The 57671-nt window shown below is 34.3% G+C and carries 42 protein-coding genes and 1 tRNA gene (1 of these 43 cut by a window edge); 12 read left to right on the top strand and 31 right to left on the bottom strand.

The window, feature by feature from the left end:
- The 7 genes from V7719_RS10695 to V7719_RS10665 form a co-directional block, all read right to left on the bottom strand.
- Positions 1–146: the start of a ribose-5-phosphate isomerase gene (locus tag V7719_RS10695; protein ID WP_335729897.1), read on the bottom strand. 205 nt of this gene lie to the left of the window's left edge; 146 of the gene's 351 nt are visible here — the first part of the coding sequence; it begins with the start codon at positions 144–146; the stop codon falls past the left edge of the window.
- A gap of 14 nt (positions 147–160) precedes the next feature.
- Positions 161–835: a LysE family translocator gene (locus V7719_RS10690; RefSeq protein WP_335729896.1), complete on the bottom strand. Its 675-nt coding sequence runs from the start codon at positions 833–835 to the stop codon at positions 161–163.
- 66 nt (positions 836–901) lie between these two features.
- Positions 902–1576 (bottom strand): head GIN domain-containing protein, encoded by a 675-nt coding sequence (locus V7719_RS10685; protein WP_335729895.1) that lies wholly within the window; start codon positions 1574–1576, stop codon positions 902–904.
- A gap of 91 nt (positions 1577–1667) precedes the next feature.
- Complete coding sequence (locus V7719_RS10680; protein WP_335729894.1) at positions 1668–1964, bottom strand: YbjQ family protein; 297 nt, start codon at positions 1962–1964, stop codon at positions 1668–1670.
- Positions 1965–2177: 213 nt separating this feature from the next.
- The gene (gene rnr / locus V7719_RS10675) at positions 2178–4373 is read right to left on the bottom strand and encodes a ribonuclease R (protein ID WP_335729893.1); all 2196 of its coding nucleotides are present in this window, start codon (positions 4371–4373) and stop codon (positions 2178–2180) included.
- 194 nt (positions 4374–4567) lie between these two features.
- Positions 4568–6028, bottom strand: coding sequence for a T9SS type A sorting domain-containing protein (locus V7719_RS10670; RefSeq protein WP_335729892.1), 1461 nt, complete (start codon positions 6026–6028; stop codon positions 4568–4570).
- A gap of 246 nt (positions 6029–6274) precedes the next feature.
- Positions 6275–7756, bottom strand: coding sequence for a T9SS type A sorting domain-containing protein (locus V7719_RS10665; protein WP_335729891.1), 1482 nt, complete (start codon positions 7754–7756; stop codon positions 6275–6277).
- Between the two features lie 618 nt (positions 7757–8374).
- Here V7719_RS10665 and rpiB point away from each other — a divergent pair.
- Genes rpiB through V7719_RS10650 form a run of 3 tightly spaced genes read left to right on the top strand, consistent with a single transcriptional unit; the run spans position 8375 to position 10187 of the window.
- Entirely contained in the window at positions 8375–8809 is a 435-nt protein-coding gene (gene rpiB, locus V7719_RS10660; RefSeq protein ID WP_335729890.1) for a ribose 5-phosphate isomerase B, read from the top strand.
- Positions 8810–9721, top strand: a complete 912-nt coding sequence (locus V7719_RS10655; protein WP_335729889.1) for a cation diffusion facilitator family transporter — start codon at positions 8810–8812, stop codon at positions 9719–9721. It abuts the gene before it with no gap.
- Positions 9722–9734: 13 nt separating this feature from the next.
- The gene (locus V7719_RS10650) at positions 9735–10187 is read left to right on the top strand and encodes a GNAT family N-acetyltransferase (RefSeq protein WP_335729888.1); all 453 of its coding nucleotides are present in this window, start codon (positions 9735–9737) and stop codon (positions 10185–10187) included.
- A gap of 13 nt (positions 10188–10200) precedes the next feature.
- Here V7719_RS10650 and V7719_RS10645 read toward each other — a convergent pair whose 3' ends face one another.
- The 4 genes from V7719_RS10645 to V7719_RS10630 form a co-directional block, all read right to left on the bottom strand.
- A complete protein-coding gene (locus tag V7719_RS10645) occupies positions 10201–11037 on the bottom strand; it encodes an OmpA family protein (RefSeq protein WP_335729887.1) in 837 nt (278 codons plus the stop codon).
- 65 nt (positions 11038–11102) lie between these two features.
- Positions 11103–12740 (bottom strand): S41 family peptidase, encoded by a 1638-nt coding sequence (locus tag V7719_RS10640; RefSeq protein WP_335729886.1) that lies wholly within the window; start codon positions 12738–12740, stop codon positions 11103–11105.
- 8 nt (positions 12741–12748) lie between these two features.
- Complete coding sequence (gene rnpA, locus V7719_RS10635) at positions 12749–13129, bottom strand: ribonuclease P protein component (protein WP_335729885.1); 381 nt, start codon at positions 13127–13129, stop codon at positions 12749–12751.
- 8 nt (positions 13130–13137) lie between these two features.
- Positions 13138–13938, bottom strand: coding sequence for a LexA family transcriptional regulator (locus V7719_RS10630; protein ID WP_335729884.1), 801 nt, complete (start codon positions 13936–13938; stop codon positions 13138–13140).
- Between the two features lie 212 nt (positions 13939–14150).
- On the opposite strand from V7719_RS10630, the gene V7719_RS10625 reads away from it, so the two are divergent.
- Entirely contained in the window at positions 14151–16010 is a 1860-nt protein-coding gene (locus V7719_RS10625; RefSeq protein ID WP_335729883.1) for a CBS domain-containing protein, read from the top strand.
- Positions 16007–17197 (top strand): succinylglutamate desuccinylase/aspartoacylase family protein, encoded by a 1191-nt coding sequence (locus tag V7719_RS10620; RefSeq protein ID WP_335729882.1) that lies wholly within the window; start codon positions 16007–16009, stop codon positions 17195–17197. The genes V7719_RS10625 and V7719_RS10620 overlap by 4 nt, the downstream gene beginning before the upstream one ends.
- Positions 17198–17248: 51 nt before the next feature.
- Here V7719_RS10620 and V7719_RS10615 read toward each other — a convergent pair whose 3' ends face one another.
- The 6 genes from V7719_RS10615 to V7719_RS10590 form a co-directional block, all read right to left on the bottom strand.
- Entirely contained in the window at positions 17249–20269 is a 3021-nt protein-coding gene (locus tag V7719_RS10615; protein ID WP_335729881.1) for an ELWxxDGT repeat protein, read from the bottom strand.
- 112 nt (positions 20270–20381) lie between these two features.
- Positions 20382–22250, bottom strand: a complete 1869-nt coding sequence (locus V7719_RS10610) for a M1 family metallopeptidase (protein WP_442969076.1) — start codon at positions 22248–22250, stop codon at positions 20382–20384.
- 21 nt (positions 22251–22271) lie between these two features.
- Positions 22272–23891, bottom strand: coding sequence for a S8 family peptidase (locus tag V7719_RS10605; RefSeq protein WP_335729880.1), 1620 nt, complete (start codon positions 23889–23891; stop codon positions 22272–22274).
- 97 nt (positions 23892–23988) lie between these two features.
- Positions 23989–24849, bottom strand: coding sequence for an MBL fold metallo-hydrolase (locus tag V7719_RS10600; RefSeq protein ID WP_335729879.1), 861 nt, complete (start codon positions 24847–24849; stop codon positions 23989–23991).
- A gap of 51 nt (positions 24850–24900) precedes the next feature.
- Entirely contained in the window at positions 24901–27096 is a 2196-nt protein-coding gene (locus V7719_RS10595) for a SulP family inorganic anion transporter (protein ID WP_335729878.1), read from the bottom strand.
- Entirely contained in the window at positions 27093–27941 is an 849-nt protein-coding gene (locus tag V7719_RS10590; protein WP_335729877.1) for a universal stress protein, read from the bottom strand. Before V7719_RS10590 ends, V7719_RS10595 begins: the two co-directional genes overlap by 4 nt.
- 143 nt (positions 27942–28084) lie before the next feature.
- Here V7719_RS10590 and V7719_RS10585 point away from each other — a divergent pair, with 143 nt between their 5' ends.
- Positions 28085–29920 (top strand): cation:proton antiporter, encoded by a 1836-nt coding sequence (locus V7719_RS10585; protein ID WP_335729876.1) that lies wholly within the window; start codon positions 28085–28087, stop codon positions 29918–29920.
- A 174-nt stretch (positions 29921–30094) separates the two neighbouring features.
- Here V7719_RS10585 and lepA read toward each other — a convergent pair whose 3' ends face one another.
- Complete coding sequence (lepA, locus tag V7719_RS10580) at positions 30095–31891, bottom strand: translation elongation factor 4 (protein WP_335729875.1); 1797 nt, start codon at positions 31889–31891, stop codon at positions 30095–30097.
- Between the two features lie 154 nt (positions 31892–32045).
- Between lepA and V7719_RS10575 the strand changes: the two genes are divergently transcribed.
- The gene (locus V7719_RS10575; protein WP_335729874.1) at positions 32046–34460 is read left to right on the top strand and encodes a TonB-dependent receptor domain-containing protein; all 2415 of its coding nucleotides are present in this window, start codon (positions 32046–32048) and stop codon (positions 34458–34460) included.
- 54 nt (positions 34461–34514) lie between these two features.
- Here the strand turns inward: V7719_RS10575 and V7719_RS10570 are convergent, their stop codons facing one another.
- Positions 34515–35630 (bottom strand): TolB family protein, encoded by a 1116-nt coding sequence (locus V7719_RS10570; protein WP_335729873.1) that lies wholly within the window; start codon positions 35628–35630, stop codon positions 34515–34517.
- A gap of 42 nt (positions 35631–35672) precedes the next feature.
- Here V7719_RS10570 and V7719_RS10565 point away from each other — a divergent pair, with 42 nt between their 5' ends.
- From V7719_RS10565 to dusB, 3 genes are read left to right on the top strand one after another with little or no spacing between them, the layout of a single operon-like run.
- Positions 35673–36908 carry a M28 family peptidase gene (locus V7719_RS10565; RefSeq protein WP_335729872.1) on the top strand — a complete coding sequence of 412 codons (1236 nt, stop codon included), beginning with the start codon at positions 35673–35675 and terminating at the stop codon, positions 36906–36908.
- Positions 36909–36941: 33 nt separating this feature from the next.
- The gene (locus V7719_RS10560) at positions 36942–37340 is read left to right on the top strand and encodes a DUF4345 domain-containing protein (protein ID WP_335729871.1); all 399 of its coding nucleotides are present in this window, start codon (positions 36942–36944) and stop codon (positions 37338–37340) included.
- Between the two features lie 32 nt (positions 37341–37372).
- Positions 37373–38365, top strand: coding sequence for a tRNA dihydrouridine synthase DusB (dusB, locus tag V7719_RS10555; protein ID WP_335729870.1), 993 nt, complete (start codon positions 37373–37375; stop codon positions 38363–38365).
- On the opposite strand, the gene V7719_RS10550 is transcribed toward dusB, so the two are convergent.
- Positions 38362–39564, bottom strand: coding sequence for an ABC transporter permease (locus V7719_RS10550; protein ID WP_335729869.1), 1203 nt, complete (start codon positions 39562–39564; stop codon positions 38362–38364). The genes dusB and V7719_RS10550 overlap by 4 nt on opposite strands.
- The gene (gene rbfA, locus V7719_RS10545; RefSeq protein ID WP_335729868.1) at positions 39565–39963 is read right to left on the bottom strand and encodes a 30S ribosome-binding factor RbfA; all 399 of its coding nucleotides are present in this window, start codon (positions 39961–39963) and stop codon (positions 39565–39567) included.
- Positions 39964–40149: 186 nt separating this feature from the next.
- Here rbfA and mce point away from each other — a divergent pair, with 186 nt between their 5' ends.
- Complete coding sequence (gene mce / locus V7719_RS10540; protein ID WP_335729867.1) at positions 40150–40554, top strand: methylmalonyl-CoA epimerase; 405 nt, start codon at positions 40150–40152, stop codon at positions 40552–40554.
- Positions 40555–40641: 87 nt separating this feature from the next.
- Positions 40642–40715, top strand: a tRNA-Ile gene (locus V7719_RS10535).
- Positions 40716–40971: 256 nt separating this feature from the next.
- Here V7719_RS10535 and V7719_RS10530 read toward each other — a convergent pair.
- The 10 genes from V7719_RS10530 to V7719_RS10485 form a co-directional block, all read right to left on the bottom strand.
- Positions 40972–42510, bottom strand: coding sequence for a sugar porter family MFS transporter (locus tag V7719_RS10530; protein WP_335729866.1), 1539 nt, complete (start codon positions 42508–42510; stop codon positions 40972–40974).
- Positions 42511–42534: 24 nt separating this feature from the next.
- Positions 42535–44016 carry a glycoside hydrolase family 30 protein gene (locus V7719_RS10525; RefSeq protein WP_335729865.1) on the bottom strand — a complete coding sequence of 494 codons (1482 nt, stop codon included), beginning with the start codon at positions 44014–44016 and terminating at the stop codon, positions 42535–42537.
- A gap of 13 nt (positions 44017–44029) precedes the next feature.
- Entirely contained in the window at positions 44030–44896 is an 867-nt protein-coding gene (locus V7719_RS10520) for a glycoside hydrolase family 16 protein (protein WP_335729864.1), read from the bottom strand.
- Positions 44897–44914: 18 nt separating this feature from the next.
- Positions 44915–45118 carry a hypothetical protein gene (locus V7719_RS10515; protein WP_335729863.1) on the bottom strand — a complete coding sequence of 68 codons (204 nt, stop codon included), beginning with the start codon at positions 45116–45118 and terminating at the stop codon, positions 44915–44917.
- Between the two features lie 60 nt (positions 45119–45178).
- Positions 45179–45880 (bottom strand): hypothetical protein, encoded by a 702-nt coding sequence (locus V7719_RS10510; protein ID WP_335729862.1) that lies wholly within the window; start codon positions 45878–45880, stop codon positions 45179–45181.
- A complete protein-coding gene (locus V7719_RS10505) occupies positions 45877–49134 on the bottom strand; it encodes a carbohydrate-binding protein (RefSeq protein ID WP_335729861.1) in 3258 nt (1085 codons plus the stop codon). The genes V7719_RS10510 and V7719_RS10505 overlap by 4 nt, the downstream gene beginning before the upstream one ends.
- Positions 49135–49300: 166 nt before the next feature.
- The gene (locus tag V7719_RS10500) at positions 49301–50902 is read right to left on the bottom strand and encodes a PKD domain-containing protein (protein ID WP_335729860.1); all 1602 of its coding nucleotides are present in this window, start codon (positions 50900–50902) and stop codon (positions 49301–49303) included.
- Positions 50903–51015: 113 nt separating this feature from the next.
- Complete coding sequence (locus V7719_RS10495; protein WP_335729859.1) at positions 51016–52782, bottom strand: RagB/SusD family nutrient uptake outer membrane protein; 1767 nt, start codon at positions 52780–52782, stop codon at positions 51016–51018.
- A 10-nt stretch (positions 52783–52792) separates the two neighbouring features.
- On the bottom strand, positions 52793–55876 hold the full coding sequence (locus V7719_RS10490) for a SusC/RagA family TonB-linked outer membrane protein (RefSeq protein ID WP_335729858.1): 3084 nt from the start codon (positions 55874–55876) through the stop codon (positions 52793–52795).
- Between the two features lie 98 nt (positions 55877–55974).
- Positions 55975–57468, bottom strand: a complete 1494-nt coding sequence (locus tag V7719_RS10485) for a T9SS type A sorting domain-containing protein (protein ID WP_335729857.1) — start codon at positions 57466–57468, stop codon at positions 55975–55977.
- Positions 57469–57671 lie beyond the last annotated feature (203 nt).

Here is a 57671-nt window from a genome sequence, read left to right as displayed (position 1 = left end):
TCTTTAGGTGTTTTACTGGTCATACCAACATAAAGACATTCTAATACACCATTAAACTGTGGATTAGCTTCTCTAAATTTTCGATTTAAAGTAAATACTCTTTTAGATAATTCAACGACGTATATGCGATATTCTGTTTTAGGCATCTGATTGGAATGGTTTATAAACGATGCTCAATTTCTTCTTGAAGACGTTCTTTTCCTTTTGGAAAAAAGCCTTGTACTAATAATAAAACACCAAAACCGAAAATAACTAAGGCTACAATCTTTTTCGTTTTAAAAATAAGTCTTGGTGTGAGGCGGTTTCGTAATCGTTTTGCAATGGCAATTTTCACTAAGTCTGTTAAAAAATAAACCGTTAACATCGTCGCTATAAAAACTTCAACACCATATTCAGATTCTGTGATAGAGCTACCTATAACGATAAAACCTAACCAACCCAATAGCACTCCTATATTAATAAAATTCAGTAGGAAGCCTTTTATAAAGAGTTTACCATAAGCATTCTTCTGAATCTCTACCTTATGATATTCTTTTACAATAGATCGAAATGATTTGGATGTTTTAATGAATGAAATAAAGCCATAAACAGCAAGAAGCACACCTCCAAAAATTAAGAAGTTAGGATCATCCTTAATTTTACCGATTAAATTATTGGTACTATAAAATGCTAGTAAAATAAAAACGGCATCAGCAAAAACAACACCCAAATCAAATATTATGGCGCTCTTAAATCCCTTGGTAGCACTAGTCTCTAGTAGTACAAAAAATACTGGACCAATAGTGAAGGCCAAGATAATACCGAAGGGAATAGCTGCTAAAATATCATCAAACATATAAGTACAACGCTTTCCTACAAAGCTAACAAAAAAGACGCGTACTTAACTCGTTTAGATAACAGATTAGTTCATGCGCTTGATTCTTCCACCAAAAGTGGTTTTTTCTTTGACGCTTTTAGGGTTTCCATATATATTAATATTACCTCCCGCGGTCACTCTAGCATCAACCGTTTTAGAAGCGAAAATATCAGCTTCTCCAGCAGCTTTTATGTTGACAGATGTGTTTATAGTTTCGAAAATTTTTCCGTTATAAATACCTCCTGTATTTAAAGTAATGTCTTGAGAAATGGCTTTACCTTCGGTCTCAATAACACCACCAGAAACTGCTCTAATATTCACCTGGTCTACATCTAAACCAATTTTTAAATGTGCTCCTTCTTGAGCTTTCAATTCAATTTGGCTTTGCTCAATAAGTTCGTTAGATGTGATATAAGCACCTTCATTACCGTCAATGATATCTAGTTTTGTGTAGTATACAGATACAAATGTATGATCGCCATTAAAACTCTTATCAGTTTTCATTCTAATTTTCAGCTTTCCATCTTTATTAACCACGACTACGTCTTCTATATCGTCTCCTGTAATTTCTACTTTAGGTGAATCTCCTTTAATTAAATTAACGGCAATTAAATCATAAACTTTAACTTCATTAAAGTCACCAACTCTTTTTTCTAGAGGATTTTGAGCGGTTAATACTGAAGTCACAACGAGTAATGTAATAGCAAAAAAAGTTTTCATTTTGTATCGGTTTTATAGTATTTACGTTTTGTTTCTCTGTTAAAGATGAAATGAAACGTTAATTATTACAGTTTATTTTTATTCTGAAATTTTAAGCCACAGAAACCGCAGTTCCAGTGACAGAAACCATAGCGTAATTACTAGCCATTAATTCAATTTCAACTTTGATGCCCACAATTGCATTAGCACCTACCTTCTTAGCGTTTTCAGTAAGTGTTTTAAATGCTGTTTCTTTTGTTGCATCAATACCCTCTTGTACGGTTTTATAATATTTAGACATGCTAAAACTCATTGCTAATTTTTTTTCATTTATAGCAACACCTGTAACAATGCCTTTATAATCTGTAATTTTAAATCCTTCAATAGAATTTGTAGTGGTTAGAATCATAACGGTTAATTTTTATAATTGGTGTGTATTTATTCTGAAATGTTACAAACATAAATTTATGAGATACTGAATGTGTTTCAGTATCTCATTTCTTTTTTTTGTTATAAATCATTAGAAAATTAACGATCTGCGTTAAGGATGGCAGTGGCATCCTTTTGGTTTTTTACCAAAAGATATAACGGACAGCCTGACCTTTAGGTAACGCCTAAATAATTAATCTTCTAGGTGTTTTCCTATTAAAGTGAAATCGAGATGTTTCTTTACTAAATCGGTGTTTTTAACCTTTACAACAACCTCATCACCAAGTTGATACATGATTTTAGAGTTTTTACCAATTAAAGCATAATGATCTTCATCAAACACGTAGTGATCGTCTTTCATATCGCGAACACTTACCATACCTTCACATTTATTAGAGATAATTTCGATGTAAATTCCCCAATCGGTTACACCAGAAATCACACCGACAAAGTTTTCATTTTTATGATCTTCCATAAAACGAATTTGCATGTATTTAATAGAATCTCTTTCGGCTTTGGTCGCTAGATTTTCCATATTACTAGAATGGTTACATTTATCTTCATAAGCGTCTTGGCTTACTGATTTCTCACCATCCAAATAATGTTGTAATAAGCGGTGTGCCATCACATCTGGATAACGACGAATAGGCGAGGTGAAGTGACTGTAGTAATCAAACGCTAGTCCGTAATGACCAATATTATGGGTAGAATATTCGGCCTTACTCATTGTGCGAATCGTTAAGGTATCGACCAAATTTTGTTCCTTTTTACCGTTAACGTCTTTTAATAAATTATTTAATGATGAAGACACGCTTTTTCGGTCTTTAAAATCAAGTTTATATCCAAAACGACCAACGACATTTTGAAGTGCTGCTAGTTTCTCATCTTTGGGTTCGTCATGTACACGATATACAAACGTTCTCTTTTGTTTTCCTATAAATTCACCTACTTTTCTATTCGCCAATAACATAAACTCTTCAATGAGTTTATTAGCATCTTTACTTGTTTTAAAGAAGACACCTACTGGATTTGCTTCTTCGTCTAAATTGAATTTCACTTCCACTTTGTCAAATGAAATCGCTCCAGCACTCATACGTTTACGACGCATGATTTTAGCGAGATCGTCCATTTTTAAAACGGCATCTGCAACCCCTTGATCAGCTTTATAAGGTTTTCCAGTTAATGAGACTTCTTTAGGAATATTATTTGTTTTGGTTTCAATAATTGCTTGCGCTTCTTCGTATGCAAAACGTGCATCAGAATAGGTCACAGTTCTACCAAACCATTGGTCTTTAATTTCAGCTTTATCATTCATTTTAAACACGGCTGAAAAGGTATACTTTTCTTCATGTGGTCGTAATGAACAGGCGCCATTTGATAATATTTCAGGAAGCATCGGCACGACTCTGTCTACTAAGTACACTGAGGTTGCGCGCTCGTAAGCTTCGTCATCCAAAATAGTTCCTTCTTGTAAATAATGAGATACATCTGCGATATGAATTCCGATTTCATATAAGCCATCATTTAAAACTTTAAATGATAAGGCATCATCAAAATCTTTAGCATCTTTTGGATCTATCGTAAAGGTTAAATCTTGTCGCATATCACGACGTTTAGCGATTTCTTCTTTCGTGATTGATGTATCAATTTTATTAGCGAAGTCCTCAACTTCATGTGGAAATTCCAATGGTAAACCGTATTCGGCTAGTATCGCGTGAATTTCGGTATTATGTTCTCCTGGTTTACCGAGAACTTTAAGGACGCTTCCGTTTGGGGAATCGGCTTTTTCTGGCCAATCTTCAAGAGATACTAATACTTTATCACCGTCTTCAGCTTTATTGATTTTATTGATAGGCACAAAAATATCTTTGTACATTTTTGTACCATCTACTACTACAAAAGCAAAATTCTTTTTTTGGTGAATTTGAATGACGCCAACATACTCGCTTTTAGCACGTTTAATGATATTTGTAACTTCACCTTCTAGCTTACCACGGTTTCTACGTTTGTATGCATAAAACTCGACCTCATCACCATGAAGGGCTTTGTTCATGTTATTTGAAGCGATATATACATCATCTTCAAAATCGTCGCAAATGATGTATCCAGAACCTCTGGATGCCATATCTATACGACCCATGTGGTATTCGGTATTTATGATGGCTTTAAATTTGCCACGTTCTATTTCTTCAATCTCTTGTTTTGCCTTAAGTTCGGCAAGTTTTTTTATAATTTGATTTCTACTACTTGCGTCGTTAACACCAAGTTTAGCAGCTATTTGTTTATAATTAAAAGTTTGGTTTCTATCTTTTTTTAAAATACTTAGAATTGTATTTGTAAGGTTGGAAATCTTGTTATTTGAAGGTTTCCTGTGTTTTCGTTTTGTCATTTATTTTGTAATCATATTCTATTCCTAAAAGTGTAGGAATCTATTAAATTTTAACTCAATATAAGGAGAAGTGAAGATATTAAGTTTCTGCAAATCTACGGTTTAATTATTTAATGATGTTTCGTAACCGTTAAATTAATAAAAAAGACCTGTAAAATTTACAGGTCTTTTTAGTTTTAAATATGTGTTATTATTTAGTCAATAATTAACTTTTTAGTTGCTTTTCCTTGATTAGTTATCACCTCAACAATGTAAGATCCAGAAGCTAATTTAGACGTATTTACAATGTGTTCTTTTGAGGTTAAAACCACTTGACCTAATAGATTATGAATAGAGATTTCTTCTAATTCAACTGAAGAATCTAGCTGAATGGTAAATTGGTTTTTTGTTGGGTTTGGATATAATTTAAATTGTGATACTACAAACTCATTTGAAGACAATAAAGCACTTAAATCATAAACTCGTGCTAATCCGGAAAAAGAACTATATCCTCGTGCACTAATAGCAACACTACTACCGTCTGATGATAAACTCACACTCCACCCTAATAAATCACCTGTTGCTTCACCATCAATATCCTCTCCTATTTGTACCCAAGTATCACTTTGGTTTTCATATATTCGTACGTGACCGGAAACAGAAGTATTTAAATTATTAGGAGCACCAATAGCAACAATACTGCCATCTGATGATAAACTTACATCTGATCCTGAAAAACTCACCGCTTCTTCACCATCAATATCCTGGCCTATTTGTACCCAGATATCACTTTGAATTTCATAAATTCGTACGTGACCAGAGCTATTTCCATTTCCATCATTTAATCTAGCTCCTATAGCAACAATACTACCGTCTGATGATAAACTTACACTAGTTCCTGATTGATCTAATGCTGTTTCACCATCAATATCCTGCCCGATTTGTGTCCATGTGTCACTTTGGTTTTCATATATTCGTACATGCCCTGAATTAGAACCATTGGCATCATTTCCACCAGCACCTATAGCTATAATACTGCCGGTTGATGATAAACTTACACCTAATCCTGATAAATCCGATTCTGCTTCACCATCAATATCCTGGCCGATTTGTACCCATGTGCCGCCTTGATTTTCATAAATTCTTACATGGCCAGAACTAGTTCCATTTCCATCATTTCCACGAGCCCCTATTGCAACCACAGTACCATCGGAAGATAAACTTACACTTCCTCCCGATTCATCTCCTACTGCTTCACCATCAATATCCTGGCCGATTTGCACCCAGGTATCACTTTGATTTTCATAAATTCGTACGTGACCAGAGTCATTTCCATTTCCATCATTTCTCTCGGCACCAATAGCAACAATACTACCGTCTGATGATAAACTTACACTCCATCCTGATTGATCATCTGCAGCTTCACCATCAATATCCTGTCCGATTTGTACCCATGTCCCGCTTTGGTTTTCATAAATTCGCACGTGACCAGACAAACCTCCATTGTCATCATTTCTATTTGCACCAATAGCCATAATACTGCCGTCTGATGACAAATTTACACTCCTTCCTAATTGATCTCCTGCCGCTTCACTATTAATATCCTGCCCAATTTGTACTTGCGAAAAACTTAATGATGATACTAATAATACTAGTAAACGTAATTTTTGATTCATAATAAGTGATTTAAAACTTATTCTAAAATATCATTTTATTATAAAAGTTTTATTAAATAAAGTGTAGTCGGTTAGTTATAGCTTATAGATAGTAATTTATTAACTATAGATAGTAGCTAATTAGTGAAACTCTGTTTTGAAAAGTTAAGAAATAATGTATTCAAAATGATAGTTCATCTATTTAAAATGAATAAAAAAGACCTGTAAAATTTACAGGTCTTTTTAGTTTTAAATATGTGTTATTATTTAGTCAATAATTAACTTTTTAGTTGCTTTTCCTTGATTAGTTATCACCTCAACAATGTAAGATCCAGAAGCTAATTTAGACGTATTTACAATGTGTTCTTTTGAGGTTAAAACCACTTGACCTAATAGATTATGAATAGAGACTTCTTCTAATTCAACTGAAGGATTAACTTGAATTGTAAATTGAGTTTTTGTTGGGTTTGGGTAGAGTTTATAATTTTCAATTATTACATCTTCTACTGATAATATTGAAGATAAATCAAAAACTTTCACTTGCCCAGAATCACTTCCATTTACATCATTAAATCTTGCACCAACTACTACAATACTTCCATCTGCAGACAAGCTTAAATCTGAACTAAAATCATCTCCTTCAGCTTCACCATCTATATCGATTCCAACTTGAGTCCAATCTGTAGAACTATATTTAAAAACTCTAACATGCCCAGTTCTAAAACCATTAACATCGTTAAATATAGACCCTACAGCAACAACAGTTCCATCTGACGATAAACTTAAGTTCTCTCCTGAACCATTAAGCGCACCTTCTCCATCAATATCATTTCCTAGTTGAATCCAATCATTAACTTGATACTCATAAATTCTAACATGTCCAGAAGACTGGCCATTTCCATCATTATCTCTTGCTCCAACAGCAATTATATTACCGTTTGAAGATATATTAACATCTCTACCAAATAAATCAAAATTACCTTCTCCTTCAATCTCATCACCAATTTGTACCCAACTACCTCCTTGATATTCAAAAACTCTTACATGTCCAGGAGTACTAAAAGCATTAAAATGAACAGGAGCTCCTATTACAATTCGTTGACCATTAGATGATAAATCAACACTTACACCAAAACCATTATTCTGATCTTCGCCATCAATATCATCACCAATTTGCAACCATTGACTAGTACTAGAATCATAGTTAAAAACTCTAACATGTCCAGAATTAACACCTCCTCCATCATTTTGAGGTGTTCCTATAGCTAGAATGCTTCCATCTGATGAAATACTTAAGTTTGAATTACTTGTTGTAGAATCTTGCTGTCCTTCTCCTTCTATTGTTTGACCAATTTGTACCCAAATATTTGCTTGAAACTCAAAAACTTTTGTGCTTCCTACATTAAATCCAGCTATACCATCAGTTGAAAAATCATATATTGCAATACGATTACCATTAGAAGATAAAGAAATACTACCACCAATTCTCGAAGATTCACCTCCATCAATATCATTTCCTAATTGGACCCAATCTCCAGATTGCTTCTGGTATACCAACACTCGTCCTGTTCTATCACTATTAATATCACTATTAAATTCTCCTACAGCAAAGGTATTTCCATCACCTGAAATAGATACGCTTTCACCAAGACGGTCATTTTCTGAAAAGCCATAAATAGTTGATCCAATTTGCACTTGACATAATCCCAAAAAAGGAAGTAAAATAAATAGTAATATACATTTTCTCATAGCTGTTATATTTTCTTACAAAGATAAAACAAATCTATTTTTAAATTTCATTTTCACACTTATCAACATATATATTCATATTATCATTTTTCTTTTAAAATTTAAAAAATAAAATGGTGGTTATTATAGTCTGTTAATAGCGTCTATAACTTTTTTGACTTTTGTTTTGATTAGTGACTTATACAATTCGATGAATAGGTAGTTAACATCATATTTATTTTTAAAGTGCTCATTTTAAACGAAACTTATAAAACTATTAACAGCTGTTGATAACCTATGTTGACAACTAAAATTTAATAAGTATTTCTAAAATTCCTGTTGGTATCTTAGTCTATGTATGCTGATAACTTCACTACAAAAAACGACTAACTTTTTAGGTGGTCTCATTTAAATTTTGGTTTGTAAAAATTACCAGATAAACCTAATAAAAGTTTTAAATACTTAAGAGAAGATATGAACAAGTAATGAATAGAAAACCTATAAGATGTTAACACTACCTATTTCCGAAGAACCACACCTTTCTATCAAACTTAAATATTATGAATAACTATATGTTTTATCCTTCGTATTATTTATAAGCAATTATTAACTTTAGGGTTTTAAACAACACCTCATATTATGACTATTTCAATAGGTAACGATCACGCAGGAACCGAGTATAAACAAGCTATTGTAGCACATTTAGAAACGAAGGGATATACTGTTAATAACTACGGAACAAATGCAAACGACAGTGTTGATTATCCAGATTATGTACACCCTGTTGCTACTGATGTTGCTGATAAAAAAGTGGATTTTGGGATTTTAATCTGCGGAAGTGCGAATGGTGTAGCGATGACCGCAAACAAACACCAAAAAATTAGAGCTGGTATTTGTTGGACCAAAGAAATTACTGAACTCACACGACAACATAATAATGCAAATATTTGTTGTATTCCAGCTCGTTTTACAGCACTACAACAAGCGATACAAATTGTGGACACATTTTTAACTACCGAATTTGAAGGTGGTCGTCATCAAAATCGCGTAGATAAAATTCCGGTATCGTGTTAAATGGGGCATTCTCATAATCATAATCATTCTCATGACGATTTAAAAGGTAGAAACCTGATTATTTCTATTATTTTAAATATAATCATAACTGTTGCTCAAGTTATTGGAGGATTGCTTTCTGGAAGTTTATCCTTATTAAGTGATGCGCTTCATAATTTTAGTGATGTCATCTCCCTTGTTGTGAGCTATATTGCTAATAAAATTTCCAAACGAAAAGCCTCTCTTCAAAAAACATTCGGTTATAAACGTGCTGAAATTTTAGCTGCTTTTATTAATGCCTCAACACTTATTATAGTCGCTATTTTATTGATTATTGAAGCTATAGAACGCTTTCAGAATACGCAAGAAATAGAAACTAACCTAGTTATTTGGTTATCAATTGTGGCTATTTTAGGAAATGGATTTAGCGTCTTATTACTCAAAAAAGATGCTGAAGCTAATATGAATATGAAAAGTGCTTATCTCCATTTAATGACCGATATGATGGCAAGTGTAGCTGTATTGATTGGTGGTTTATTAATGAAGTATTACGAGGTGTTTTGGGTAGACAGCTTGCTAACACTAATTATTGCTTTGTACTTGATTTTTATGGGTTATGATTTACTAAAAGATTCGGTTAAAGTACTGATGTTATTTACGCCAGATACCATTCAAGTGAAAGATATAGTTCAAGATATTCAGCAATTAGCTGCTATTAAGAATGTACATCATGTTCATATTTGGCAGTTAAATGAAGATGAAATTCATTTAGAAGCACATATTGATTTTAATAATGATATTAGTTTATCAGAATTTGATATCATTTTACATGAGGTTGAGGAATTAGTATTTCATAACTTCGGAATCAATCATGTGAATATTCAACCCGAATTTGGAAAGTGTGGTGATAAACAGGTTATTGTACAAGATTGATAAACTAGAAACTATGTTAGAAATAAAAGCAAAAACTTTTCAAGAGTTTAGCACACAAGAACTATATGATGTCCTTCAGCTGAGAAGTGAAGTGTTTGTCGTTGAGCAAGATTGTGTATATCAAGATATGGATGGAAAAGATCAAAAAGCCCTTCATATTATAGGTTATAAAAACAATAAAGTCGTCGCTTACACACGAGTTTTTAAACCCGGTGATTATTTTGAATATGCTAGTATTGGTAGAGTAGTGGTTGACCAAAACGAACGTCAACATAAATACGGTTATGATATTATGAATGCCTCCATTGAAGCTATAAAAGAGAACTTTAATGTGACAATAATTAAAGTTTCAGCACAGACCTATTTAAAACGTTTTTATAATAATCTAGAATTTTTTGAAGTAGGAGAGGGGTACCTAGAAGATGGGATTCCGCATATTGGAATGATTAGAAAGTATACCAAATAAAATTTATTTGGTATTAATTATTTTTACCAACATAAGTCACTAAAACCTCTACACGACGATCAAATTTTGGTTCACCACCTAAGGGAAACTTCCTGCGCATACCAACGTATTTCATTCGCCTGGTACTTACCCCTTTTTTTGCTAGATAATCATAGATGAATTTTGCTCTAGCTACAGAAAGATTACGTTTTTTTGTTTTACGATCAATTGCATCTCTACTATTTTGTGTGCAGCACACATGACCTTGAATGGTAAAATAAATATCTTTCCGTTCTAATAATGCTTTAGCAAGACTTTCGAGTGTTGGTTTTGATTCTGCTAATAATTTACTATATCCTGTTTTAAAAAGAATATTGTCTAGTGTAAATTTATCGCCTGTTTTTAAGGTTCCTTTTATAATATCTTCAACCTTAGGTTTTTCTTCCACAACTTTTTGAATTCGTGGAGGACTATATGGCTGAACAATAATCTCAACTTTTCGATTGAGTCCTCTGATTTTATGAATATCCTCTTCTTTAACTAACTTGAGAAGCACTTCTCCTTTTCCATCAACATTAGTGATGATAGATTCGTCAAATTCATTATTAGAAAAAATTGTTTTTATAGAATTAGCTCTGTTTTGTGATAAAACTAAGTTGTATGAATTACTTCCTCTATCATCTGTAAAACCATAAATAGATACTTTTTGAATATCTAGCACTTCTATTTCAGATAAAAACAGTAGCAATCTATAATGTTCAGTGGGAGGAATTTCGTATTGATCTGTCTCAAAATATACTTCATGAGTCACCGGCTTTTGAGCTAACAAAAGCTGAGAAAACAATAGTGATATGAGCAGTATCTGTTTCATTTTAATACCTAAATCAATAATTAAATATAGATATATTAATTGTTTTGGTCAAACTTATACCATTTTCAATCTAAATAACCCTGATAATTAGATGGGTTTTTTAATATTTCTACACCTTTCTGAATTTCATAATTACTAGCTACATAATAGGTGTACAAGCCTTCACGATAAAAATAACGCTTTACGATTTCGTCAGAAAGCAAAGATAGTATCTGAGTTTTGTTGTCGTCAATCGCTTTATTTTTATAGCGGTCTAATGCTGAAATTAAATCAGAATAATCTTTATTTATAGCATTGCTAATCTGTTCCTCTTCAGCAACTGAAAGCGCATTAGCAAACGCTTTTTCCGTTTGAGTCTCATAGCTAAAATTATTAGCTTGAAGGAAACTTTTAAAGTTATTAAATTCACTTTCAGGAAGGGCAAAACCTTCTAGAGCAGATGGAGCAGTACGGTTATAATAATATTCAGTTCCATATTTAAAAATCAAGTTGTCATTAATAATAGCTTTAGTAATCGGACTCAATTTAGTTGCATCCAATTCTAAATCTGGTTGAACCCCTCCTCCGTCATAAACAGTTCTCCCTTTTTTAGTTTTAAAGGCGTTATAGTTTTCTTGTTTTACACGCGTTGCTTTTCCGTTTTCGTCACGATTCCAATAATCCAAGGCCTGAATACAACGTCCCGAAGGTGTATAATATCTTGAAATCGTAATTTTCATTTGTGTTCCGTAGGTGAGTTTCTTAGGCCGCTGTACCAATCCTTTTCCAAAACTACGCGCTCCAATCACAACTGCACGATCTAGATCTTGTAATGCACCAGATACAATTTCACTTGCCGAAGCACTTGAACCATCAATTAAAACCACTAAAGGGATTTCAGTATCTATTGGATCTTTGGATGTATAATAGGTTTTATTATATTTTTTCACCTTAGACTTTGTGGTCACTACCAACTGATTTTTAGGCACAAAAATGTTCGTCACATTAACCGCTTCTCTTAGTAATCCTCCTGGGTTTCCTCGAAGATCTAAAATCAGTTTTTTTGCACCTTGATTTTTTAAAGCACGAAGCGCGCTTATCGTTTCAGATGAGGTTTTCGCGTTAAATTTCCGAAGAACAATGTATCCCACAGTTTCATTTACCATAGAATAATGGGGCACTGCGTGAATATCTACTGCTTCTCTTTTTATGGTTGTGGTTTCGGTTTTTCCTTGTCTTACATACGTTACATTTACTGATGTCCCCGCCGCACCTTGCAATAAGTTTCCAGCGTCATCTTTAAAATTAGCAACAACGACATTATCTACTTTTATAATCTCATCGCCAGCTTTTAATCCAGCTTTGTCTGCCGCATAATCTTTATAGGGCTCAACAATAACTAACTTATCTTTTAAAGTTAAAACATTAGCACCAATTCCTGTATAATCTCCAGCATTATTGATTCTAGAGGCCTCTACGTCTTGTTCGTTATAGTAGTTCGTGTATGGATCTAAATCTTTAAGCATGCTTTTAATAGCGGTATCCATCAAATCTCCAGGATTTGTTTCGTCAACATAATTCATGTTGAGTTCTTTAAAAAGCGTCGTAAAAATTTCTATCTGTTTAGCAATTTCAAAGAAGTCGTTTTTAAAAGCAGTTCCGCTAAAAAATATGGTCAATGCCAATAGCGGAATTAGTATGCGTTTTTGTAGTAGTTTTCGCATTAGGTTTTTTATTTATCGTTGGACACTTTTTTAGAGAAAGTGTCTAAAAGTTGCTTCATTTTTATTTCTATGGAATCAAAATCCGTTCCATCCTTACCAATGTACAAAATCATTAACGCATAACAAGAGGAAATGTTGTTAAAATATGTGGTTTTATGAAGTCGGTAAGCTTCTCTAAGTAGGCGTTTGATTCGGTTTCTGTCAACTGCTTTTTTAAAATGACGCTTACTAACCGAAACTCCAGTTTTAAATTGAACGTTGTCTTCAAAGTCAGTTTTTAAATACACAACACGCAAAGGGTATACGGCAATTGATTTTCCTTCGGAAAACAGCTTCTCAATCAGTTTTTGGCTTTTCAGCTTTTCTTTTTTAGGATAGGAAAACGACATCTAATGTTTTATTTGTTTGAGACGAGTTGCTCTAGACTTTTTATCTTAACCTCTAAATCATTAAGCTTATCATTAACATCAAGAGGTTCTGGCATTTGTTTTGAAGCGTACATAGTGACATACCAAATTTCAACGACGTCTTCAGATTTGATGTTAAAGTTTGGGTAGTTACCATCAGTATTGTCACTTTTTAAGTTGAGAAACCCTTGATCTTTCGTGAGATTATAAACGCGTTTTAAAACAATACCATCATTTTTGCTAACAATAACATATACACGACCATCTTTAATGTCATTAAAGCTCTCCACAAATTTTCCAAAAACCATATCACCATCGTAAAAAGTCTTTAGCATTGAGTTGCCTTGAACTTCAAAGCATCGAAAGGTACCATTGGTTAATTGTGGCATTTTAAAAACAGGTAAGCTTTCAATAAACTCAGCATCTCCATAACCATCTAAGTATCCAGCTCTTGCTTTTGAAGCAACATACACCACATTTTCTTTACCATCAGGTGTGGTTGACACTACTTTTGGCATTCCAGAATATGTTGGAGTTTTAGAAGCTTTAGATTTTAATAACACAGCACTTTTTCCGAAGAGATAATCGGGGTTAATGTCAAATTCATCAATAATTGCTGAAAGCACATCATAACCAGGTTTTGTTTTTTTTCTTGAACCGTCTGGCTGTGGTCTCCCATTAACAATGCTGTCTATGGTTGTTCCTGTCACTCCAATGCGTTTTGAAAACGCGTAATTGTTAAGATTGAAGTGATTAATAATTGTGGTTATTTTTTGATCTATCTGTTCCATAATATAAAGACTATAAAATTAATTAAAAATCAAACATTTGTGGTATTATTAAGTACTATTTATCTTTAAAATGAAATCGAAACATAAATTACCATGGATCTAGCTTTGGACACAATTACCGAAACAAGCTAATTAAAAAATTCTACCATGACTTAAATCATATTTTAAGCCTAAAATATGAAGTAACTTTAATATTATTTATACCGTTTTTTATGGGAAATCTTAATGTTACGCAACTTTCAAAAAAAAAAGATAAAGCAAATTATATACATCACTTAACTAAAGATATTGAAGCTTTAGAGTATATGATTGATAAAAATATGATAGAAAAAGCTCCAATTCGTATTGGAGCAGAGCAGGAGTTTTGTCTCGTAAATGATGAGTTTTTACCTAATAATAATGCTCTCGATATTTTAAAAGCTATTGATGATGATCATTTTACTACAGAAATAGGAAACTACAACCTTGAGATTAACCTAGACCCTTTTGAACTTAAAGACGATTGCTTTTCTAAACTTCACCAACAGCTCAAAGACTTACTCGCTAAAGCTAAAACAGAAGCCGAAAAACACAACACAAAAATAGCCCTCACAGGTATTTTACCAACGTTATCACTCAAACACATTAGTATTGATAACATGACACCTATTCAACGGTATTATGTACTTAATGAAGCTATAAAAGCATCAAGAAAACAAGATTTCAATATTCACATCAAAGGAGTAGACGAGTTGAACTTATTACATGACTCGGTGATGTTAGAAGGTTGTAACACTAGTTTTCAAGCACATTTGCAGATTAACCCAGATGATTTTATAAAAAGTTATAACTGGGCTCAAGCCATTTCTGGTCCAATTTTAAGTGTGTGTGCAAATTCGCCTTTACTCTTCGGAAAAGAACTCTGGAGCGAGACACGAATAGCATTATTTACACAAAGCGTAGACACCAGAGCAAATTCGTTTTTACTCAACGAAAAACAATCAAGAGTTAGTTTTGGTAACCATTGGGAAACAGGAAGTATTTCAGATATTTTTAAAGATAATATTTCTAGATTTAGAAGCCTAGTTACTGCTGAATTTGAAAAAGACAGTCTAGAGATGCTACAAAATGGGGACACTCCAAAACTAAAAGCTTTATGCCTTCACAACGGAACCGTTTACAGGTGGAATCGCCTTTGCTATGGCGTTGGGGATGGAAAACCGCACTTAAGAATTGAAAACAGATATATTCCATCTGGTCCAACCATGAAAGATGAAATTGCGAATATGATGTTTTGGGTTGGCGTTATGGTTGGCAGACCAAAATCTGAAGACAACATCCATGAAACCATGGATTTTAAAGACGCAAAATCTAACTTTTTCACAGCTGCCAGATATGGAATGACTGCTCAGTTTAATTGGAAAGGGAAAACCATTTCTAGTGAGCGTTTAATTTTAGATGAATTACTTCCAATGGCATACAGGGGGCTTTATAAAATGAGAATTACACCAAGAGATGCTGAGAATTACTTGACTGTAATAGAAAATAGAGTTAACATTCATAATGGCTCTCAATGGCTTAAAAAAAGTTATAGAAACTTACTAAAACGCAAAAAACCTTTAGAAGCATTACAGGTTTTAACAGCAAATATGTATTTAAAACAAGAACACGATTATCCGGTCTCTACTTGGGAAGTTTTAGATGAAGAAGCACATACCACATTTGATATAGATAAAAAGGTTGTTCATGTTATGAATACCGATATTTTTTCTGTCGGAAAAAAAGACAGCTTAGAACTTGTTATTAATATTATGAAGTGGAAAAATATCCATCATGTGCCAGTTATAAATAACAAAAAAGATCTGATTGGCTTACTGAGCTGGGAAGAAATTAAAACTCATATTGATGAAATTGAAGAAAGCACAAATTCTGTTCAAAATTTCATGAAGGATGAACTTATCACTATAACAAAGGAAAAATCAATAGTCGAAGCCAAGCAATTAATGAAAACGAATAATATTCATTGTCTTCCTGTTGTAAAAGGAAGGAAATTAATTGGCATACTAACCTCGAACGATTTTCAGAACCTATGACGAAAGTTTACAGTAAAGCTATCGATAAAACAATAGTTGTTGAAAGAATAATAGCTAAAACAAAAGGTCATCAAGAGGGACCAACCATGGTTTTTTTTGCTGGTATTCATGGTAATGAAACAGCTGGTGTTTTTGCACTGGAAGCAGTTCTTAAAAACCTAAATCCCAAAACGATTAATGGAACTGTTTATGGAATTAGCGGTAACCTTTCAGCTTTAAAAATTAATCAACGCTATATAGATCAAGACTTAAACAGGCTTTGGACCAGAGAGCAATTGGAAGACTTATTATTTAAGGATAATTACACTATTGAAGAAAGAGAACAATTAGAGTTGTTTCGACTTTTGAAACAAATTCTCAAGTCGAATTCTGGGCCCTTTTATTTTATCGATTTTCACACGACATCGAGTGAAACTTTGCCGTTTATTACAATAAATGATGCTATCATAAATAGAAAATTTTCAAAATTATTTCCAGTACCAATTGTTCTAGGAATTGAGGAATATTTAAATGGCCCTTTACTGAGTTACATCAACGAATTAGGATACGTCTCGTTGGGCTTTGAGTCTGGACAACATGACGAAATAGAAGCGATTGATAATTGTAAATCGTTTATTTATTTGGCATTGGTTTATACAAAAATCATGAGTAAAGAACTGGTTATCGGTTTTAAGGCACACTATACTATATTAAAATCAAATGCTAATGCGCTATCCAAGATTTTTGAGGTTGTTTATTTGCATCAGATTAGAGAGAATGACATGTTTAAGATGAAAGAGGGCTTTCAAAGCTTTCAAAGTATTGATAAAGGAATAATTCTAGCAACAAGCAATTTAAAAGAAATTAAATCTACTCACAACGCAAGATTGTTTATGCCACTATATCAAAACAAAGGCGCAGAGGGGTATTTTATTATTAAACCTATAAATCCATTCTTTTTAAGCCTCTCTGCGTCATTACGACATTTAAAGTTTGATGGGGTATTGGTATTATTCCCAGGAATAGCATGGATAAATTCAAAGAAAGAAGGACTGAGGGTTAATTTAAAAGTTGCTAAAATTTTCACTAAGGCTATTTTTCATTTGTTGGGCTATAGAAACAAACAAGTGAGCGCTAACCATATGTTACTTTACAATAGAGAACGCAATTCAAAAACCGAAAGCTACAAAAGTGAATCTTGGTATTAAAAAAGCCACAACTTTACGTTATGGCTTTTTGTTTTTATGAGTAATAACCGATTACCTTTTAATAACCTTTTCTGTTGAGATTATACCGTCGACTGTATATTGAACGAAATATATCCCTGAATTTAATTCAGAAGTATCAATCTGGTTATTTATAATTGTTTGATAGGATTTAACTAGTCTTCCGTTAATATCATATACATTTAAGACAGAAACACTAGATTCAGATTTTATATTTAGAACTGAAGATGTAGGGTTTGGAAACAGTATTGATTGATTGGAAATTTCTACGTCATCTACGTTTAGTGTTTCATTTTCAATTCGCCATAATTGTCTTCCATCTGAAGGTGTTGTTGCTGTAAAGAAAAGGTCGTCTCCTAGTTTAATCATATCTAAAGGCACAGAACCCAATGCGCCAATATTTATATTATCGGTTACGAGCACAGTGCCTTCTGTTGTGCCATCAGTTTTCCATAATTCAGTACCCTCATTAGCCGTTGAAGCCTGAAAATAAACTACGTTATCAATACGAACAAAATTTTGAGGGTTAGAACTAAATGAGCCAGGATTTATATCTTTTAAAAGAACTGTTCCGTTTTCGGTTCCATCAGTTTTCCAAAGTTCTTTTCCTTCAGTTCCATTTGAGGCAGTAAAGAAAACCTCGTTGTTCAGGTTGATTGTATTTGAGATGCTAAATGGTTGAGTTAACATTGACGAACTATTAGAACCAAGGTTAATATCTTTTAAAAGGACCGTCCCGTTTTCAGTCCCATCTGAAATATACCATTCTCTTCCAAGGGCCTCAGTTCGTGCAGAAAATATAAGATTATTCCCTAATTGTGTTAAATCTTGGGGATAAGAAAGATAACCGTCTCCAATATCTTTAACTATTTCAGTACCATTTATTGTTCCGTCTGATTTCCATAATTCTCCTCCTTTATTAAAATCTTGCGATACTGAAGATCCGTCGTTGGCGCTAAAGAATAGTTTATCGCCTACAGGTGTCAAAAATTTGCATGTTGAAAATGTCTTAATTAAATTTGTTCCATTAGTATTGCCATCACTCACCCATAATTCAACACCTGTTGATAAAGGAACTCTCAAGAACAGACTTTCGTTTAGTATAGTAATTTCAAATATATTCCCTAGCGTACCAAAGTTTCTTACGGATGTTATTATGTCTCCATCAGTAGTGTATAAATCTATCCCATTAGGACTTCTTGCTGAAAAAAATAAATTATTATTAAAACTTGTAAAGTTTGCTATCTGACTAACGTAGCCAGAAGGAAAACCAGGAATATTTGATGTACCCATTTCTAAACCATTTGTTTTCATGAGATTATAACCTTCAGAAGTACCAGATTGAGCAGGGAAAAACACGAATTGATTAAATTCATAAAAACCAGTTATATTTCCTGGAAAAGAATTATATACCCCAATATTGATATCTGCTAAGAGTGTATTAGAGTCGGTTAAAAAATTATAGGCCCTTGGTTCTTCTCCATTAACCGCATCAAAACCAGAACTAATTATGTAATCTGAGACTGTTTCTAAATTTTTTGTTTTAGGATATGATGTTGCATAAGGTTCCATGCCTGTTCGAAATGGATTTATATTATCAGACAGATTTGTATTTTGATTTGTACCATCACTTACCCACAATTCTTTTCCTGTTTCTTCAGTATCTTTATTGAAATATATCTTGTTGTTATAAATAATTGTTTGATCGATTATATCACCTAGACTGTTAACATTAGTTGTTGTGGGCTCTGTAAGAGCGGTTATCCAACTCGATTTTGATCCCGCTCCACTATTAGCTTGTATAACCTGATTTAAAAAAAAGGTGTTTGAATTTAATTTTTTAATCGAGTTTGGATAATATGAGAAATTAAAATTGGTTGATATCACGTCTGGGAGCAATTCTTTTATTTGAGACACATTGTAATCTACTATGTTGAGCTTTAGAAGGCTAGTATTATCATTTGTTCCAGGACCAGTAAATACTAGAGAATCAATGCCATCAAATACTAAATTTGAACACATAAAATAAAAGTTCACATCTTCATCGTAAATAATTTGCTCTGAGTCATTTAAAGGATCATATTCCCAAATGAATAGGTGATTCGTATTTAATCTAAAAAATGAAAAGTAGATTTTATCGTTTATTTGAATGACATCGCCATAATTAACAAATTCTCCAAACGTATTTATTTCAAAAAGCTCATTAATTACTTCTGTGTTCTGAGGAGTTCCATCAGTTTTGATAGTTCCATTTACATTATCAAAGCCATTAAAATAATTTACAACAAAGTAGAGTAGATTATCGTGCTTAATAAAATGTGAAAACTCACCCCTTTGAATGTTAGCTAAACCACTAATTCCGTTAAGTTCATCTATTAGCATGACCGTACCTTCTTCGGTCCCGTCACTGCTCCATATTTCAAAATCACTACTGCCAGAACTTGCAAGACTAAAAATAAATAAATTATTCACTTCTTTTGTGTCAAGGGTTCGAGTACCAGATGTATTAAAATTCTCTTTTACAAGTACAGTGCCTGAATTTGTACCATCAGACTTCCATAAATCAAGTAATTGAGGGGTTTTATTAATAGTAAAAAATATAGAATTATTGGCCGTTGTTAAATTATCAATTTTAAAATCCAAAAATGTTGTTACTTTTTCGGTACCAACAGAAGTTCCGTCTGTTCTCCATATTTCACCACTTGATAGTCCGTCATTAGCAACAAAATACAAATACCCATTAAGAATAGTAAAAAATTTATCAAAGCTTCCATCAGCTGTGTTATACGTCATTAAGTTAGTAATACTGTCAGCTGGACCTAGATTTATATCTTTCAACAACGTTGCTTGACCATTAGGATTATCTTTGTACCAAATCTCAGAACCATAACTATCGTTTTTTGCAACAAAAAATAATTTACTATCAAATTCAATAAAATCTCTAGGATTAGAGTCTTTATCAATATTTGGGTTAAAGTAATTTGTAACTTGAGTTTGAGATAGACTTATAGACGAAATAAGTAAGGCAAAAAATACTAAAGTAATGTTTTTCATGGTTTGGTGTTTCGTGCTAAAATATCACATATTATATAAGAAATCTCTTAGGTAGAGTAAAAATAAAAGCCCCATCGTTTTGTTGAGGCTTTTTAGAATTCTATTTTATTTTCTATTCTGAAACAGGATACACATTATTATCTGACTTTACATCTGCCATCATGCCTTTAGGGTCGATTTGTACAGATTTTACATCTTTAGTAGTTTCTAAGGTATAGGTTGGAAATGCCCAAGCCCAATCGTTCTTGACCGTTGCTGTTGTTTCTTTCGCGCCAAGCATTTGGCGCAAAGGGATGTGGAAATCCTCAGTAGAACCATCTGTATACGTTACCGTAAGATCTATAGGCATTGGCATTAGGCCTATTCGCTCTAGAGTTATGTTTTTGCCTTCTACATTTTTTACACCATAATCGATAACATCTGTTGTTTGGGCAAAACTTGTAAGGTACCAATCGAGTTCTAAGCCAGACACTTTTTCCGCAACTCTAATAAAATCAATAGGTTTTGGATGTTTAAAAACCCATTCGTTAAAATATCTTTTTAAAGTTTTGTTTAAGTTATCCTGGCCAATTACATAACCTAATTGAGACATGAATACACAACCCTTATAGTATGCGGCTATAGAGTATAAACGATTATAATCATACTTATCTGCAAAGGTTGTCATAGGCTGTTCTTCTCCAGAATTAGCTAAAAAGGAATAGGCTAAATAAGGTCTTTCCCATGGGTTAGACATGCCTTTATCAAACATATAGTTCGTGGCTTTGTATTCAATGTATGTCGCAAAACCTTCATCCATCCATTCATGTTTTGCTTCATTATTCGCTAGTAAAAATTGAAACCATGTGTGTGCCATTTCATGGGATATAGTGCCTTTAAATAATCCATCAAATGTGCCTTCACCCAAAACTAATGTACACATTCCATACTCCATACCACCATCACCACCTTGAATAATAGAATACTGTTTGTACGGATATTTACCAACTAAGTCACTATAGTAAGTCATCAATTGAGCCGCATATGGCTGAAGCTTTCTCCAATTAGCTAACTTCTCTTCTGGCATTGTATTTTTATAAAAAAAATGGAGCATTGGTCCATCAGGAACTTGTAAAGTATCGTGGGTATATTCTGGGTCTGCCGCCCAAGTAAAGTCATGGACATTAGGAGCGAAAAAATGCCAAGTTAGTTTTTTACCTCTTTTTTTTACTTCTTTAGCGGTATAACCATGACCGATTTCATCGGCATTCTGTAAGTAACCAGTTCCTCCAATTGTATAGTCTTTATCAATAGTGATTTTCACATCATAATTTCCCCAAACACCATGAAATTCTCTGGCAATATAAGAGTAAGCGTGCCAGCCTTCATCGTCATATTCTGCTAATTTAGGATACCACTGTGCCATGGAAAGCGCAACACCTTCTATATTATTACGCCCAGAACGACGAATTTGGATAGGCACTTGACCATCAAATTCCATATCAAATTCTACAGTTTCACCAGGTTGAATAGGTGTATTAAGAGCTACTTTTGCAATAGTTCCTGTAATATCATATTGCAATTTCCCTCCGTTTTGTTTGAGCGATTTAATTTTGATATAGCCAATTTCATCAGGTTTTAATTTAGCAATTCTACTTTCATAAATTGGATTTTCTCGGGTTCCAATATTGGGAGCAAATCGTCGATCTGGAGCTTTGATGTTTTGAGCTCTTACATCCATTTCACTACCTGGTTGAAAGGCATTAAAATACAAATGATAAAATACTTTATCTAAAGCATCTGGTGAGTTATTGGTGTATTTAATGGTTTGCTTTCCTTTAAATTGATAGGTTTTTACATCCATATCAATATCCATTGTATAATCAGCTTGCTGTTGCCAATAGGTGTCTGTTTTATAAACCATTTTAGCCTGTTGAGCATGAATTTCCGAAGAAAACAATGCAATACACACCACTAGTATTGAACTAATTTTAAATTTCATAATTTTTATTTTACTTCAGAATTATTTCGAATTTGCTATTTGTGAGGCCATAATCAAGGCATTGTAGGCGTTAACGATTCTTCCAGATGTAGATATTTCAGAAAGCGTTTTTACGTCTTTATTTTCTCCAACGGTTACTTTTGCTTTGATCGGTAAACCTGAATCCATAAGGATTTTTTTTACTTGAACAGCTGTAAGACTTGGATATTGCGAACGAATCAACGCTGCAACTCCAGCGACATTTGGTGCGGCCATAGATGTGCCGCCTTTTAATTCATATTCGTTTTCTGGAGTTGTAGAATATATTTCACTTCCAGGAGCAAATACATCAACATTTACTTTTCCGTAGTTAGAGAAACCAGAGACCATATTTGATCCGTAATTATGAGTTAGTGATCCAACAGTTATAAAATTATCTGCAACTTCAGGACCAGTGCCAACAGCATCGTTAGGGAAGTTTTTAGCGGTGTCTATATCTTTACTATCATTTCCTGCAGCATGCACAAAAAGCACATCCTTTTCGGCAGCATACTTTATAGCATTTCTTACCCAATCACTGTGAGGTGAGTACGATTTCCCAAAACTGGCGTTAATAACTTTTGCACCATTATCTACAGCATAACGAATAGCTAACGCGACATCTTTATCATATTCGTCACCATTTGGTGTTGAACGAATCGACATAATTTTTACATTATTTGCCACACCATTCATTCCTTTTCCGTTATTACGTTCTGCAGCTATAATCCCAGTGACATGTGTCCCGTGACTTTCAGTCTTTTTTGATGGCCTTGGGTTATTATTTCCATAACCAGGCTTATCGTTTAAATCATTTGGATTGTCTCCTGTTTTTCGACCACTAAAGTCTTTATTAAGGTTGTAGTTAAGGCGATCGTTAATATCTATGATACCCTCAGATATATCTTTTTTAGCATCAGCCATAGACTCCATACCGTTACCGTAAATAAACTGGGCAACTTGCTTGGCTTTTCCTAAGGCTTCATCTTCTGATTTTATAGCAAGCACTTCTTTTTTTGTGTAATCAGATTTACCAAAGTGTTTCGCGAAAGTCTCATCCGCAGAGGCAACCGCTTCATAAATTTGATCGTATTGGGCCTTATATCCCGAGTACTTTTGATATTCGCTATTGTATTCAGCTTCAGCCTCAGTATATCTTGGATTAGATTTATCTCCTGAAGCTAAAATTCTAACAAACTCTAATTGCTCGTTATAACCGTCTCCAACAAAATTCCAACCATGGATATCATCGATATAACCATTGTTGTCATCGTCTTTTCCATTATTTGGAACCTCGTTTTTATTTGTCCAAATCACACCATCTAGATCTTCATGGTCTATATCTGTACCAGAATCGATAACTGCTACTATTACCGTTTGGCCTTTTTTGTTTTTTATAATGTCTTTGTAAGCCTTATCAACACTCATTCCTGGAATGGTGTCTTTTGCTAAATCCAAATGTGACCAAGAATTTTTCTCAGTTTCGGTAAGGTCAGATTCTTTAAGAGGTGATGTGTCTATATTTTCTAAGGGTGTTGATAGTACACCTGTTGTTGCGCCACAACTCAAAAGAATTGCAGAAATAAAAAATGAATATAATAATGGTTTAAATGTGTATTTCATGTGTTTATATTTATTATTTTTTAATGGTCACGTGTTGTTCGCTATTAATCATTTTCTTGTAAGATATAACGTTTAACATGCTCGTTTCATGTTAGGATTAATTAAAAATAGCGTTTGTAGTATATGTGTCTTTGAGTCTCACACCTTTTTCGGTGTGTTTAACTGTTATTATTTCGTTGTGAGCATCGTGCTCTAAAAATAGATAATAATTGTTATCCGCTGCAAGGTTAAGAAATTTTTCTTTTTCATCTAAAGTCAATAGCGGTCGTGTATCATACCCCATTACAAAAGGTATAGGTAAATGACCTACTGTTGGTAATAAATCTGCCATAAAACAAATGGTTTTATTGTTATACTGAATCATTGGTATCATTTGTTTTTCGGTATGTCCATTAGCAAAAAATATATCAAAGCCTAATTCTGAATTCTTCAACATATCATTTTCAGGAAGTGATGTGAACTTTAAATGTCCGCTTTCTTCCATTGGTAAAATGTTTTCTTTCAAAAATGATGCCTTTTCACGACGATTGGGTTGTGTTGCCCATTTCCAGTGGTTTTTATTGCTCCAAAATACTGCGTTTTTAAAGGCTGGTTCGTAACCTGTTCGGTCTTTGTTCCACTGAATACTTCCACCACAATGGTCAAAATGCAAATGCGTCATAAACACATCAGTAATATCATCACGATGAAATCCATGACTTTTTAAGGAGTCATCAATATTGTCATTTCCCCAAGGATGATAGTATCCATAGAATTTATCACTTTGTTTATTTCCCATACCGGTATCGATTAAAATCAGTCGATTACCATCTTCAATTAACAAACAGCGCGCCGCAATGTCTATCATATTATTGGCATCTGCAGGATTAGTTCTTGTCCACAACGATTTTGGTACAACACCAAACATGGCACCACCATCGAGTTTAAAATTCCCAGCATTTACAGGATATAAGTTCATGAATGCAAAATAATAAATACGATTGTTAACACGACAAGTTTTAGCAGATTATTATGAAATTACCGACTTTAAACGTTTACCAAAATCTAAAAGCGCTTTAATTTCTTTTGTACTTGCTATACGTTGTTTGCTAAATATAAGTAAGCTCGAGCCGTTAGATTCTAAATGATAGTAAGGGTTGCTCTCAAAAAAACGGACTAGGTCATCACTGAAAAACGCCTTAATATTGTCTTGATTTTCACCAACTAAATGAAAGCGTTTTGAAAAATCAGCGTGCTTCTCAAAATTGATATCCGAAAAACCAGCAAGTGCATATACTTTGTCTATCAAGCTTTCTCTATCTAATGAAAACACAGGAGCAGAAATATTTAAATTAATATGCAGCATACTTGTTCTAATGACTTCTTTTGCAATAAACTCACCTTCAGAAAACTCGATATCAAAAAGCTTGACATCTTTGCTTTTGTCTATTAGCTCGTTATAAACATAATTGGCTTGCTTGGTCTTAAAATACAGAAACTCATTAAGAAAACCGACCTCTTTATTTTTATCAGGACTATATTCTAGGCCATAGTCTATCGCTATATTCTCCAGGTTTTCCTGTCGTTTAGTTAGGTTGTAGCCAAAAAATTTAGGCACTGGCACTGTTTTTCGCAATGCAAAGGGATGTTTTGAGTCCGCATCGTGCATATCCAGCCCTACAATATCAAAATGACCACCTTTTTTGGTAAACGTACCTTGGTAATTGTTGAGGTTTTCCATAACCGTATGATCAACAAATTCGCACATTGAAAAGTCTACAATCACATCATTCTCTTCGGAAATTGCATCTAACTTTTGTTTTAGTCTATAAAAATTAGCAAAGGTGCAAAAGTGTTTTACACTCACATAATAACTGGATTTAGCATCGTCTTCTCTAAACATTAAGACATTGGGTTTTACCCAATGTCTTAGGAATAGTGTCACATTTTTATTGATGATAAAATGAATGATTATTGTTATAAGGACACCTGCTGAAATTCCAATGATTAGACCAAACTTCAACGTTGACAGGAGCGTTACAAAAAAGATAATAAGCTGCTCTTTTCCGACGGAAAAAATCTTTTTGATTAAATCAGGTGACGCTAATTTATAACCCGTATACACCAAAATTGCCATTAATGCCGGCAAAGGGATTCGGGTTAATTGCGTGCTAAACAAGACAATAAAAACCACTAAAAAGAAAGCGTGAAAAAAGTTTGATGAACGATTGGTTCCGCCATTATTAACGTTTACTGAGCTCCTTGCAATAACTGTTACGACATTTAATCCGCCAAGAAACCCACTCCCAATAGTACCTAAGCCAATGGCTTTTAAATCTCTATTAACGTTAGAGCGACGCTTTTCGGGGTCCAATTTATCGACAGCCTTAATACTCAATAGTGATTCTATACTGGCTATTAAGGTTAAGGACAAAACACTTCCCCAAAAGGCTAAACTCCCAACATTTAAAAAGGACACTTCTGGAAGTTGTGTTGTAATTTCAGAAAACGAAGGTATTGCGGGTATCATATAATCTTTTGCAATGGGATTGTCTTGATGTAATACCAATTCGAAATAATAACTAAAGCCAATAGAAAGAAGAACAATCCACATAGGCGCAGGAATGAGCTGAAGGTATTTATTTCTAATTTTTGAATAGAAAACCATAATAAGTAAGCTAATCACACCCGCAACAGCAGCATAAATTAAGCCTGTATTTTCGTAATGTAAGGCGTCATTTATAGTATAAGGAATCTCAATAAGGTAGTCAATGGTATTCTCACGTGAGATTTTATGACCAAACATAATATGAAACTGCTTACCTAAAATGATAAGTCCGATAGCAGCTAACATGCCTTGAATAGCAGACGAGGGAAAGAAATCGGCTAGGTTTCCCATTCGTAAAAAACCAAGAATCATGAGTAAAACACCCGAACAAACAATAGCAGCATAAGCGCTCTCTAATCCCAATGTTGTAATGGCAACCAAGGTCACTCCAACCAAACCATTTCCTGGCCCAGTAATTGTGACATGACTTCCTCCTAAAATGGACACAATAACACCACCTATAATTGCAGTAATTACACCAGCAATAGCAGGAGCATCACTGGCCATAGCAAGACCCAAACCTAAAGGCAAGGCTATAAGGCTTACGACAAAACCCGAAAATATATTTTTAGGGAGCTGCTTAATAAAGAGTGATATATTGTTCTTTTTTGGTGTCATTGAATAATTAAAACATCTGTTGGTAATTCGGATAGTATATGTTCAATATCATGTGGAAATAAACGATCCCAAAAACTGGTTTTTTCAGGTGCATTCATCACTAATAAATCGGCTCTTACAAATTGTGCATAATGCCCAATACTATAACCCCTTTTTCCAAAAATAGATTGTGTTTTTGTTTGTATTCCACAGGTATATGCTTCTGGAATTTCAGAAATTATTTTTTTTACACGAGAGTCTTCACGTAATTTTATACGCTCTCTAACAATGACAGATTTCCGAAGTGATTTATCGTCATCAACACTAACAGCCACTTCCTGTTTAGTGATTTCCTCTACAATAGTAATTTTCTTAGACTGTAATTTATGTGATACATAATATGCCGCTGAAATTGTTTGTTTGGTCTTTGGGTTTTTAAGACCGTTAACTACAACATGTTGGCAAGGTAAACGCTCTACTGAAGGTTTTATAAGTAGCAGAATAGAACATTTAGCTTGTCTCGTTATTTTTCTTGCAATAGAACCCAAATAGTATTTTACAAAGTTTTCTTTTTGTAACGCTCCTAAAATAAGAAGGCTTACTTTCTTTTCTTCGGAAATTGATAAAATTACATCTACGGGCTCTCCGGTTTTAAAAACGATTTCATAGTTAAGGTTTTCTTCAATAAAAGGCTGAAGTATATCTAGAATTTGTTGCTCTTTTTCTGAAGATTGATCGCCCACATGAATAAGCACTAGTTTACTCTCAAAAAAGAGCGATAAACGAGCAGCTTCATAAATATTGGCTTTTAGGTTTGGTGAAAATGCAACACCAATCCCTATAGTATGGAAAATATTGTTGATCAAATGCTATTAAAAATCAATTACGAGGGTAAGTTAGTACTTTTTTTGACCTTAGTAAAACATAACTCAAATCTCTACGTTTTTAGTCGTATTTTGAAGTTGTTAAATTAGTTTCTTTTATATTTAACTTTCAAAAATTTAAATACATGTTAGAACTAGCAGGAATCATCATCTTAGGAATATTGGCGCAGTGGTTTGCTTGGAAACTTAAAATCCCAGCAATTCTGCCCTTAATTCTTATCGGTTTACTTGTTGGGCCAATCGCAGCGGAATATTTATCAGAAGATGGCACGAAATGGATAGAACCTATTTGGAATGGTGAAAAAGGGTTGTTTCCTGGCGATAGCCTTTATTATTTTGTGTCGTTAGCCATTAGTATTATTCTTTTTGAAGGAGGCCTGACCTTGAAGCGTTCAGAAATTAAAAATGTAGGACCAGTTATTACTAAATTGATTACACTTGGTTCTGCAGTAACCTTTTTTGGAGCTGGTGTAGTTGCGCATTTTATATTTAATTTGAGTTGGCAAATGTCGTTTCTGTTTTCAGGATTAATTATTGTGACAGGACCAACCGTTATTACACCAATCTTAAGGAATATTCCCCTTAAAAAGGATGTGTCAACTGTCTTAAAGTGGGAAGGGATTTTAATAGATCCAATTGGAGCTCTAGTAGCGGTTTTGGTTTTCGAATTTATAAGCGTTGAAGGCGATAGTGGTTTTACAAAAACGGCTTTAATGGAGTTTGGTAAAATTATTCTCTTCGGAACAACATTCGGATTTACATTCGCTCATGCCTTAGCATTTGCTATTAATAAGAAATTCATACCGCATTATTTATTAAACGTAGTGTCTTTGTCTGCTGTACTGTTAGTATTTGTGGAGTCTGAAATTTTTGCACACGAATCAGGGTTATTGGCAGTGGTCGTTATGGGAATGGTTTTAGGAAACATGAAGTTAGAAAACATAAAAGAGCTTTTATATTTTAAAGAGTCCTTGAGTGTCCTTTTGATCTCCATTTTGTTTATTCTGCTAGCCGCTAATATTAATATTGAAGATTTAGAATTGTTATATACTTGGAAAACGGCTGCATTGTTTGCAATTGTAGTATTTATAATTAGGCCACTCGCCGTTTTTCTCAGCACTGGAGGCTCCAAACTGAAACTCAACGAAAAGATTTTTATTAGTTGGGTTGGACCACGTGGTATTGTCGCCGCAGGTATTGCTTCGCTTTTCGGAAGTAAGCTTTTAAAACAGGGCGTTGAAGGTGCAGAATATATAACACCATTAGTATTTATGATTGTATTGGGAACCGTTTTGCTTAATGCAACCACGGCACGGTTATTCGCAAAGCTAGTCGGTGTGTTTCTAACAAAATCAAGCGGAATTCTAGTCGTAGGCGCTTCAAAAGTATCACGATTATTAGGACATTATTTAGAATCTAACGGAAGGCATGTTGTACTTATTGATAGTAACCAAAACAATATTGATAAAGCTAAGGAATTAGGACTAGAGGCACTTAATACTAATATCTATTCTGAAACATTGACAGATAACATAGAGCTAAATGATGTTGGTTATCTAATGGCAATGACAGGAAATAGTGATATTAATAAATATGCTATAAATAAGTTTACTAAGCAATTTGGTGAGAACGGATCGTTTAGATTAGTAAGTCCTGATGAAATGAATGACAATCAAAACAATCCTAAAGTAGGGCTGTTTTCTCAAACAGACGATTATCTTAATTTATCTGAAGTCACACGGAAGTTTCCAGCGATTAATGAAATAGAACTTACAGACAAGTCTCATTATGACACACTCATCGAAATCACTAATAAGGATAAAGATATCATCCCGTTATTTTTAAAAGATAATAATGATGAACTGACTATTATTTCTTCCAATAATAAAGAGGTGAATAACATTGGAGAGCACTGGAAACTAGTTTACTTAGGGAAACCGTTTGATGTTGAAAGTGTTTAAAAAAAAGAGGCTTTAACCTAAGTTAAAACTTCCCTTTGATCAAGACCAACTCAAGGTATTGATTTTAGAAAAGCAACTCTAAAATGCATTTATATATTAAGGTTGGTTGATATAAATGTACAAAAAAACCGAAGTGAAATACTTCGGTTTATAATATAAAAAGTTATTCTGTGACTAATCGTTCAGTTTTAAAACGGCCATAAACGCTTGTTGAGGGATTTCTACATTACCTACTTGACGCATACGTTTTTTACCTTTTTTCTGCTTTTCTAAAAGTTTACGTTTACGCGAAATATCACCACCATAACATTTAGCGGTTACATCTTTACGTAAGGCTTTAATGGTTTCACGAGAAATAATTTTTGCTCCAATAGCAGCTTGAATAGGAATATCAAACTGTTGCCTTGGGATAAGTTCTTTTAGTTTTTCGCACATTTTCTTACCAATATTCTGAGCATTATCTGCATGAATTAGAGCAGAAAGCGCATCAACAGTTTGTGCATTTAATAAAATATCTAAACGCACTAGTTTTGAGGCTCTCATTCCGATAGGCGAATAATCAAACGAGGCATAGCCTTTTGAGACTGTCTTTAGACGATCGTAAAAATCGAAGACGATTTCAGCTAGAGGCATTTCAAAAGTTAATTCAACACGTTCTGGTGTTAAATAAGTTTGGTTTAAAACAATACCACGCTTCTCAATACAAAGTGACATGACATTACCAACAAAATCTGATTTGGTAATAATGGTTGCTTTTATATAAGGTTCTTCAACACGATTGATTGTTGTTGGTTCTGGTAAATCTGACGGATTGTTTACAATAAAAGCTACGTCTGGATTTTTATTGGTGTAGGCATGGTACGATACGTTAGGGACTGTTGTTATCACAGTCATATCAAACTCACGTTCTAGTCGTTCTTGTATAATTTCCATGTGAAGCATTCCGAGGAATCCACAACGGAAACCAAATCCTAAAGCGGCTGAGCTTTCAGGTTGAAACACTAAAGAGGCGTCGTTTAGTTGTAGCTTTTCCATAGAGTTACGAAGTTCTTCGTAATCTTCCGTGTCTACAGGGTAAATTCCAGCAAAAACCATAGGTTTTACATCTTCAAAACCTTCAACAATATTTGTTGTTGGGTTTGCAAAATCGGTAATGGTATCTCCAACTTTTACTTCTTTAGCAGTTTTAATTCCTGTAATTAAGTACCCAACATCACCTGCTTTTACACTTTTTTTCGCAACTTGAGTCAGCTTTAATGTGCCAACTTCATCTGCAAAATACTCTTTATCTGTAGCGACGAATTTAATTTTTTGTCCTTTTTTAATTTCACCATTAAACACTCTGAAATAGGTTTCAATACCTCTAAACGTATTGTAGACCGAATCAAAAATCAACGCTTGTAATGGCGCATTAAGATCGCCTTTTGGGGCAGGAACTCGTTTAATTATTGCTTCAAGAATATTCTCAACTCCAAAGCCTGTTTTTCCACTGGCATGAATCACTTCTTCAGGATCACAACCCAAAAGGTCAACGATATCATCGGTTACTTCTTCAGGGTTTGCACTTGGTAAATCAATTTTATTAAGAACCGGAATGATTTCTAAATCGTTCTCTAAGGCGAGGTATAAATTAGAAATGGTTTGTGCTTGAATACTTTGAGCCGCATCAACAATCAATAAAGCACCTTCACATGCAGCAATAGACCGAGAGACTTCATATGAGAAATCCACGTGACCAGGAGTGTCTATAAGATTAAGTACATATTCTTGACCTTCAAAAGTATATTCCATTTGGATCGCATGCGATTTGATGGTAATACCTCGTTCGCGCTCCAAGTCCATACTATCTAAGAGTTGGTCTTGTTTTTCACGATCAGTAACAGTGCCGGTAAAGTCGAGTAAACGATCGGCAAGCGTGCTCTTTCCGTGGTCAATATGCGCAATAATGCAAAAATTTCTAATGTGCTTCATAACAACTTAATTCGTCTCAATAAAGATTTGCAAATATAATTGAATTATTATGCATAAAATCACATAAAGAACCATAAAACACACAAAATGTGTGGAAAAACCGTAAATATGATTTAAAAACAAATGCTATATTGCATTCTAAACCTAGCTAATATTGAAATTCCTACTCCGCATCGTTGTTTTCTTTGCATGTGCTTATTTGAGCTACGGGCAGAACTCATCTGTATCTGGAACTGTAATTGACTCTAATAAGCCCATAGAATTTGCGAACGTTATTCTACTAAGTGAAGACGAAAGCGTGATTTTAAAAGGGTCTTCTACAGATAATAACGGGTATTTTATTCTAAGCAATCTTGAACCTAATATTTACATTCTTAAGGTCCGTTTTATAGGCTATCAAGAGTACAGGCAAAAAATTGTGCTTACTGGGCATTTGGATTTAAAAACCATTACGCTTAGTGAAGAAATTGAAAGCCTAGACGAAGTCAATATCACAGTTAAGAAACCAACATTGAAACGTGAAGCCGACCGACTCATTTTCAATATAGAAAATACGGCTTTAGTTGAAGGTAGTATGCTTCAGGTGTTAAAAAACACTCCTGGCGTACTCGTTATAGGTGATGACATTTCTGTTAAAAACTCTACGCCTACCGTTTATATAAATAACCGAAAAGTTCACTTGTCTTCAGATGATTTAAATCAGTTGCTTGAAGGTTCTTCGGCAAATGCTGTTAAATCTATTGAGGTGATTACTAACCCTTCTGCTAGATATGATGCTGACAGTGGTGTTGTAATAAATATTGTAATGAGTAAAAACCTCATTACAGGTTACAGAGGAAGTATTTCTACAAATTACACACAAGCCGTTTTTCCAAGATATAAAGCTGAGACCAGCCATTTTTTTAAGAACGAGGCCATTAGCTTTAATGTAAATTATGGCTTTTCTAAAAACAAAATCAATAGAGACGGAGATGATACTGTAAATTATTTAGACAATGCTAATGTCCTTGAGCAAAGCTGGCGTTCGTTCACCAACCGAAACACAAGGTCTGAGACGCATAGTCTCAATGCCAACTTTGATTATTTTATCAATGATAACAATGCCTTAAGCTTGTCGACGAATTTACTGTACGTGCCTTATTATATGCAGCGTATAGCTAATAACACTTTGATTACTGATGACAATGGTGATTTTTTATCGGGGTTTACTGCAGACAATTTATCGAGACAGAATAAATATAATTTGGGTTTTGATTTAGACTTTAGCCACGATTTTACTGAAGGACAACTGACCTTTAATACACATTTTACAACTTACAACTACCAAAGAAACCAAGGGGTTGTGAGTAATTTCTTTGATCAGAATAATGGTTTTCAAAACACTTCGGCATTTAATACAAATGCCAACCAAGACACAGAAATTTTAGCAGCAAAAATAGATTATAGCCTTCCATTAACTGAGAACTCAAGTTTTGAAACAGGTGTTAAGTTTTCCAATATTAAAACCGAAAGTGACATCACACAGTTTGACATAGATATTAACTCAGGAATTGAGACTGTAGACATGCAAAATTCAGATGCTTTTGATTATGACGAGCATATTTATGCGGGATATATCAATTATGCAACAAGTTCAGAAAAATATAACCTTAATGTTGGTTTAAGAGTTGAGCAAACAGACCTTGAAGGTCGCTCACCATTGTCTGAAATAACAAACCAACAAGACTATTTAGAGTTGTTCCCAAACTTAAGTTTTCAATATAATATTTCTGATAGTTACAATATTTATACAAACTATAAGCGAATTATTGTAAGGCCTGGATATGCTAATTTAAATCCGTTTCGCTTTTTTATAAATGAAAATTATGTGATTGTTGGGAACCCTAATTTGGTTCCAACATTTAAGAATCATTACGATATTGGAGTCTCGCTATTTGATGGCTTAGTAACTATTCAGGCATATTATGACAATTTCGATGGTGCCATTTCTGAAATCCCTAGACAAAATAATGACACTAATATTATAGAATATATATCTGTGAATTTTGACAAAACCATTGAGTATGGTTTTGATTTTGTAATAGATTATGATGTGACTGACGACTGGAATACCTATTTTGTAACCTCTTTTTATAACAGAGAAGAAGAAACTAATTTAGGTGTTGGGTTTGTTAGCCAAAATCAATGGTCAAATTATTCTGAATTTTTTAGCAGTCTCTCTTTATTGAAGGATGACAGTCTGAATGCGAGTTTATCTTTAATATGGAATAGCAAAAACCTTCAGGCATTTCAAACAATCGAAGATAGATTGTTTAGCGAGTTGAGCATTTCAAAAACGGTATTCAATAAAAAAGGCACTATTTCGCTTTCTGTAAGTGATTTGTTCAACATGAATAATTTTGATGTGTCAACTCAATATCAGAATCAATTTAACACCCAATTTATTAATGTAGATTATCGTTATATAAGACTTGGGTTCCGTTATAAATTTGGAAACACTAAGCTCAGCACTAACCAACGTACTAGGGAATTAGAAGAGCGCGATCGATTAAATAAGGGCAGAAATTAGTCTTGCCACTCAGCAATAAACAAATTCGTATCTCAATAGATTTATTTCAGAATATCAATCTTTCCATTCTGCAATAAACAAATTCGTATCTCGACCACCTCCATTATTTCTATTAGAAGAAAACGCTAAATGTTTCCCGTCACTAGAAAACACAGGAAACGCATCAAAGGTTTCGCCATGCGTAACACGCTCAAGATTTCTCCCATCAAGATCAATTAAGTATAAGTTGAATGGAAATCCACGTTCAGCTTCAAAGTTGGATGAGAACAATATTTTCTCTCCAGAAGGATGAAAAAACGGACTCCAATTCGCATTTCCTAAATCGGTTAGCTGACGTAAATCACTTCCATCTGCATTACAGATGTAAAGCTCCATTTCGGTAGGTTCAACTAAACCCTCAGCTAGTAAATCTTTGTATTCTTTGATCTCCTCTTCAGTTTTTGGACGTGATGAACGGAAAATTAATTTTGTTCCGTCAGGCGAAAAGAAAGCGCCTCCATCATAACCTAATTCGCTAGTAATTTGCTTAACATCACTTCCATCAATATTCATGGTATACAATTCTAAATCACCACTTCTCGTTGAGGTAAATACAATCTTATCACCTTTTGGAGATACTGTAGGCTCTGCATCATACCCAATTTCATTTGTCAATTGTTTTACGATATTGCCTTCTAAATCAGCTACAAAAATATCATAGCTATCGTAGATCGGCCAGATATATTTCCCGTTTTTACGCAAAGGTGTGTCAGGACATTCATCTTGTTTTAAATGCGTAGATGCGTAAATAATGTGTTTGTTGTCTGGTAAAAAGTAGGCGCAAGTTGTGCGGCCTTTTCCTGTGCTAATCATGGGTGGCGCAATACTGTCCGTAAATGTTTGGTTAGCATTCATCAAAAACATTTGATCACATCCTACATTCCATGCTTTGTTATTAGACTGAAATACTAATTGCTTATCATCAAAACTCCAATACGCTTCGGCATTATCACCACCAAACGTCACTTGACGAATAGATTTAAAGTATTTTTCTTCGGGGTAGATTAATGAATCTTTGGCTGTTTCGACAGTTTCTGTCTCTGTAGATTCCGCTACATCGGAAGTGCTTTTCGATTCGTTTTTACAATTGAAAAGTAATATTCCGAATATGAATAGATATACGTATTTCATAGTATTATTAACTAAATTTGTGCAAAATTAAGATATATAGCTATGAAAAGCCTAATTGTTATACTTTTTTTGACTGTTTTAGTTGCTTGTAAAACAGATTCCGAAGAAAACACCAAACCTATAACCATTAAAGACGATGTTTCTTTTTTAGCTGATGATAAGCTTGAAGGGCGCCAAACAGGTAGTGATGGCGAGAAAGCAGCTGCAGATTATATAGCACTAAGATTTAAAAATCTTGGCCTTTCAGCTAAAGGAACTCAAGATTATTTTCAAACGTTTTCATTCAAACCAAAAACAGATCCGCATCAAGAAGTCAATTATACGGTTAAAGATGGAGATAGTACAATTACTGGTACTAACGTGATTGGGTTTTTAGATAATCAAGCAGAAAACACCATTATTATTGGTGCGCATTACGACCATTTGGGTTATGGCGCTGAGGGTTCGCTTTTTAGAGGCGAAACGCAAGAGATTCATAATGGAGCAGATGATAACGCTAGTGGGGTAGCTGTATTATTGAATCTTGCTGAAAAATTAAAATCAGCAAACACAGGCAACAATTATTTAGTCATGGCTTTTTCTGGTGAAGAAATGGGGTTATTAGGTTCAAATTATTTCACTAAGAACCCAACAATAGATATAGCCAAGGGCAATTATATGATCAACATGGATATGGTTGGTCGTTTAAAACAGGATAGCACTTTGGCCGTTTACGGTGTTGGAACATCTCCAATTTTAAAGCAAGTGATTAGGGCTAATAATTCTAAGTTTAAGATTATACTAAATGAGTCTGGAGTTGGACCAAGTGATCATACGTCTTTTTACAATAGTGACATTCCTGTATTACATTTTTTTACTGGTCAGCATGAAGATTATCACAAACCCGGTGATGATTCAGAAAAGCTGAATTACGAAGGGATGGAAACCATTTCAAATTATATTTTTGAGATTATTTCTGATTTAGATAACAACGGGAAATTACCATTCAGAAAAACTAAAAATGAAAGCGAAGAAGTGCCACGATTTAAGGTTGGTTTGGGTGTGATTCCAGATTATCTTTTCGACGGAAAAGGAATGCGAATTGATGGTATAAGTGAAGATAGGCCAGCTCAAAAAGCAGGTCTTCAAAAAGGTGACATTGTTATAAAACTAGGTGATAGTTTGGTGACAGATATGATGAGTTATATGATGGCGTTGTCTACTTATGACGAAGGTGACAAAACAAAGGTTGTTGTTAGGCGTGGTGAAGATGAGGTTGAGGCTGATATTGAATTTTAGATTCTGCATCTAATGCAGAGTGACAAGGTCAAAATGTTAAAAACGAAACAAGACATTATTAACAAAATACACTTAATCATTTCGGTGGTTATTGTTGTGCCTGTAGCTTTTGTTTATGGTTTCAAACCAGAGTTAAGCTTTGATATGTTTTTAGAAACCAATGACGAACATAATTTCTATAAAGCTATTATGGGATTGTATTTAGGGTTTTCTATGCTATGGATATTAGGCCTATTTAAAACTAAATATTTAAAAACCGCAATCATAACAAACATAATTTTTATGCTAGGTTTGGGTGCTGGAAGAGTATTGAGTATTCTTGTTGATGGCGCACCAACTAAAGGTTATATCTTCGGAACAATTGCAGAATTGTTTTTAGGAATTTATGGTGTTTGGGTTTTTAAAAGAACCTCAAACTTGAATACATTTTAAAAAACATTAATTTTGCGCAAAATAAATCGAGTTTGGTAAAAATAGGCAACATAGAACTTTCAGATTTCCCATTGTTATTGGCACCTATGGAAGATGTAAGTGATCCACCGTTTCGAGCATTGTGTAAGGAGCAAGGCGCAGATGTGGTTTACACCGAATTCATTTCTAGTGAAGGCTTAATTCGTGATGCCGCAAAAAGCGTCATGAAACTCGATATTTACGAAAAAGAACGACCTGTTGGTATTCAGATTTTTGGAGCCAATATGGAGAGTATGCTACAAACGATTGATATTGTTGAAAAATCAAATCCAGATATTATTGACATCAATTTTGGTTGTCCAGTAAAAAAAGTGGTGAGTAAAGGTGCTGGCGCAGGTATTTTAAAAGACATCTGTTTAATGGAACAACTGACTGCCGAAATGGTTAAACGCACCAATTTGCCAGTGACGGTGAAAACGCGATTGGGTTGGGATCATGATTCTATCAAGATTGTCGAGGTTGCTGAGCGACTTCAGGATGTAGGTTGTAAAGCGATTTCTATCCACGGAAGAACGCGTGCTCAAATGTATAAAGGTGAAGCCGATTGGAAGCCTATTGCTGCTGTGAAGAACAACCCAAGAATGCACATTCCGGTATTTGGAAATGGGGATGTTAATTCTCCAGAAAAAGCCGCTTTAATGCGTGATAGTTTTGGACTTGATGGCTGTATGATTGGTCGTGCAACGATTGGGAACCCTTGGTTTTTTAAACAGGTAAAACACTTTTTTGAAACAGGAGAACATTTACCTGTGATTTCTATGGCAGAACGTGTTGATGCCGCTAGACGACACCTTCAAATGTCTATCGATTGGAAAGGAGAAAGACTAGGTGTTTTTGAAACCAGACGACACTATACCAATTACTTTAAAGGCATTCCTGATTTTAAAGAGCACCGAATGAAAATGGTCACCAGTGATGACTCCAAAGATGTTTTTGCTGCTTTTGACGAGGTGTTAGATAAGTTTAGGGATTACCAGTTTATTTAAGCTTTCACTAGTTTTTTACTAATTCTTTGTGAGGCTAATTTCGCGGCCAATATTCCTAAAACAAAAATAGTTGCTAGAACAATTACGAAGTTGATACCTTTTAATTCTACTGGATAAGGTAATGAAGGCGTCAACATGATAAATTCGGTTGTCTTTTGCAGAAATACAAGAACAAAGCCTAACAATAAACCAATACCACCAGCAAGAATCGTCATTAAGCTACCCTGCAAAAAGAAAATCCGCCTAATCTCTTTAGTCGTTGTTCCTAGATTAAATAGCGTGTTTATCGATTCCTTCTTGTCTAAAATCATCATAATCAAAGCGCCAATTACATTAAATAAAGCAATGATGATGACTAAAGTGAAAATGAGATACACAGCAACATTTTCGGTATTAAGCATTTTGTAAAGTGCATCATTGAGTTGAGCCCTGTCTTTAATTTGTATTTTTGTTCCAAGTGCAGATTGAATGGCTTCAGATACGACTTCTTGGTCTGCGTTTGGTTCTAATTTAAATTCAATAGATGATATTTGATTATCAGTGTAATTAAGTAAATACTTAACGGTTTCTATATTCGCGAAAATGTATTCGTTGTTTAAATCTTCATTAATATCGAATAATCCAACATTGTAGGCGTTTATGGAATTGAATGCGCCTTTTACCGAAGTGATTTGCCCTTTTCCGGGCTTAGGCACATATATTTTTTGTTGATTGGTTAGGCTTAAAACGCCGAAAGATAGTTTATTAGAAACGCCTCCACCAGCAACAATTTGATCGGTATAGCGTTCGAGCCACTTTCCGTAGTACACTTTAGAATCGATAGATGTTACCTTTGTGAAATTCTCGTCTACACCTTTCATGGTCACGACTTGAGATTTATCTTCAAACTCAAGAATGACGCGCTCCTCAATGATTTTTGAATAACTTTGAATGCCTATTATAGACTGAATGGAAATAGAATCTTCTTTTGTAATAACAAACGACTTCCCTTCCGAAGGATACACTTTAAGGTCTGGATCTACAAGAGAAGAAAACTCTAAACTGAAGGTCTTTAAACCCGCAAAACCAGACAATACAATAAACAAGGCAGCAGACGCAATCACAGTTCCTGAAGCTGCAATAATGGTCATAATATTTATGGAATTATTACTGCTTTTAGAAAACAGATATCGTTTCGCTATGTAGAGTGCGAAATTCAACTACTTCTTTTTACGATTATCTAAAAGGTCTTGGTCTTTAATTGGATTATCTTCTCTTTTGAGTGATTTTTCGATGCCGTCAATATATTCTAGAGAATCGTCAATAAAAAACTCTAAATTAGGCATGCGTCGTAATTGGTTTCTGGTACGTTGTGCCATTTCATGACGAATCAAAGGCGTGTTTGAGCGAATACCTTCAATAAGTTCTTTTCCCTTATTATTAGGAAAAACACTAAGGTATACTTTGGCTACAGATAAATCTGTGGTTACGTTTACTTTGCTTACTGAAATGATTACACCTCTTAATCCACCATCGGTAGCTGCTTTTTGTAGTATGTCTGCGAGATCTTTTTGTAAAAGGCCTCCAATTTTCTTCTGTCTTTGGGTTAATTCTTCCATAGTGCTTAAGTTAAGTCGTTTTCATTTCGTCATCAGTTTTTCTAATATAACGACTTTTATCAAAAATAAAACCAAGTTTTGGTTTAGAACTGCAAAAATAGGCGATAATTAAGGATTATGTTAACTTTGAATGTATAAAAGAGTCAATATAATCAAAAGACAGTCCGTTTTCACGGAACACTAAAGATGAAAAAAATAGAACATATAGGGATTGCTGTAAAAGACATTGAAGTGTCAAATGCTTTATTTGCATCACTCTTCGGAAAGAAACACTATAAAACTGAAGCCGTGGAGAGCGAAGGTGTCATGACCTCGTTTTTTAAGGCAGGGCCTAATAAAATAGAGTTATTGCAAGCGACGAATGAAGAGAGTCCGATCGCAAAATTCATAGAGAAAAAAGGTGAAGGGATTCATCATATAGCTTTTGCTGTATCTGATATTGAAAAGGAGATTAAGCGATTAACGGCCGAAGGTTTTAAAATGATACACGATAAACCAAAGAAAGGTGCCGATAATAAACTGATTGCGTTTTTGCATCCAAAAGCTACAAATGGCGTTCTCATTGAGTTGTGTCAAGAAATTGAAGAATAATATTGATACAAATTCCTTGTAGAGTATTAAAATATGTAGTAATATTGCACACTCTTTTAAAGAGAATATTGTTATTTATAACAATAGGGTCCCATAGCTCAGTTGGTTAGAGCACCTGACTCATAATCAGGTGGTCCTTGGTTCGAGCCCAAGTGGGACCACTTTTAAACCTTGATAATCGTAGAGATTGTTGAGGTTTTTTTATTGAGTGCGACACTATATGCTCAAATAACTTTCTTTAAACACCTTCTGTCATTGACTTGTAGTCAAATAGTGTTTTGAAATATAGTTAAAACTCAAAGGCTGTACAGGACCACCTTAAACCTTTTATAACCCTAATAAACAGTGACATTGAAAGAAATACAAAACCCTGAACTCAAGTATATGCTCAAATTAATTTGATTTTTATTCCGAAGTTTATCTAACTAACTCCTTTTCTAATTCTTCCAAAGATCTCCCTTTAGTTTCTGGTAATATTTTTAAGAGTATAAAGAAACCAATTAAGGCTATAGCTCCGAATATGAAAAAGGTTAAGGCATTTCCAATATTTGATAGTTCCCATGGGAAAATTAATTGCACTAAAGAACTGATTAGTGAGTTGACAAAAGCAATTACGCCTATAGCTAAACCTCTATATTTTAACGGATATAACTCTGATAATAAAACCCACATTACTGGGCCAAGTGAAAAGGCAAAACAAGCTATAAACCCTAGAATTCCAATTAATATTAAATTGGCGTTTATATTGGTTGCCGCCTCTAAAATGGCACCATCGTTTTTACTATAAATTTGGTTTCCTAAAGCGGATTTTATATCGTTTTTAAAATCGATATCATTATCATAAACTTTATCTGCAAAAGGCAAAAGTTTTTCAGAATCAGAAAAGTCAAACTGAGATATTTTTTCTTTTGGAAGTTGATATGTAGCTTGATTAAAGCCATAAGCACACAATAATAAACTAATAGCAATTCCCGCTGTACCAATTAATAATAAAGGCCTTCTGCCCATTCTATCAATTAAATAGATAGCAACAAAAGTAAAAATCACTGAGATTGAGCTTAATAAAACACCTGATGAAAAAGCAGCATCTGTACCAATTCCTGTTTGTTTAAATATTGATGTTGCATAGAAGTAAACAGCGTTGATACCAGTAATTTGTTGAAGAACACCAACAATTAAGCCTATAACCAAAATAAAGCGCAGCGATCGTTTTAATAAGTCTTTAATTTTTAATTTCGATTTGTTCTTCTTATTAGCATTAATATTTTCTTCAATAGAAGCAATTTCTAGTGCTCCATTTTCTTTTCCGTGGATTTGAATTAACACTTGTTTCGCTTCTTCAATTTTTCCTTTTAAATACAACCAACGTGGGCTTTTTGGCACAAAAAACAAGAAAATAAAATAGAGTATAGCTGGTATTAATTCTACTCCTAACATCCATCGCCAAACATTTTCGTCTGTAAGAAAGCTACTGTCTGTGGTATTGTATTTATTGAAAAAATAATTACTTAAGAATGCTGCGAAAAAACCAAAAACAATATTTAGCTGTTGTAAAGAGACTAGTTTGCCTCTATTTTCTGCAGAAGAAATTTCTGCAATATACATAGGTGCTAACACTAAAGCGGCACCAAAAGCTAAACCACCAACTATTCTAGCTATATAAAGCATTTCATATGATGTTGCTAAGGCAGATAATAAGGCAGAAATGGCATATAGAAAAGCTACGTAAATGAGTATTTTTTTTCTTCCATAGGTATCACTTAGTCTCCCTGAAAACAGCATAGCGAACATAGCCGCAAACGAAGGCGAACTTACCACCCAACCAGATTGGATTTCACTTAAATCAAATTCAGGACCAGCAAAAGACATGACACCTGAAATAATACCAGCATCAAAACCAAAAAGGAATCCACCTAAGGATACTACAAATGCAATAAAGACAAGTTTTTTATTCATAATTATGTATTGAAAACTAAAATTTTAATAAACTACAGATTGCATTGCACGAGGTTCAATTTCTAGAACCGCTTCACTATTACCAATTATTAGTTTATAGGTTATTTTAGTATCTGTTGGATTCATAACTACAGTAACAATTTTACCGTCTTTATTTTTAAACGATGTGCTTTCTATTGTAGTTCTGCTTGTAGATGTATTTATGCGTAAAGCACCAGGTTTTATAAATTTAGAAAAGTGACCAATATAGTAATAGGTAGGCGTATATATTAACTCATTTGTTTTTGTATCTGCATGAATTGGTGCGAAACAAAAGTTCTCAACATGGTTTGGACCACCGCGTTCATCTAATAAAATATTCCAATCTGTCCAACCTACAACGCCACTATTAAAGTCGTTAATCATAGAGTTTCCATAACGTTCTGCATTTGGCCAAAAGTGTAATCTTTCTGTAGCAAAACCCTCTTGACATCCTTCAGTAAACAACAAATTTTTAGAAGGAAAAGATTCGTTTATGTTCTTAAGATTATCATATTTAGGTAATCCGCCTGTCCAAGTTTCATACCAATGAAAACCAATTCCCCAAGCATATTTAGAAGCTTCAGAATCTTCGAAAATAGTATTAGCTCTATTTGTAATTAAATCTCTGTTGTGATCCCACACCACAACATTTTTATCTCCCATACCTGCTTTTTCTAATGTTGGACCTAAATAGTCTTTTAAGAAATCGCGTTCTTCTTCCGCTGTGTATATGCAAGATTCCCAGCGCTGTGTAGCCATAGGTTCGTTTTGTATTGTTAAACCCCAAACAGGAATTCCCTCTGCTTCATAAGCCTCAATAAACTTTACATAATAGTTAGCCCAAGTTTGGCGAAATTCAGGAAGTAATTTCCCTCCTCGTAGCATGTTTTTATTACTTTTCATAAAGGCGGGCGGACTCCAAGGGCTTGCATAAAAAACCAAATCATATTCTATTAAATCGATAGCCCTTTTGATAAATGGTAATCTCTTTTCTCTATCCTTTTCTATTGAAAATGTCTTTAATTCTGTATCTCCTTCTTCAATATATGTGTGACTACCCAATCCAAAATCACTACTATGAATACTTGTTCTAATAATATTATATCCAATACCATCTTTACCAAAATAAGATTGTAGCAGTTCATTTTGCTTTTCTGGGTTTAAGGTTGAAAAAACTTCTGCCGAAGCATCAGTTATAGCACCACCGATGCCCAAATATTCCTGAAATGTTTTTTCCGGATTTACAAAAACGGCTATTTCAGTCTCTAAAGGTTGTACCTTATCTTTAAAAGTTTGCTCACCAGTTTTAGTTAAACGTAATTCGGTATCCTTAGCTGTTGTATATACTTGAAGAGACTTGTTTTTGTAACTTTCCATGGGTGGATTAGATACATTTTTGGTTGTTGTTACGTCTTTAATTTTAGCATCTGTACAAGATGCAATTAAAACTAAAAACGCTATTAGCTTATAATATTTTCGAGTCATGTTCAATGATATATTATTTTCGGTATTCGTGCTTTACCCAATCTACTTCCATCACCCATTCTCCTTCCATTGGTGAGTCGGTAATTTTTGCATAGTTAAGAATAGCAAACATGGCTTCAGGATATTTATCACCTTCACCAACATTACGATACACCTCTTTACCATCAACACGATAGACTAAATCACTTTTTTCCCATTCTACTGAATATTCGTGATAGTCGTTTAAGGTAGCATCGAAAGCTTTACGCAAAGTCCACCAATCTCCTTTACCACACTCGCCTAAGTTTTTGATGGCTCCTGTGGTAAAACTATTTTTATGGTGATCTCCGTGATGTTCAAAAATATCGATCTCACCAGAACCTGTCATTGGCCAACAAATTGTTTCATTTGGCTCTTGCACTGGTGGTTCGTTATTTTGCGCACCAAGAATCCACCAAGCTGGAAACATACTTGGTTCTCCATTACTTCCTAATTTTAACCTTGCTGTCCATTTACCTTTAATAAACTCTTTTCGATTTTTTGAAGCGATACGACCAGCCACATATTGGGTTTCTGGATGCTGTTTTCCGTGTTTATCGAAATTATCACAGCTACGTTTTTCTCCAATATTAACCACTTTTAATTTTAATGTCCCATCACTAACTTCTCTTGTTCCAAATTCATTATCAGGCACATAGCAATGTGTTTCATTGTTTACCCAAATGCGTTGGTCTTGCCAATTATCTGGATTGAAAGTATCGAAGTTATCTATGAAATCTACTTTCCAAACTTTAGATTCTGCTATTTCTTTGGTATTTTCTTTATCTTTTGATATACAGGATAGTGAGCTCATTCCTATAAGGAATAAGCCTAGTAAGTTATAATAATATGCTTTTGTCATTATTTAATATTTTAATTTTTAATTACTAGCAGATTCAATAGTTGAGTACAACTCATAGTCATCAATGAGTCTTAAAATTAATCCTTTGCTTAATAGACCCATGTTTGACAAGTCATCGTTTTGTGTTACTAAAACTTCTAAACTATCTTCAACTTCTTCATCTCCATAATAGGGTCGTTGCGCTTCCAGATATTCTATCACTCGTTGTTTAAGTGTTATCATTTTATCTGCTTAGTTGAATTGCTTAAGCCATTTTTGCTTTAAATAGACCCTTAGCTATATCTAGTTCACTCCAAATTGAAAAATTTGCGAGTTAGACGCATTACCAATCTCATCTGTTGTTACGACTTTCCAATAATAAACTTGTCCAGACATTACAGTTACATTTGTGTTAGTAGTACTTGTATTTCCTGCCTCTGTAGTTGGTGGATTTGATGTATCAAAATATATTGTATAAGATGCTATATCATTGTCAACATCTGACGCCTCCCACTGTAAATTAACTACACCTTCATTGACACTCGCACCAGATTGAGGGCTAACAGCATCTGCCGGAAATGGCGGATGGCTTTCTTCAGGAAGACCAGCATTATAGAATTTCCAAACTGCACTTTCAGCTGTTTCGGTAGTACCGCTAGCTAAAGATTTTACTGACCAAGAATATGGTGTACCTCTTAAAATGCGTATCAAAAATTCATTTGAAAGTGTACTTATGTTTCTTGAAGTCCCATCATTTAAATCTGTAATCTGCAATTCATAAGAACTAGCATTAGTTGCTTCTTCCCATTGAAATAACACATCTGTTTCAGTATCAGAAATTACAATACCTTCATTACATTCGGTATTATTTTCAGGAAATATAAGTGTTGCTGCTGTTGGAGGATCTACAGTATTTACTTCTCCTTCTCCTTCATCACTGCTACAAGAAGCAACAATGATTATTAAAAATAAGCATATCGGAATTATTTTTTTGAACCTATTCATTGCTTTACCATTTTATAATTATATGTTTTTTCTGTGGTGACTATTCTCAAAATGAAAAAGCCACTTGTTATGTTTGACAAATCAACCCTCAATGTATTCGTGGTTGCGTTGAATGTTTTAGAAAATATTAGTTTTCCTGCTAAATCATAGATTTCTACAGGCACTGTAGTCATACTTATGTCTCCTGTATTAATAAATAAAGTATTGTGAATTGGATTAGGATATACTAAAGGTTCAGTATTTACAAGTATAGTTTTCTCATAAACTCCTTGACAATCTTTATTTGTCCTTACACTTAACTCGTTAATACCATTAGATAGTTGTAACTCTATTTCACTCTCATCCGTAATGAATGTCTCGCCATTTAAAGTGACATAGTAAACCTCTCCTCCGTCTGCAGTTACGTTTAGGCTTGAAGAGTTGGCAATCCTATTTAAGTTAACACTCAATTCATCTGGCTCAATCACTATGACTGTAAAACATTGCTCGTAGTTTGGCTGTCCATCTATTGTAATGCATAGATTATAAGTGCCCGCTGATAAATTTTCGAAACTAATGTCTGAAGTAAACATTTCAGTTGCTGCATAATTTCCCCCTGTAAGGTTGATTGTATAGTTGTAGTTTTCTAATGCTGATAGTGAAATACTACCATTATTTGCAGATCGACATGTTTCACTAAATACAGCTATCGCATAATTCTCTGGTGATAAGTTGAAAACCGCACAACCTGTTAGATCAACCACTGCTCCTTCTGGTGTATTTGGACAAAGATCATCATCATCTAAAACTCCATCTCCATCACTATCAGGATAATCGAACTCCATCCAATTAAAATTAAATCCACCTGCTAGAACCTTCATTCTTAAAGTATGAACTCCTTCTTCAATAGTTAAGTTATCTATAACCGTTTCCCATGTTTGCCAACCATTTGTAATAACAGTATTAACAACAATTAATTCTGTTTCAACATCATTGCTATCAACAGAATACAATCCAATCTGTCCCTCGCTAAATCCTGCGACTCTAAATTTAATTCCATAAAGACCCGTTGCAGGCACGAAAATAGAATAGTCGGCATAATCTCCAGCATCTGTAAATCCTAAATTTTGACCACCACCTTCATCAATAGTATCTTCTAATCCCATGCCTACCATAACATCAAAATCTTCGACTTGAATGACAGCAGGTATTATAACACGATCTGGAGCTATATTATTAATCACTAAATCTGTAAATGTATTTAAAATTTTTCCAGACTCTGATTGAATTGCAGTTCCTGCATAACTTACCGTTATTACATCGCCTAAAAGAAAGAAATCTTCAAGGTTAAGAATAAACAAGCGATCTCTTAATGGGTCTGCTGTAACAGATGTAACGGTCTTTTCTTCACCGTTAATAAGAACAGTGAATTGATCTGCAGTAGCGTTTAATGATGATGCCAAAACAGCTTCACTAATTGTAACCTCTAAAGATTTTTCATCTTCCCCAGTTTTACCATTTAAAGCGGTTAGTGCCAATGCATCTAATGTTCCTGTATTTTCAAATTCGATACTACTATAATTTGCAGGAATACCATTATTAATATGCAATTTTAAAGCGTGTTCTCCTGCTGGAAGAATAATATCATTAATTTCATAAGTGGCAAATTGTGTCCATCCTCCTGTTGCACTCACAACTTGTGTGGTCGTTACTTCTTGATCGTCTATAGAAAGGAAGAATTCTCCTCCAGTTTGTTCTGTAGCTAATCTTATACTTGCTTTGTATACAGCCGTTTCATCTACCTCAATTGTATATTTCATCCACTCGCCTTGCTCAACCCAACCTACATGAAATCCGTTGCTATTTACATTATCTGTATTTTTTTCAATATCTACACCATCATTTCGGTAAGACCATCCGGTGTTCCAAGCTTGAAAATCACCGCCCGACAAATGATAGGTAGCATCTACAGTATCGTAATAGGCGAAATTATTTTTCCCTAAATCAAAATCCGACATATGAACCACTCCAGGAATTGCTGATGGTGTTCCATGATAAGGAATAGTTTCATCGGTTTGCACTTGTCTTATTAATGCATCAGGCACGTCCTTTCTAAAGCTACTGTTATCTACCAACAGATTGTCTGCGAGTTCCATCATACTATTAAAAGCCTCTGTAGCTGTTGGTTGCAGTCCATTACCTTGCCAGTAATCTAAAATATCTTGATAACCTGGATTAAGATCAATATCGTAAGGGCTATTTAAACCACCAATTTTACGAACGGCCCACCAAGCCCAACCAATGTTATTGTCTTCAAATAAAGAGACAGCATCAGTATACCAAGTGTTAGAATTTTCTCCTGATTCTCCCATCCAAAGCGGAACGTTTTGTTGCTCTCTTAATGGTAAAATCCAATCTAAATCATTAACGTTATTTGTGTTCCAATATTTATGAAAACTGTAAACCATATTACTATCCCAAGGTGGTGTTAAACCACTGTGATCATTGGCGTACGAGTTACCTTCGATATATATTATATGATTATCACCAACACTTCGTATACCTGCAGTAATATCCTCAAAGACTTCGCGTAATAATGTGTTACCTGGTAAATCATAATGGGTTTCATTGATAAGGTCATAACCACCAATCCATTCATTATCTTTATAGCGATCTGCTATTCTGGTCCATAAGGCTACAAGCTTATCTCTATTTTCTTGACTTTCCCACAACGATGGATATAAAGGATTATAGTCGTTAATTTCTGCTGAAGCAGTACCCTGTCCACCAGGTGTAGCATGCATATCTAAGATCACATATATGTCATGAGGTGCTGCCCATGCTAAGACATCGTCTATCAATTCAAAACCTGTTTCTATCCATGTGTTTTCTCCCGCAACAGGTTCTTCCTGAATCGGAAGCGTAAATAGATTATAGTGCATAGGGATACGTATACTATTGAATCCCCAAGCAGCTAAAGAATCTACATCGCGTTGGGTAAAGTGGTTTTCTCTCCATTGGGAGAAAAATGTTTCTGTATTGGTTTCTCCCATTAAATCAACCAACCTCTCTTTTATCTCATGTTGAGTACCTGCAAACCCAGAGGTTTGCATCATATAACCCTCCATGATTTGCCATCCACCAGGACCATACCCTCTTAAAAGAACTTCCTCGTCATTTGCATTGACTATTTGTGTTCCTTGTGTGTGCAGACCTTGACTCCAACCTAAAGAGGTCATAATCAAAAATCCTAAAAGGAGTATATAATTTTTCATAGTTTATTTTTAAAAAAAGGTAAAATGCCGTTAAGGTTTGTTTTGAATTGATTACTTGAAATTTACAGAGCTCTACTGGCCTAAATTGACCAGTAAAACTTCATAAGGACTAACTAAAACAAAAATTGAAATCAAAACACTTAACCATCTATCCAAATGGATATTATTAATTCGTTTTTATCATTGTAACATTATCAATTATGACACCGCCATCACCAAATGTGAAACCACCGCTTCTTATAACAACGTAATAGGTATCAGCATCTAAAGTAATAGTACCATCAACACCAGTACAACCTGTTGCAGCCATGGACCCTGAATATGTTACTGTATTACCACAATCCCAAGAGTTTACATTTAATACTCTTGTGGCACCGTTACTTTCATTATAATCAGCCCCTTCAACTGGTGCTCCAGTTCCAACCCATACTTCAAACCATAGTTCATTAATACCATTAGTAGTTATATTCATGTCTAAAAGATAATCTCCAGCCTCATCAATTATTACTGCTTGGTTAATTCCGGCATGTCCTTCATTACCCCAAGAACCAGATGGTATATCAGTAATTTCATCAAATACAGCTACTCCACTAGATATAGTAACTACTCCATTTCCAGACCCATTATGTTGTATAATTGACCAAGCCGAATTATCATCAAAACCTCCATTTGCAATAAGGTTAGGGGCAAATGTTACATTTCTTATAAGTTCTGAAGAGCCATCACTATTTGTAGCGGTAAGTTTGACAGGATAAATACCTTCCTCAGCATATGTATATGTTGGATTTTCTTCTGTAGAAGTACCAACTCCATCTCCAAAATCCCATGCATAAGAGGTTGCATCAGTTGATGTATTTGTAAATGTTACCGTAAGATCTGTTACTTCAAATGTAAAGTTAGGAATAGGAAGAAATAAAGGAGCCATATATTCAATACCAGGTAGCAATGGTGTCAAAGAAACATTATCTAAAGAAAGACCTGTACCATAATCACCACCACCACCTCTAATAACAAAATATACAGTGCCTGTAGTATTGAATTCAACCAATCCTCCACCTTCGCCAACACAGCTAATTTCAGTAAGCGAGCCCTCGAAAGGTTCATTGCCACAGCCATCCCAAGTATTCAGCCCCAAACGAATGCCACCATCAGCATAATCTTGACCTGGCACTGGAGTTTCCGCTCCAATATATACTTCATACCAAGAATCTGTTAGTCCGCTTCCTGATACTTCCATATCAATTTGATAAGGCACATTTGCTACAACATGCACTGGTTGATAAATTCCTTCTTGTCCAAAGCTTCCGCCAGTCCAAACGGCTGTATCACCTGTAAAGTTTACATCAACACCATCTGAAATTGGCAAAATAGTCCACTCATCACCACCATTAAATTCTCCATTCAACAAAATATTTGGTCCTTCAAAATCTTGGTTAATTACTATAGTTTGGATAAACTCAGCTTCTCCTCCTTCTGTAAAAATTTTAAATCTTACATTATAATCTCCTGCACTAAGATATACCTTAGTAGCTTCATAACCTTCAGCAGAAGAGTTATCACCAAAGTCCCAATGTGTGTACCAATTCTCATTGCTTGGTGTTGCAGAGAAAATAACTCTATTGGGATTTTCTGGGTCTAAAATAAAAGTAAATACCGCATCCTCACTGGTAGGCGGAGGGACTGTAAAATCATCATCATTTGCACAGCCAGTAGAAATCAAAATAATTCCTACCATTAAAATCCTACTTAAAAATTTTATTGTTTTCATGTGTTAATATTTATTGTTTTTTAAGGTCACATGCTGTTCGCTATTTATCACTCCCTTGAGTAATAATATTTTTAACATGCTCGTTTCATGTGTTATTTTTTAGGAGTTACGCATTAGTAACCTGGGTTTTCTATAAGATTATCATTGTTGTTTCGTCTATCTTGACCTATTGGTAAATAATAGTGTCTTTCGGAAAAACTCATAGGTAATGCTTCTGCATCAAAAGTTTCATAGGTAAATGTTTCGTTCCCAAACATATCTATATGTCTTAGCGTTCTCACACCTTCAACCTGAATACTTAAAGCTTCTGTTGCGATTCGCCATCTTCTCACATCCCAATAACGATGATCTTCAAAGGCAAGCTCCAGTTTTCTTTCATTACGGACTCTATCTTTCAACGCATCACCTGAGTAAGTTTCTAATCGAAGATTAGCGACTAAACCAGCTCTAGTTCGAATTACTTCAATATAGTCTCTTGCGGGTGATTCCATTCCTAATTCAATGGCAGCTTCTGCGCCATTTAAATACATTTCTCCTAATCTGAAAATAAGGCAATCTTGACCTGAATACCATTGCGGTACGAAAAGCGGGTTAGCTCCATCTTCTAAATACTTTCTTACATAAAAACCAGTTTTTGTAGCATCAGGATGAACACCAAGTCCATCTTTGCCAATACCTGTTCCGCTCCCAGTATCAATACTTCCACCTGTTTCAGTTCCATACCATATTTGTACAGGCAAACCTTGAAAGATATCATTGTTTGTTAATATGGTTCCTTTAAGACGTGGGTCTCTGTTTTCCCAAGGATTATTTTCATCATAACCAGAACCACTTTCGTTTGGCAAAAGTCCAGTACTCAATACTTCATAACTATCTACAAGCTGTTTTGTTGGTGACATACTTGCTCCCCAGTCTAGTCTATAGCTAAAGGGTACATTATGTAAATCATACTCATGTCCTTTTTCGAAAGGAATCCAAATTTTGGTAAATATGGCTTCATCATCCGTTTCATCAAGAAATAAATTCGCATAATTAGTTGTTGGATCTGTATATTGATTGAACATTGAATATCCACCTTCTAGAATTACAGCTTGTGAAGCACTTAAAGACATTTGGAAGTAAGAATCTGCATTCGAAGCTGGAATACCAACCACTCCATCTAGTTGTACTGAACCATATTTTGCAATACTACCTGCATATAATGCCGCTCTAGATTCTAAAGATTTAGCAGCCCATTTTGGAGCTCGTCCTTTTTGAGCAGACCATCGGTCTGGCAACAAATCAAACGCTGTTTGTGCATCAGATAAAACTTGATCATACACTTCTTTTTCAGTATTTCTAGAAGGAAATAACTCGTCTTGTGGTGTCGTATCTGGATTCTGAGGCACTAGTATAATTGGTACTCCTCCGTAGCGTTTTGCTAAAGCAAAATAACAGTAGGCTCTTAAAAAATGCATCTCACCAAGTCGGTTGTTGCGTTCTTCAACAGTAAGTACACTTGTTGGAGCTTGTTCTAAATTTTCAATTGAATAATTAATTTTCCAAATCACATCATAACCCCACCAATCTAATGGCCAAGTATTATTAGCAGTTCCCCAAATTCCTGGTCTATATTGGTTATGTAACCCTGTCCATGAATATGTGCCACGCGCTAAATCTGATATAGCATCTCTTTGAGAACCACCAACATCCCAAAAACTTTCTAAATAATCCCAAGGCATTCTGTCATAAATTTTAAATAAGTACGTATCCATGAGGTCTCTATCACTCCATACGTCATTTTCAGTTATTTGATCCAATGGTGGTTGATTCAAAAAATCATCTTCACAAGAAATGAATGAGAATAAGAGTACTGTTAATATTATTTTTATTTTTTTCATAGTAGTTTTTTTAAAGTGATACATTAACACCAAATGTTATGGATTTTGTTTGTGGATAATACCATCCAACAGAGGATGTATTTTGAGGATCAAAATCCTCATCGTAATCTTTAATTACTAATAGATTATAACCAGTTACAAAGACCGTCATCTCATCAAAACCTAGGTTTGTTTTAAATTTTGGTAGAGTATAACTTAGGTTAATATTCTTAAATCTTAAGTGATTTCCTTTCCTTAGCCAAAAATCAGAGTGCCTGTAATTGTTATCGTTAAACCCACCATCTGCAATTCTAGGAAAAGCTGCATTAGTATTTTGAGGCGTCCAATAATCTAGTTGGTAATCGTAACCATTAAAGCCATTTCTAAGAGGACTTTGAGCTTCACCATCTAAGTAAATATCATAACCAGCAGCACCAGTTAGTAATACAGATAAAGCAAAATTTTTGTATTCAACTCCTAGATTTAAAGAGTAATTTACAGCAGGTTTATCGCCGTCTCCAAACACTTTTTGATCTCTTACATCTATAACACCATCTTCGTTTAGGTCTCGATACCTAACATCACCGGGTTGTATTGTAGAATTTCCATTACCGTCTTGTACTGCCCATTGGTCAATCTCGTCTTGGCTTTGAAACAGGCCTGCAGAAATATAACCTCTTCTAAGATTTGTAAACCCACCAGTGACGGTTAAGTTTTCGGCCATGAATGGGTCCTCTTGAAGTGTTTCATCAATGAACACAGCTTTTTCTCTTGATTTTGAAAAATTTAATAAGGCATTTATTTTTAAATTATCAGTCAATTGTTTTTGATAATTTAATGAGAATTCAAAACCTTCGTTTGAAAATTCGAATAGATTTTGATCTGCCACTGCTACACCTAATGTACTTGGTACACTTGAAGTGGCTCTAGCGATAACGTCTTCTCTCTTTCTAAAGAAATAATCGAATGATACTGTGAGCTCTCTATTAAATAAAGAAGCATCGAAACCTACATCATAAGTGGTATTAGTTTCCCATGTAAGATCTGCGTTTGCTAGAGCGGTATTATCAATTGTCGGAATGGCTGTATCATTGATTGAAAAGAAGTGATTGTAGTTAAAACCACTTAACCATTGGTAAGCGGCAGTGCCATCAAAACCAGCCGTACCTACTGAAGCTCTTAATTTGAAGTCAGAAATAGTCTTTTTTAAAGGTTCAAAAAACGTTTCATCAGATAATCTCCAACCTAATGAAATCGACGGGAACAATCCCCATTCTTTGCCTGGAGCAAAACGTGATGAACCATCATACCTTAAGGTAGATTCTATAAAATATTTTGACTGATAATCCCAACTAAATCTACCAACAAAACCCAATCGATTTTCGCGATATTCACCACCATCAGCTCCTTGATTCTCAAGAGATCCTGCAAAAAGTTGATCGATTAAAGTAGATTGGAAATCTTGACGTCTACCACTAAAATTTTCCCCTTGCGCTTTTTGTACTTCCATTAATGCTAATGCTGAAATACTATGATCCCCAAAAGTACGCTCGTAATTAATAGACTCCTGCAACACATATTGATTGCTATAGCTTGTCCCCTCTTCTAGAACTGTTTCACTAAATGCTCCTGGTGGAGTTGCTCGGAATACATCATAATCCCCTGTTTGACTATTTAGAGTATAAAGGTTGTAAGTTTTCCCCCAGTCTTTTTGAAATGAAGTATCATAAATAAGAGAGGCATATGTTTTTAAACTAAGGCCTTCTACTTGATTAATATCCCATTTTAGAGATATTTTAGCATCGAAATTGTTATTTCTTCTACGAAAATACCCAGCATTAAAATCTTTTATTCCTTCTACTATATGATTTGGACTCACGCTAGGTTTTGCAGGTGTTCCATCCGGATAATAAGCTAAATCTGTTGGAAGCGCTCTACTTAATTCTCTAAAAATATCAAAGGCTGAATAAGCTGGTGCCTCATTTAACTTTCTACGAGCACCAAGGTTAAATGTTAATTGTAAATTATCAGTAATCTTGGCATTAATGTTAGATCGCAAATTGTACTGTTGATAAGAAAGCACGTCTGCATTATAATTAGAGCCTTGATCTAAATAACCAGCTGACACAAAATAATTTATCTTTTCTGTACCGCCTGTAAGGTTTAAATTATGACGTTGCTGAAAGCCCCAATCTTTTATAACTAAATTTTTCCAATCTGTATTTGGATAATTAATAGGATCTGCACCTGATCCAAATAACTCAATTTCTTCTTCTGTGTAAAAAGGTGCTTGATTCGAATTCCTTAAACCTTCATTTAAAACTTCACCATATTGTGCAGAAGTCAAAAAACCGGGGTATGAGGTGAGTGACGTATAAGTGAATTGATTGCTATACGTTAGTTTAGGCTTTCCTATTTTTCCTTTTTTTGTAGTAATTAAAACGACGCCATTACCACCTTGCACTCCATAAACAGCTGCTGCTGCTGCATCTTTTAATACCGAAATACTTTCGATTTCATTAGCATCTAACTGATTTATATCTCCAGGAGCACCATCAACAATCACCAAGGCATTACCAAAATTTCTTACTTCAAAGGAAGAATTACTAAAACCGGGTTCACCCGAGGTTTGCCTTACAAATAAACCTGAAGCCAATCCTTCTAACCCATTACTTACAGAAGCAACAGGTAATTTCTTTAATGTTTTCTCATCGACAATTGAGACTGCAGAAATTAACTTTCTTTTTGATTTAGTACCATATCCAACTACTACAACTTCATCTAAAGTATTAGTATCTTCAATTAAGGTGATTATCAAATTTGTTACATCTTTTATCTCTATTTCCTTAGTTACATAGCCTAAATATGATATCACAAGGATATCACCTCTTGCAGCCTCAATAGAAAAATTACCATCAAAATCGGTTGCCACACCTCTAGCTGTCCCTTTAATAATTACATTTACTCCTGGTATAGGCAGTTTTGTTGCATCATCAGTTACATTTCCTGAAACCGAAATTTGAGCCAAACCTATACTCATGCAAAATAAAAGTGCTAGAGTAAACAGGTTCTTTTTCTTAAGGTTTTTTGAACAATTTAAAAATATTGTCTTCATATATATTTGGTTTAGCTTAGATGGTTAAATATTTCCATTCATTTGAGCCTTTATAAATCCCTAGCCTTCTAATTAGTTGATTTGAGATATTGCAATTGCTATTGTTTAATCAATTTTTTAGTTTCTGTTCCTAATTCGGTACTAATTTTTGTTATATAAATTCCAGAAGTTAAGTTTGTAGCATCGATAATTGTTGTTGCTGTGTTAGGGTTTAAAGCAATCACTCTTTTACCAAGTATATCAAATACTTCTATTGTATTGATAACTACATTTTTAGTAGAAATACTCCAAGAATTATTTGTTGGATTTGGATATATTTTTAGGCCTTCAATTTGAAAATCATTAACACTTAGTGCAGTAAATTCGCCAAATATAAAATCATCTATTTGAAAAACATTTTGAGCGGGGTCAACTCCACCATCAAAATTAGTTTGAATATCAAAAAACAATGCTATTTTAGTATTATCAGTAGAGCTAAAGCTTGAAAAATCAAACGTAAGTGTTTGCCATGCATTTGGTGTAGTATAGTCAGCAGTTACAACATGCTCCGTTCCACCACTTTCAACTTTTATTGTAAGTGTTGATGTTCTTGGTCCATTTACATTAATTGAAAAACCTCTATCTGCTGAAGATAAATCTATTCCTGCATCATTAATATATTTTACTTGAGACCACCAATCGTCATTTACACCTGAAGCTGTAGCAACGCCACCAGTTTCAACATAATCAAGAAGACTCTCATTTCTGAGTGGAGTCGGTAAACTAAAATCAAAACTAAAATCAGAAACTGGTGTAGTAACTGCACCAACAAAAATTTCTTGAGTAGTTTCATTAGAACCTGCAGCACTTGTAGCTGTTAAAGAAACAAAATACTGACCTTTATAAGCATACGTATGGGTAGCCGGATTTTCATCGGTAGAAGTTGAACCATCTCCAAAATCCCAAGAATAGCTTGTTGCATCTGTAGATGTGTTAGTAAAAGTAGCATCTAGATCTGATACAGATGTTGTTTCTGTAAAGCTCGCAACTGGTTGCGCTACGTCAGCAACCATAGTTATATTGTCCAATGTTACTCCTCCAGTACCCCAAGTTATTCCACCTGTTCTAACAAGATAGTAATAGGTAGTGCCAGCATCTAGCTGAATTTTCCCATCTAAACCTTGGCAACCTGTAGCAATCATAGAACCAGAATATGTATTTGTTGTAGCTCCACAGTCCCAAGAGTGAAGAGTTAATATTTTTGTAGCATTATACTCCACCCCATCTACAGGAGCTGCAGTACCAACATGTACTTCAAACCAGTGTTCATTTACTCCATTTGTTGTAACATATGCGTCAAACTCATACCATCCCGTTGATGGAACAGTAAATGCTTTGTAAATGGCAACATGGCCTTCGGCTCCCCAAGAAGCAGTACCATCAATAACATCAAATGTAGCTACGCCACTAGCAATAACTGCAGTTGCATTATTATTTCCATTTTGTTGGATAACCGTCCAAGCCGACGGATCATCAAAAGTTCCATCTGTAAATTGAGCAAAACCAAAAGAGGTAGTCAAAACCAAAATAAATAGTAAAGTAATTTTTTTCATAATAATAGTTTTAGTTAATTGTGTATATAAATGCATCAAAATAATTGTTGTTGAACATGCTATTTAGAATTAATTTTGAATTTGATTAAGTGTTGTAACCTAAAGAAGGTTATTTGGTGTGCAACACTACTATGAAATCAAAACATCTCTTCAAATGTAGACTTTATGGTGTCCTAAAAGTTAAAACACACTACATCAAAAAC

It is taken from the genome of Psychroserpens sp. (assembly GCF_036960315.1).
GTDB lineage: Bacteria > Bacteroidota > Bacteroidia > Flavobacteriales > Flavobacteriaceae > Psychroserpens.
This window is presented reverse-complemented; position numbering and strand designations above follow the sequence as displayed.

Excerpts from the sequence above, each read along its gene's own strand:
- V7719_RS10690 (WP_335729896.1), bottom strand. The coding sequence starts at position 835 with ATGTTTGATGATATTTTAGCAGCTATTCCCTTCGGTATTATCTTGGCC.
- V7719_RS10685 (WP_335729895.1), bottom strand. The coding sequence starts at position 1,576 with ATGAAAACTTTTTTTGCTATTACATTACTCGTTGTGACTTCAGTATTA.
- V7719_RS10680 (WP_335729894.1), bottom strand. The coding sequence starts at position 1,964 with ATGATTCTAACCACTACAAATTCTATTGAAGGATTTAAAATTACAGAT.
- rnr (WP_335729893.1), bottom strand. The coding sequence starts at position 4,373 with ATGACAAAACGAAAACACAGGAAACCTTCAAATAACAAGATTTCCAAC.
- V7719_RS10670 (WP_335729892.1), bottom strand. The coding sequence starts at position 6,028 with ATGAATCAAAAATTACGTTTACTAGTATTATTAGTATCATCATTAAGT.
- V7719_RS10665 (WP_335729891.1), bottom strand. The coding sequence starts at position 7,756 with ATGAGAAAATGTATATTACTATTTATTTTACTTCCTTTTTTGGGATTA.
- rpiB (WP_335729890.1), top strand. The coding sequence starts at position 8,375 with ATGACTATTTCAATAGGTAACGATCACGCAGGAACCGAGTATAAACAA.
- V7719_RS10655 (WP_335729889.1), top strand. The coding sequence starts at position 8,810 with ATGGGGCATTCTCATAATCATAATCATTCTCATGACGATTTAAAAGGT.
- V7719_RS10650 (WP_335729888.1), top strand. The coding sequence starts at position 9,735 with ATGTTAGAAATAAAAGCAAAAACTTTTCAAGAGTTTAGCACACAAGAA.
- V7719_RS10645 (WP_335729887.1), bottom strand. The coding sequence starts at position 11,037 with ATGAAACAGATACTGCTCATATCACTATTGTTTTCTCAGCTTTTGTTA.
- V7719_RS10640 (WP_335729886.1), bottom strand. The coding sequence starts at position 12,740 with ATGCGAAAACTACTACAAAAACGCATACTAATTCCGCTATTGGCATTG.
- rnpA (WP_335729885.1), bottom strand. The coding sequence starts at position 13,129 with ATGTCGTTTTCCTATCCTAAAAAAGAAAAGCTGAAAAGCCAAAAACTG.
- V7719_RS10630 (WP_335729884.1), bottom strand. The coding sequence starts at position 13,938 with ATGGAACAGATAGATCAAAAAATAACCACAATTATTAATCACTTCAAT.
- V7719_RS10625 (WP_335729883.1), top strand. The coding sequence starts at position 14,151 with ATGGGAAATCTTAATGTTACGCAACTTTCAAAAAAAAAAGATAAAGCA.
- V7719_RS10620 (WP_335729882.1), top strand. The coding sequence starts at position 16,007 with ATGACGAAAGTTTACAGTAAAGCTATCGATAAAACAATAGTTGTTGAA.
- V7719_RS10615 (WP_335729881.1), bottom strand. The coding sequence starts at position 20,269 with ATGAAAAACATTACTTTAGTATTTTTTGCCTTACTTATTTCGTCTATA.
- V7719_RS10610 (WP_442969076.1), bottom strand. The coding sequence starts at position 22,250 with ATGAAATTTAAAATTAGTTCAATACTAGTGGTGTGTATTGCATTGTTT.
- V7719_RS10605 (WP_335729880.1), bottom strand. The coding sequence starts at position 23,891 with ATGAAATACACATTTAAACCATTATTATATTCATTTTTTATTTCTGCA.
- V7719_RS10600 (WP_335729879.1), bottom strand. The coding sequence starts at position 24,849 with ATGAACTTATATCCTGTAAATGCTGGGAATTTTAAACTCGATGGTGGT.
- V7719_RS10595 (WP_335729878.1), bottom strand. The coding sequence starts at position 27,096 with ATGACACCAAAAAAGAACAATATATCACTCTTTATTAAGCAGCTCCCT.
- V7719_RS10585 (WP_335729876.1), top strand. The coding sequence starts at position 28,085 with ATGTTAGAACTAGCAGGAATCATCATCTTAGGAATATTGGCGCAGTGG.
- lepA (WP_335729875.1), bottom strand. The coding sequence starts at position 31,891 with ATGAAGCACATTAGAAATTTTTGCATTATTGCGCATATTGACCACGGA.
- V7719_RS10570 (WP_335729873.1), bottom strand. The coding sequence starts at position 35,630 with ATGAAATACGTATATCTATTCATATTCGGAATATTACTTTTCAATTGT.
- V7719_RS10565 (WP_335729872.1), top strand. The coding sequence starts at position 35,673 with ATGAAAAGCCTAATTGTTATACTTTTTTTGACTGTTTTAGTTGCTTGT.
- V7719_RS10560 (WP_335729871.1), top strand. The coding sequence starts at position 36,942 with ATGTTAAAAACGAAACAAGACATTATTAACAAAATACACTTAATCATT.
- rbfA (WP_335729868.1), bottom strand. The coding sequence starts at position 39,963 with ATGGAAGAATTAACCCAAAGACAGAAGAAAATTGGAGGCCTTTTACAA.
- mce (WP_335729867.1), top strand. The coding sequence starts at position 40,150 with ATGAAAAAAATAGAACATATAGGGATTGCTGTAAAAGACATTGAAGTG.
- V7719_RS10530 (WP_335729866.1), bottom strand. The coding sequence starts at position 42,510 with ATGAATAAAAAACTTGTCTTTATTGCATTTGTAGTATCCTTAGGTGGA.
- V7719_RS10525 (WP_335729865.1), bottom strand. The coding sequence starts at position 44,016 with ATGACTCGAAAATATTATAAGCTAATAGCGTTTTTAGTTTTAATTGCA.
- V7719_RS10520 (WP_335729864.1), bottom strand. The coding sequence starts at position 44,896 with ATGACAAAAGCATATTATTATAACTTACTAGGCTTATTCCTTATAGGA.
- V7719_RS10515 (WP_335729863.1), bottom strand. The coding sequence starts at position 45,118 with ATGATAACACTTAAACAACGAGTGATAGAATATCTGGAAGCGCAACGA.
- V7719_RS10510 (WP_335729862.1), bottom strand. The coding sequence starts at position 45,880 with ATGAATAGGTTCAAAAAAATAATTCCGATATGCTTATTTTTAATAATC.
- V7719_RS10505 (WP_335729861.1), bottom strand. The coding sequence starts at position 49,134 with ATGAAAAATTATATACTCCTTTTAGGATTTTTGATTATGACCTCTTTA.
- V7719_RS10500 (WP_335729860.1), bottom strand. The coding sequence starts at position 50,902 with ATGAAAACAATAAAATTTTTAAGTAGGATTTTAATGGTAGGAATTATT.
- V7719_RS10495 (WP_335729859.1), bottom strand. The coding sequence starts at position 52,782 with ATGAAAAAAATAAAAATAATATTAACAGTACTCTTATTCTCATTCATT.
- V7719_RS10490 (WP_335729858.1), bottom strand. The coding sequence starts at position 55,876 with ATGAAGACAATATTTTTAAATTGTTCAAAAAACCTTAAGAAAAAGAAC.
- V7719_RS10485 (WP_335729857.1), bottom strand. The coding sequence starts at position 57,468 with ATGAAAAAAATTACTTTACTATTTATTTTGGTTTTGACTACCTCTTTT.